The organism is Campylobacter sp. BCW_4332 (assembly GCF_001763175.1).
Taxonomy (GTDB): domain Bacteria; phylum Campylobacterota; class Campylobacteria; order Campylobacterales; family Campylobacteraceae; genus Campylobacter_D; species Campylobacter_D jejuni.
Map to the genome: position 1 here is coordinate 1 of NZ_MJYF01000066.1, position 57,671 is coordinate 57,671.

At 30.3% G+C, this 57,671-nt stretch carries 46 protein-coding genes, 1 tRNA gene and 7 pseudogenes (1 of these 54 running past the window's edge); 35 read left to right on the top strand and 19 right to left on the bottom strand.

Going from position 1 to position 57,671, the window contains the following annotated elements:
• Window positions 1-946: cache domain-containing protein (locus tag AJN64_RS08135; RefSeq protein WP_215424409.1), on the bottom strand; the 946-nt coding region annotated here is incomplete at its 3' end.
• A gap of 223 nt (window positions 947-1,169) precedes the next feature.
• On the opposite strand from AJN64_RS08135, the gene AJN64_RS08140 reads away from it, so the two are divergent.
• The 5 genes from AJN64_RS08140 (at window position 1,170) to AJN64_RS08160 (ending at window position 5,372) form a co-directional block, all read left to right on the top strand.
• Window positions 1,170-1,595 (top strand): MerR family transcriptional regulator, encoded by a 426-nt coding sequence (locus AJN64_RS08140; protein ID WP_070210380.1) that lies wholly within the window; start codon window positions 1,170-1,172, stop codon window positions 1,593-1,595.
• 126 nt (window positions 1,596-1,721) lie between these two features.
• The gene (locus AJN64_RS08145; RefSeq protein ID WP_070292866.1) at window positions 1,722-2,699 is read left to right on the top strand and encodes an aldo/keto reductase; all 978 of its coding nucleotides are present in this window, start codon (window positions 1,722-1,724) and stop codon (window positions 2,697-2,699) included.
• A 58-nt stretch (window positions 2,700-2,757) separates the two neighbouring features.
• Window positions 2,758-3,177, top strand: a complete 420-nt coding sequence (locus tag AJN64_RS08150; RefSeq protein ID WP_070247970.1) for a cupin domain-containing protein — start codon at window positions 2,758-2,760, stop codon at window positions 3,175-3,177.
• Between the two features lie 107 nt (window positions 3,178-3,284).
• Window positions 3,285-4,040, top strand: coding sequence for a carboxymuconolactone decarboxylase family protein (locus AJN64_RS08155; protein ID WP_070281076.1), 756 nt, complete (start codon window positions 3,285-3,287; stop codon window positions 4,038-4,040).
• A 54-nt stretch (window positions 4,041-4,094) separates the two neighbouring features.
• Window positions 4,095-5,372: a hypothetical protein gene (locus tag AJN64_RS08160; protein ID WP_070292867.1), complete on the top strand. Its 1,278-nt coding sequence runs from the start codon at window positions 4,095-4,097 to the stop codon at window positions 5,370-5,372.
• A 152-nt stretch (window positions 5,373-5,524) separates the two neighbouring features.
• Here AJN64_RS08160 and AJN64_RS08165 read toward each other — a convergent pair whose 3' ends face one another.
• Window positions 5,525-6,403, bottom strand: coding sequence for an aminoglycoside 6-adenylyltransferase (locus AJN64_RS08165; RefSeq protein WP_070274150.1), 879 nt, complete (start codon window positions 6,401-6,403; stop codon window positions 5,525-5,527).
• Between the two features lie 452 nt (window positions 6,404-6,855).
• Between AJN64_RS08165 and AJN64_RS08170 the strand changes: the two genes are divergently transcribed.
• Window positions 6,856-7,932, top strand: a complete 1,077-nt coding sequence (locus tag AJN64_RS08170) for an NAD(P)-dependent alcohol dehydrogenase (RefSeq protein WP_070292868.1) — start codon at window positions 6,856-6,858, stop codon at window positions 7,930-7,932.
• 1 nt (window position 7,933) lies between these two features.
• Here the strand turns inward: AJN64_RS08170 and AJN64_RS08175 are convergent, their stop codons facing one another.
• Entirely contained in the window at window positions 7,934-8,383 is a 450-nt protein-coding gene (locus tag AJN64_RS08175) for a lipocalin family protein (protein ID WP_070292869.1), read from the bottom strand.
• A pseudogene (rrpA, locus tag AJN64_RS08180) lies at window positions 8,371-8,717 on the bottom strand (MarR family transcription factor RrpA). Before rrpA ends, AJN64_RS08175 begins: the two are co-directional and overlap by 13 nt.
• Window positions 8,718-8,816: 99 nt before the next feature.
• On the opposite strand from rrpA, the gene AJN64_RS08185 reads away from it, so the two are divergent.
• Both AJN64_RS08185 and AJN64_RS08190 read left to right on the top strand, forming a co-directional pair.
• Complete coding sequence (locus tag AJN64_RS08185) at window positions 8,817-9,395, top strand: NAD(P)H-dependent oxidoreductase (RefSeq protein WP_002867872.1); 579 nt, start codon at window positions 8,817-8,819, stop codon at window positions 9,393-9,395.
• Between the two features lie 32 nt (window positions 9,396-9,427).
• Window positions 9,428-10,324: a DMT family transporter gene (locus AJN64_RS08190; RefSeq protein WP_070278709.1), complete on the top strand. Its 897-nt coding sequence runs from the start codon at window positions 9,428-9,430 to the stop codon at window positions 10,322-10,324.
• On the opposite strand, the pseudogene AJN64_RS08195 reads toward AJN64_RS08190, so the two are convergent.
• The 4 genes and pseudogenes from AJN64_RS08195 to tupA all read right to left on the bottom strand — a co-directional run.
• Window positions 10,310-11,129 (bottom strand): annotated as a pseudogene (locus tag AJN64_RS08195) (biotin-dependent carboxyltransferase family protein); the annotation flags it as partial. The gene AJN64_RS08190 and the pseudogene AJN64_RS08195 overlap by 15 nt on opposite strands.
• Window positions 11,110-11,837 (bottom strand): annotated as a pseudogene (locus tag AJN64_RS08200) (5-oxoprolinase subunit B family protein). The pseudogenes AJN64_RS08195 and AJN64_RS08200, both read right to left, overlap by 20 nt.
• 9 nt (window positions 11,838-11,846) lie before the next feature.
• Window positions 11,847-12,408, bottom strand: a pseudogene (locus AJN64_RS08205) (5-oxoprolinase subunit PxpA).
• 139 nt (window positions 12,409-12,547) lie between these two features.
• Window positions 12,548-13,357: a tungstate ABC transporter substrate-binding protein TupA gene (gene tupA, locus AJN64_RS08210; protein WP_044778915.1), complete on the bottom strand. Its 810-nt coding sequence runs from the start codon at window positions 13,355-13,357 to the stop codon at window positions 12,548-12,550.
• Between the two features lie 78 nt (window positions 13,358-13,435).
• On the opposite strand from tupA, the gene tupB reads away from it, so the two are divergent.
• From tupB to AJN64_RS08245, 7 genes are all read left to right on the top strand, one after another.
• Entirely contained in the window at window positions 13,436-14,122 is a 687-nt protein-coding gene (tupB, locus tag AJN64_RS08215; RefSeq protein WP_002871132.1) for a tungstate ABC transporter permease TupB, read from the top strand.
• 1 nt (window position 14,123) lies between these two features.
• Complete coding sequence (tupC, locus tag AJN64_RS08220) at window positions 14,124-15,119, top strand: tungstate ABC transporter ATP-binding protein TupC (RefSeq protein ID WP_070292870.1); 996 nt, start codon at window positions 14,124-14,126, stop codon at window positions 15,117-15,119.
• A 137-nt stretch (window positions 15,120-15,256) separates the two neighbouring features.
• Window positions 15,257-17,230: an acetate--CoA ligase gene (gene acs, locus AJN64_RS08225; protein WP_053872814.1), complete on the top strand. Its 1,974-nt coding sequence runs from the start codon at window positions 15,257-15,259 to the stop codon at window positions 17,228-17,230.
• Between the two features lie 85 nt (window positions 17,231-17,315).
• Window positions 17,316-18,140 (top strand): UTP--glucose-1-phosphate uridylyltransferase GalU, encoded by an 825-nt coding sequence (galU, locus tag AJN64_RS08230; RefSeq protein ID WP_053872813.1) that lies wholly within the window; start codon window positions 17,316-17,318, stop codon window positions 18,138-18,140.
• Window positions 18,134-19,354: a glucose-6-phosphate isomerase gene (locus AJN64_RS08235; protein ID WP_053872812.1), complete on the top strand. Its 1,221-nt coding sequence runs from the start codon at window positions 18,134-18,136 to the stop codon at window positions 19,352-19,354. Before galU ends, AJN64_RS08235 begins: the two co-directional genes overlap by 7 nt.
• 127 nt (window positions 19,355-19,481) lie before the next feature.
• Window positions 19,482-19,931: a Dps family protein gene (locus AJN64_RS08240; protein WP_002851546.1), complete on the top strand. Its 450-nt coding sequence runs from the start codon at window positions 19,482-19,484 to the stop codon at window positions 19,929-19,931.
• 64 nt (window positions 19,932-19,995) lie between these two features.
• Entirely contained in the window at window positions 19,996-21,033 is a 1,038-nt protein-coding gene (locus tag AJN64_RS08245) for a DUF4143 domain-containing protein (protein WP_002881115.1), read from the top strand.
• On the opposite strand, the gene AJN64_RS08250 is transcribed toward AJN64_RS08245, so the two are convergent.
• From AJN64_RS08250 to coaE, 3 genes are read right to left on the bottom strand one after another with little or no spacing between them, the layout of a single operon-like run.
• A complete protein-coding gene (locus AJN64_RS08250; protein ID WP_002881116.1) occupies window positions 21,030-21,761 on the bottom strand; it encodes a glucosaminidase domain-containing protein in 732 nt (243 codons plus the stop codon). The genes AJN64_RS08245 and AJN64_RS08250 overlap by 4 nt on opposite strands.
• The gene (gene dapF, locus AJN64_RS08255; RefSeq protein ID WP_002881117.1) at window positions 21,736-22,485 is read right to left on the bottom strand and encodes a diaminopimelate epimerase; all 750 of its coding nucleotides are present in this window, start codon (window positions 22,483-22,485) and stop codon (window positions 21,736-21,738) included. Before dapF ends, AJN64_RS08250 begins: the two co-directional genes overlap by 26 nt.
• Entirely contained in the window at window positions 22,482-23,087 is a 606-nt protein-coding gene (gene coaE, locus AJN64_RS08260) for a dephospho-CoA kinase (protein WP_002881119.1), read from the bottom strand. Before coaE ends, dapF begins: the two co-directional genes overlap by 4 nt.
• Before the next feature lie 60 nt (window positions 23,088-23,147).
• On the opposite strand from coaE, the gene purM reads away from it, so the two are divergent.
• On the top strand, window positions 23,148-24,137 hold the full coding sequence (purM, locus tag AJN64_RS08265; protein ID WP_002881121.1) for a phosphoribosylformylglycinamidine cyclo-ligase: 990 nt from the start codon (window positions 23,148-23,150) through the stop codon (window positions 24,135-24,137).
• A 20-nt stretch (window positions 24,138-24,157) separates the two neighbouring features.
• On the opposite strand, the pseudogene dcuC reads toward purM, so the two are convergent.
• A pseudogene (dcuC, locus tag AJN64_RS08270) lies at window positions 24,158-25,611 on the bottom strand (C4-dicarboxylate transporter DcuC).
• A 206-nt stretch (window positions 25,612-25,817) separates the two neighbouring features.
• Between dcuC and cas9 the strand changes: the two are divergent.
• From cas9 to cas2, 3 genes and pseudogenes are all read left to right on the top strand, one after another.
• Window positions 25,818-28,776, top strand: a pseudogene (cas9, locus tag AJN64_RS08275) (type II CRISPR RNA-guided endonuclease Cas9).
• Window positions 28,773-29,663, top strand: a complete 891-nt coding sequence (cas1, locus tag AJN64_RS08280; RefSeq protein ID WP_002881128.1) for a type II CRISPR-associated endonuclease Cas1 — start codon at window positions 28,773-28,775, stop codon at window positions 29,661-29,663. Before cas9 ends, cas1 begins: the two are co-directional and overlap by 4 nt.
• Window positions 29,656-30,087 (top strand): CRISPR-associated endonuclease Cas2, encoded by a 432-nt coding sequence (gene cas2 / locus AJN64_RS08285; protein ID WP_002797817.1) that lies wholly within the window; start codon window positions 29,656-29,658, stop codon window positions 30,085-30,087. Before cas1 ends, cas2 begins: the two co-directional genes overlap by 8 nt.
• A gap of 359 nt (window positions 30,088-30,446) precedes the next feature.
• On the opposite strand, the gene AJN64_RS08290 is transcribed toward cas2, so the two are convergent.
• From AJN64_RS08290 to cueO, 4 genes are read right to left on the bottom strand one after another with little or no spacing between them, the layout of a single operon-like run.
• The gene (locus AJN64_RS08290) at window positions 30,447-31,637 is read right to left on the bottom strand and encodes a molybdopterin molybdotransferase MoeA (RefSeq protein WP_053872810.1); all 1,191 of its coding nucleotides are present in this window, start codon (window positions 31,635-31,637) and stop codon (window positions 30,447-30,449) included.
• A gap of 3 nt (window positions 31,638-31,640) precedes the next feature.
• Window positions 31,641-32,087 (bottom strand): molybdopterin synthase catalytic subunit, encoded by a 447-nt coding sequence (locus AJN64_RS08295; RefSeq protein ID WP_002871117.1) that lies wholly within the window; start codon window positions 32,085-32,087, stop codon window positions 31,641-31,643.
• The gene (locus AJN64_RS08300) at window positions 32,088-32,309 is read right to left on the bottom strand and encodes a MoaD/ThiS family protein (RefSeq protein ID WP_002779488.1); all 222 of its coding nucleotides are present in this window, start codon (window positions 32,307-32,309) and stop codon (window positions 32,088-32,090) included. It lies immediately after the preceding gene.
• A 1-nt stretch (window position 32,310) separates the two neighbouring features.
• Window positions 32,311-33,852 (bottom strand): multicopper oxidase CueO, encoded by a 1,542-nt coding sequence (gene cueO / locus AJN64_RS08305; protein ID WP_002871116.1) that lies wholly within the window; start codon window positions 33,850-33,852, stop codon window positions 32,311-32,313.
• 123 nt (window positions 33,853-33,975) lie between these two features.
• On the opposite strand from cueO, the gene nspC reads away from it, so the two are divergent.
• From nspC to AJN64_RS08340, 6 genes are all read left to right on the top strand, one after another.
• Entirely contained in the window at window positions 33,976-35,124 is a 1,149-nt protein-coding gene (gene nspC, locus AJN64_RS08310; protein WP_002881767.1) for a carboxynorspermidine decarboxylase, read from the top strand.
• Between the two features lie 303 nt (window positions 35,125-35,427).
• Window positions 35,428-36,141, top strand: a complete 714-nt coding sequence (locus AJN64_RS08315; protein ID WP_002851502.1) for a molecular chaperone — start codon at window positions 35,428-35,430, stop codon at window positions 36,139-36,141.
• Entirely contained in the window at window positions 36,116-36,307 is a 192-nt protein-coding gene (locus tag AJN64_RS08320; protein WP_002851537.1) for a twin-arginine translocation signal domain-containing protein, read from the top strand. The genes AJN64_RS08315 and AJN64_RS08320 overlap by 26 nt, the downstream gene beginning before the upstream one ends.
• On the top strand, window positions 36,307-39,111 hold the full coding sequence (locus tag AJN64_RS08330; RefSeq protein WP_079729011.1) for a formate dehydrogenase subunit alpha: 2,805 nt from the start codon (window positions 36,307-36,309) through the stop codon (window positions 39,109-39,111). Before AJN64_RS08320 ends, AJN64_RS08330 begins: the two co-directional genes overlap by 1 nt.
• Window positions 39,108-39,749 carry a formate dehydrogenase FDH3 subunit beta gene (gene fdh3B, locus AJN64_RS08335; protein WP_002851264.1) on the top strand — a complete coding sequence of 214 codons (642 nt, stop codon included), beginning with the start codon at window positions 39,108-39,110 and terminating at the stop codon, window positions 39,747-39,749. The genes AJN64_RS08330 and fdh3B overlap by 4 nt, the downstream gene beginning before the upstream one ends.
• Complete coding sequence (locus AJN64_RS08340; RefSeq protein ID WP_002867229.1) at window positions 39,746-40,678, top strand: formate dehydrogenase subunit gamma; 933 nt, start codon at window positions 39,746-39,748, stop codon at window positions 40,676-40,678. Before fdh3B ends, AJN64_RS08340 begins: the two co-directional genes overlap by 4 nt.
• A 621-nt stretch (window positions 40,679-41,299) precedes the next feature.
• On the opposite strand, the pseudogene AJN64_RS09305 reads toward AJN64_RS08340, so the two are convergent.
• Window positions 41,300-43,209: pseudogene (locus AJN64_RS09305) on the bottom strand (autotransporter outer membrane beta-barrel domain-containing protein).
• A 659-nt stretch (window positions 43,210-43,868) separates the two neighbouring features.
• Between AJN64_RS09305 and fdhD the strand changes: the two are divergent.
• The 7 genes from fdhD (at window position 43,869) to putP (ending at window position 54,417) form a co-directional block, all read left to right on the top strand.
• On the top strand, window positions 43,869-44,651 hold the full coding sequence (gene fdhD, locus AJN64_RS08355; protein ID WP_070292871.1) for a formate dehydrogenase accessory sulfurtransferase FdhD: 783 nt from the start codon (window positions 43,869-43,871) through the stop codon (window positions 44,649-44,651).
• On the top strand, window positions 44,644-45,381 hold the full coding sequence (locus AJN64_RS08360; RefSeq protein WP_002855349.1) for a winged helix-turn-helix domain-containing protein: 738 nt from the start codon (window positions 44,644-44,646) through the stop codon (window positions 45,379-45,381). The genes fdhD and AJN64_RS08360 overlap by 8 nt, the downstream gene beginning before the upstream one ends.
• A gap of 112 nt (window positions 45,382-45,493) precedes the next feature.
• Window positions 45,494-47,596, top strand: coding sequence for an aspartate chemotaxis receptor CcaA (ccaA, locus tag AJN64_RS08365; protein ID WP_070292872.1), 2,103 nt, complete (start codon window positions 45,494-45,496; stop codon window positions 47,594-47,596).
• Window positions 47,597-47,707: 111 nt separating this feature from the next.
• On the top strand, window positions 47,708-48,280 hold the full coding sequence (yedF, locus tag AJN64_RS08370) for a sulfurtransferase-like selenium metabolism protein YedF (protein ID WP_070292873.1): 573 nt from the start codon (window positions 47,708-47,710) through the stop codon (window positions 48,278-48,280).
• A 9-nt stretch (window positions 48,281-48,289) separates the two neighbouring features.
• Window positions 48,290-49,312: a selenide, water dikinase SelD gene (selD, locus tag AJN64_RS08375; RefSeq protein ID WP_079254163.1), complete on the top strand. Its 1,023-nt coding sequence runs from the start codon at window positions 48,290-48,292 to the stop codon at window positions 49,310-49,312.
• A gap of 129 nt (window positions 49,313-49,441) precedes the next feature.
• Window positions 49,442-52,930, top strand: a complete 3,489-nt coding sequence (locus tag AJN64_RS08380; RefSeq protein WP_070292874.1) for a proline dehydrogenase family protein — start codon at window positions 49,442-49,444, stop codon at window positions 52,928-52,930.
• 17 nt (window positions 52,931-52,947) lie between these two features.
• Window positions 52,948-54,417, top strand: coding sequence for a sodium/proline symporter PutP (gene putP, locus AJN64_RS08385; protein ID WP_070292875.1), 1,470 nt, complete (start codon window positions 52,948-52,950; stop codon window positions 54,415-54,417).
• Window positions 54,418-54,432: 15 nt separating this feature from the next.
• Here putP and yedF (AJN64_RS08390) read toward each other — a convergent pair whose 3' ends face one another.
• The gene (yedF, locus tag AJN64_RS08390; protein ID WP_002855447.1) at window positions 54,433-54,660 is read right to left on the bottom strand and encodes a sulfurtransferase-like selenium metabolism protein YedF; all 228 of its coding nucleotides are present in this window, start codon (window positions 54,658-54,660) and stop codon (window positions 54,433-54,435) included.
• A gap of 3 nt (window positions 54,661-54,663) precedes the next feature.
• Entirely contained in the window at window positions 54,664-55,872 is a 1,209-nt protein-coding gene (yedE, locus tag AJN64_RS08395) for a selenium metabolism membrane protein YedE/FdhT (protein ID WP_083271929.1), read from the bottom strand.
• 139 nt (window positions 55,873-56,011) lie between these two features.
• On the opposite strand from yedE, the gene AJN64_RS08400 reads away from it, so the two are divergent.
• The 3 genes from AJN64_RS08400 to AJN64_RS08410 form a co-directional block, all read left to right on the top strand.
• Window positions 56,012-56,109: transfer RNA gene (locus AJN64_RS08400), tRNA-Sec, on the top strand.
• Between the two features lie 28 nt (window positions 56,110-56,137).
• Window positions 56,138-57,388 (top strand): adenylosuccinate synthase, encoded by a 1,251-nt coding sequence (locus AJN64_RS08405; RefSeq protein WP_002862151.1) that lies wholly within the window; start codon window positions 56,138-56,140, stop codon window positions 57,386-57,388.
• A protein-coding gene (locus AJN64_RS08410; RefSeq protein ID WP_002880459.1) for a flagellar export protein FliJ crosses the window boundary here: on the top strand, window positions 57,385-57,671 show its 5' portion. The gene runs 142 nt beyond the window's last position; the window shows 287 of its 429 coding nt (coding positions 1-287); its start codon is at window positions 57,385-57,387; the stop codon falls past the right edge of the window. Before AJN64_RS08405 ends, AJN64_RS08410 begins: the two co-directional genes overlap by 4 nt.

Consider the following 57,671-nt stretch of genomic DNA (forward strand, 5'->3'; position numbering starts at 1 on the left):
TTTGGATAGCTGCAAGTGGAGAGAGGTATTTTGATACGATGAAATAAAGGAGGATGACGCTAAATACTACTACAATAATGACAACAATGGCTTGAATAAATGCAGCTTTATGAATAGGTTTATTTATAATATCAGCGCTTTCGGTAATACAAGCTGTATAAGCAAAGACTTTAGTACAAGTTCCAAGTCTTTCTTGTCCTTTTAATCCATAGGTAAAAAAGTTATAATCTCCATTAGCCTTATATGCATTTAAAACAGGAGAATGATCAATAGACGGATTTAATAATTCTTTATTGGTTGCAGCAAATATTTTATTTTCTTCATCAAATAAAAAAGTATTTCCAGGAGTTTTTGCAACTAAATTTTGTAAATCTTCAGATGGCATATCTATACCTAACACCCCAATAAATTTACCATCTTTATAAATAGCTTTAGAATATGTTATCACATATTGTTTTGTTGCAGTATCTAAATATGTTGGTGTAATAAAAACATTATTCGTTTTTAATGCTCCTTGATACCATTCTTTTGCTTTTATATCCAAATTATCATATAAATTAGGCATTATTTTTTTGTTATCATTAGCTTGTTCGCTGAGTAAAACTTTTCCATTTGCTAAACCTAAATAAGTATTTAATGCGTCTGTACTATGGCGATAATATTTCAATATTGGACCAACATTGTTAATAATATTTTCTTCGGTATTTAAAGATTGATAAGGTAAATTTATTATATCTTTTTCTAAATTCTCAGTAAAAGATATATTTGTTGACCTAAAATTTTCAACAGTAGATTGCGTAACTTTAAGCAGGTCAGTTTGATTTTTAAGAGTACTTTCATGTAGTGAGGTTTTTGTAAAATAAAAACTTACAATACCTAGAATAATTAAGGCAAAAATTGCAATTAAATTTGCAATAAGAGAAAGCTTAAATTTTATACTATTCATTTTTTTCCTTTATTTGTATTTATTTTTAAATTTAAAATTAAATCTAGTATTATTTTATCAAAAAATATAAAATATTTCTTGACTTTTATCTTGAAAATTTAAAAATTTAATTATATTAATTGAAAATTATATGTATTTTTCTAAAAAGTAGCATTAATATAAAATAATAAAATATTTAGTTAAAAATTGAATTGTATGAAATTTATACTTATAAAGGATTAGAATGGCTTATACGATCATAGAGGTAGAAAGAAAAACAGGAGTTTCTAGTAGAACACTTAGGTTTTGGCTAGATAAAGGTTTATTTCCCTTTGTGGAAAAAGATAAAAATGGAGTGCGTTATTTTAGTGAAAAAGATTTAGAATGGGTGATTTGGGTGGATTGTTATAGACAAATTGGCATGAGTATCGAGGATCTTAAAAGATATATTTTTTTATGTGCTAAAGGAAAGAGTACTGCAAAAGAGAGATTAGAGATTATTTTAAAATTAAAAGAAAAAACACTAAAAGATATGAAAAAATTGGAGAGTATTATAAAAAAACTTGATTTTAAAATAGATTATTATGAAAAAATGGTTATGGAAAATAAAGATGAGCTAAATCCTTTAAGTAAAGATTATATTAAACGGAAAAAACGAGTAAAAATTTAAAAATATTTAATTTTATTCTTGACTTACACCAGATGTTAGGTTTTATACTTTTGATTAACATGATAGAAAAATGTTTTAATAATTAAGAACTATTAGTTTTTAATAAAAAATAAAAAAAGGATAAAAATGCAAAGAAGAAAATTAAGAAATTTGGAAGTAAGTGTCTTAGGACTTGGTTGTATGGGAATGAGCTTTGGTTATGGAGAAACTAAAGATGAAAAAGAGATGATAACACTCATTCATAGGGCAAAGGATCTTGGTATTGATTTTTTTGATACAGCCGAAGTTTATGGTCCTTTTATTAATGAAGAATTAGTAGGTAAAGCAATAAAACCTTTTAGAAATGAAGTGGTATTAGCAACAAAATTTGGTGTTAGGATTGAGGGTGCTAAGCAAATTGTTGATAGTACGCTTAATAAAATTAGAGAAAGTTTAGAAGGTAGTTTGAAGCGTTTGCAAACAGATTGTATAGATCTTTATTATCAACATAGAGTCGATACAAATGTTCCAGTTGAAGAAGTTGCTAATTTAATGAGCGAGTTTTACAAAGAAGGAAAAATTAAGGCTTGGGGTATGAGTGAAGCAGGAGTGCAAAGCATTAAAAAAGCTCATGCAGTATTTCCGCTTAGTGCGGTTCAAAGTGAGTATTCTTTATGGTGGAGAGAACCAGAAAAAGAACTTTTAAAAGTTTTGGAAGAATTAAATATAGGTTTTGTTCCTTTTTCTCCTTTAGGAAAAGGATTTTTAGCAGGTAAATTTGATGCAAATTCTACTTTTGAAAATAATGACTTTAGATCACAAGTTCCACGTTTTAAAAGCGAGAATTTAAAAGCTAATTTGGATTTAGTTTATGCATTAGAAGATATAGCAAAAGCTAAAAATGCTACTTTAGCACAAATTGCTCTTGCTTGGGTTTTGGTGCAAAAAACATTTATTGTGCCTATTTTTGGAACAACAAATTTACGAAGGTTAGAAGAAAATATTAATGCTGTTAATACTCATTTTACTCAAGAAGAATTAAATCATTTAAAGAGTATTTTAAAAAAAATAATAATCAAAGGGGATCGGTATGCCGGTGAAGCAGCTCTTAGAGTTGAGAAATAAAAAGTTTGGTTTATTTCTTATTGTAATGGTTTTATGTAGTTTTGTTAAAGGAGTGTAAATGCAAGAACTTGAAAGTAAAGGAATTCATGGAAGTTTTAAAGGCGATAGTAAATTTTTTAGCAAAAATGTAAAAGTTTCTATGATGTTTAAATCAAATGAGTGGAGAAATTTTAGTGGAGCTTTGGTTGAATTTGAAGCCAGTGCTAGAAGTGCATGGCATACTCATCCTCAAGGACAAACCTTAATCGTAACAGAGGGTGAAATCATCACAAAAGTTCCAGGTCAAAAAGCCTTTATAGCCAAAAAAGGCGATGTGATAAGCTGTCCTATAGGAGTAAAGCATTTTCATGGTGCGACTAATACAAGTAGTGGAGCACACATAGCACTTACAGGCGAGAAAGAAGGTAAAAATGTAGAATGGCTTGAGCTTGTAAGTGATGAAGAATATGAAAATGCCTTAAAAGAAGCAAGAGAGTAAAGAAATTTGTAAATAAAACGCAAAAATTTTATAAAAACTTTTATGTTTTTTGGAGTATTTTAAATGCTCTTTTTTCGCAAATTTTAAAAACCACAAAGGATAAAACCATGCAATTAAGACAAAAAGCAAGAGAAATTTTTGAAAAACTCTTAGGAGGAGCAAAAAAGGATCAATTTTTTGCAAGTGATAAAGAGTATTTTATCAATCACATAAATTTTACTTTTGACGAGAGTTTTGTAAAAGCAAATTTGGATACACAAAAATATTTTTTAATCACCCTTGCTTCTACTTTAGCAGTAGGTGGAAAAATAGAGTTTAAAGCTTTACTTCAAGGTGCAATCAAGAATGATATAAGTCCTATTGTCATCAAAGAAGTGATTTATCAAGCTACGCCTTATGTGGGTTTTGCTAGAGTATGTGATTTTTTAAGTCTTTGTAATAAAGCATTTAAAAAACTAAATATTGCCTTATCTTTGACTTCACAAGACACCACTACGCAAGAAAATCGCAAAATAAAAGGCAGGGAAATACAAAATGCTATTTTTGGTGAAGCCAATATCACTAAAATGATAGAATCTACCCCAGAAGATAAAGCTTTTATAAATGATTTTTTGAGTGCGAATTGTTTTGGAGACTACTATACACGCACAGGACTTGATCTAAAAACTAGGGAGCTTTTAACCCTTGTGTATCTTATCTCACTTGGTGGGCTAGACAATCAAGTAAAAGCTCACATACAAGGCAATCTTAACATGGGACAAAGTAGAAAAGATTTGCTAAATATCATTGCAGCTCTTATTCCATATATCGGTTATCCAAAGGCTTTAAATGCAATTGCTGTGTTAGATAGTTTGACTTTATAATTTTTTTATGTTAAAAATTTATGTTGCATTTTTATTGAATGAAAGGATTAAAAAATGGACTTTAAAACTTTATTGAATATAAAAGAAAAAAGATTACAAGAATGCCAAGAATTGATAAAAAAGCTTGAAAAGGAAAGAAGCAATTATGAAATTGCAAATTGTAAAAATATAAAAGAAATAAATATAAAATTAGAAAAATTGATAAAAAAAGAAATTTTATTTTTTGAAAATTTAGAATATGAAAAATTTAAAAATAATCCCCAAGAATTTGATGATTTAGAAGATGAAATTTATTTTTATTTTGATTTATATATGATAAATATTTCCAAACTAGAGTTAAAAGAGCTTGAGTTTAACTCTAAAGTTGAATTTAAAAAATATGAAGAACGCTATGAGACAAGAAAAGATAAAAAAGATTTTATTAAACTTTTAAAATCAATTTTGCAAACTTCAAAAGATTTATTTCAAGTTACAATTTTGGCTGGATTTTCCATAATTATTTTTATACTCATTCTACATTCTTTGCAAACAAAAACCATTCCTTTTTTGGATAGCCAAAAGGCAACTGCTTTGGCAATTACAGGAGTTTTATTTGGAGGAATTTTTAGTTTTTTCTACATGGGAATATTTTCTTTTTCAAGAGAACTATATAAACAATATTTTAAAATACCAAAAAGAATCCCTTTTATAATTTATATCACTTCATCCATTATCACTTTTATCACATTACAGAAACCCAATATATTATTATTAATATCTATTGCTATTGTATTTATAGTTGCAAATGGTGCATTATATTTTTTTGGAAAAAAATATAGAATTTCATCAAATAACTTTGAAATTTTTGCAACACAAACAATGTTAATATTTGTAATATATATAGCTATTGCTATTATTAGTGTTTTTATCATCATTAAATCTCAAGAAGTTAATTATATTTATCTGGGTATTGGTTATTTAATTATTTTTATATTTTTTAGTCTTCAATTGTGTTTTAAAGACTTTAAAAGTTTTAAATTTTTTGCTTTGATTAACACTATTATCTTATTTTTATCTATTATGTTTTTAAATGAAAATATTACTTCTTATTTGAAAATAGGCAATTTTAAGGTAGAAGAAATGACACTAAGTAAAAATAAAATTGTAAAAAATAAATTATTAGATAATAATATCAGCTTTATTGAAAATGAAGAAGGTTTAAAAGTAAAAGATTTATATATTCTTTCAGATGCAAAAGATGTATATTATATACAAAGCAAAAAAGAAGAAAATAAGAAACTAAAAAAGTCATTTCTAATAGATAAAAAATATGTTTTAGATAAAGATTTTTGATAAAAAAGGAAAGTTAAAGTGCAAAGTATAAGTTAAAATATTTTACTTTAGTATAAATTGCACTTATTTTTAAATATATCAGTTTAAAAGAACTTAAAGACTATAAAAATGCGAAATAAAAGCAGTTTCTATTAAAGAAAAATAAAATAACTTTATAATTTTCTTAAAATTTTGCAATATTTTTTTACATTTTTTCGATAAGAAAAAAGCTTAAAGTCATTCTTTTTTGCTACAAATTTGGTGTTTTTGTGAAATAAATTTTCAAGCTTTTTTCTTGTTTTTTCAATTTGTTCAAGTGAAGTAGTATTAAAAGAATTTAAGATAATTTTTATTTCTTTTTGCTTTAAAAAGTTTAGAATATCAGTATTTTGTTTACCTAGCCAAATTTCAAAACCAAATTTAAGTCCGACTTTAAAACTAAGCATATCAAAAAGTGTTTCACGCATAGAATTTAACAAATAATTTGACATTATAAATTGTTTTCTTAAAAGAGCTTTTTCTAATTTTGTAAAAGTAAAATAAAACTCATTGCATATTTCATCAAAATCTTTTTCTGTTGGTTTCTTAATGCAAAAAACATTCTCATTTTGAGTTTTCTTAAATCTTTGATCTTTATCTATAAGCGCTTTGCTTAAAGGTTCAAATTTATAATAATGTTTCAATGATTTTAGGGGGATAAATTTAAAGTCTATTCTCACTCCATTTTTAAAAATTACCAAAAAACTCACCCAATTTTTAGGCAAATCAGCTTTATAGAATTCAAAGCTTTCAGGCGCTTGATAAAATAAAATTTTTCCAAAATTTTTAATAAATTTAGGTAATTTTGCTTTTTTGATATCTTTGCTTTTGTTTAGGTTTAATAATTTTCTCAAATTTTTAGATTTTAGAAAAAATGAAATATCATAATCTTGATATTTATCCTTTTTAGCTTTCTTATTTACTCTTGAACCTTCAAGTGTTATAAGACGAATTTGTTTATAAATAAAAGCAATATTTTTAATTTTTTCTAAAATTCTTTTTTTGCTTTGCATCTAAAAATTCCTTTTAAAAAAAATCTTAAAAGTTTTATATTTATATAATAATGATTTTTATCCATTTTGATATACTTTAAAAATATTAAATTTTCATAAATTTTTAAGATATTTTTATATTTTATTAAAAATTCTATCCTTGTTTAAGGATAAGAAAATAAAATCTCTAAGAAATCTTCGCTATAAAAATTTGTTTTATTTTATATATTCCATTCATTTAAAATCGCTCCTTTATCACACAATTTCTTTATATTTAGAAGTAGCTTTGGCGGTATAAATTCTTTTATATTTTAAAATTTCTAAAGATTTTTAACATTATAAAAAAATACGTTAAACAATCAAAAAATTTTAACACATCAAGTATTTTTCTAATTTTTAAAAAATTATTTTCACTCTTGACTTATAGCTACTCTAATGTTTTATAATTATAAAAAATCAAAAAAGGAGCAAAAATGCAATACAAAATTTTAGAAAACAATCGCATCGCAAGTAAAGGCTATGCAATGCTTAGCAAGGATGCGAAATTCACACCTTTTGAATTTAGTCGCCATGCTATTGGCGATAATGATATTTTGATTAAAATCCTATATGCAGGTATTTGTCATAGCGATATTCACACTGCAAGAAGCGAGTGGGGAGAGGCTACTTATCCTTGTGTGCCTGGGCATGAGATAGCAGGAGAAGTGATTGCTGTGGGTAAAAATGTGAGTAAATTTAAAGTAGGAGATTACGCAGGGGTTGGTTGTATGGTAAATTCATGCGGTGAATGCGATGCTTGCAAACGCTCACAAGAGCAGTTTTGCGAAAATGGCAAAACCATCTTTACTTACAATAGTTGTGATGTATTTCACGGCAATGAAAACACTTATGGGGGCTACTCAAACAACATAGTTGTAAGTGAAAAATTTGCCATTTGTGTGCCAAAAAGTGCACCGATGGATAAGGTTGCACCTTTGCTTTGTGCGGGTATTACCACTTACTCGCCTTTAAAATTTTCTAAGATAAAAGAAGGCTCAAGCGTTGCTATAGCAGGCTTTGGCGGACTTGGTATGATGGCTGTAAAATACGCTGTTAAAATGGATGCAAAGGTTAGCGTTTTTGCTAGAAATGAAAACAAAAAAGCCGATGCTTTGGCTATGGGTGTAAGCTCATTTTACACAAGCTGCGATAAAAACGCCGTAAAAGAACGCTTTGATTTAATCATCTCAACCATTCCAACGCCTTATAATCCTGCTGTTTATTTGGATTTACTTAAATTTGGTGGCGAAATGGCTATAGTTGGCTTACCTCCTGTGGAAGATAAGGTAAATATAGGCATAAATGAGCTTGTGCATAAGGCAGGCAAAAAGGTTTATGGTTCGTTAATTGGCGGTATTGCTGAAACTCAAGAAATGCTTGATTTTTCTTTAAAACATGGAATTTATCCAGAAACCGAGCTTATTACCCCACAAGAAATCGATAAAGCTTATGAAAATCTAACCTCAGGAAAGGCTAAATTTCGCTATGTTATTGATATGACAAAAGAATAATTTAATACTTATCAAAAACTACATCGCTAATGTCAAATCCTCTTTGCTTAGCGATGTCTAAAAGCTCTTTTGTGCTTTTTTCATCTATTATATTTCTTGCTAAAATCCAAAGATATTTTTTATCAGGACTACCCACAATGGCAACTTTATACTCGCTATCAATAAAAATGATTTCATAATTTACTCTATTAAAAAGGTTCATAAAGATATTAAATCTCACTGCTAATTGTCTATTTGAAACGATTTTTGCCTTACCTTTTATGCTTGAAATTTCATTTTCTTTACTGCAAAAATTCTCAATCTCTACATAAGGAACACCATTTTTATATTTAAGCTCGTATTTTGCCTTTGAATTTAGGCAAGATTTTTGAAAAAAGGCGGGTTTTCTAGCCATTTCAAGCCATCCTCCCATATAATTTTGTAAAGAAAGTTCGCCAATTAATTCAAGCATTTTTTTCCTTTTTGTCTTTCTCGCCCCATTTGCACATAGCTTGTAAAATGGGAATTAAACTTTGTCCGCGTTTGGATAAGCTATATTCTACCTTGGGTGGAATTTGAGCGTATTCTTTTCTGATAATTAAACCATCATTTTCTAGTTCTCTTAAGGTATTGGTTAAAGTTTTAAAAGATATGGAGCTTAAAAAGCGTTTGAGTTCATTATAACGCACGATTTCATAGCGAAATAAGCAGTATAAAATACTCATTTTATATTTTCCATTAATTAATGCTAGAGTATAGTTAAATCCACATTCTTCGAAATTGCACTGAGAATTCTCTTTAGTCATTTAACATTCCTTTAGTATAGTATCTTACTTTATTTTCTGTATTGAAAATGATATTATGCTAAGTTATAATTGTATCATAAAATTTAAAAAAGGATAAAAATGAAAAATATACTCTTGCTTAATGGTGCTAAAGAATTTGGAAGTTCAAAAGGACAGCTTAATTTAACATTGCATAATCATGCTTTAGAAATTTTAAAAACATTAGGATACGAAGTAGATCAAACTCACATAGATCAAGGATATGATCCTAAAGAAGAGATACAAAAATTTATAAAAGCTGATGCTGTGATCTATCAAATGCCAGCTTGGTGGATGGGCGAGCCTTGGATAGTTAAAAAATATATCGATGAAGTGTTTGGTTTGGGTGCTGGAGTGCTTTTTAAAAATGATGGAAGAACTCATGAAAATCCTAGTAAAAACTACGGAAAAGGTGGTTTAGATCATGGTAAAAAATACATGTTTTCTCTCACTTGGAATGCACCTCTTGAAGCCTTTAATGATAAAAATGAATTTTTTGAAGGAAAGGGTGTAGATATGGTGTATTGGCATTTGCATAAGGCTCATGAATTTATAGGTATGAAAGCTTTACCAACTTTTATGTGTAATGATGTGGTAAAAAATCCTCAAGTGGAAAAATATCTAAACGAGTATGAACTACACTTGAAAAAAATTTTTTAAAAAATTTGACTTAAAAATTTCAAGGTGTAACATTGACTCGAACAAAGTATTTGTATATCTTGCTTGTTTTAGCTATGTTTTTATGGGGCTCATCTTGGCCTACTTCTAAGATTTTATCAGCTTATGCTGATACTTCTGTGATTACTTTTTGGCGTTTTTTCTTTGTTTTGCTAGGCTCTTTGATGGTATTAGGCTTTTTAAGAATTCCTTTAAGGCTTGAAAAATCTATTTTAAAATGGGTGCTGATAGCAGGAATTTTAAATGGGTTTTATACTTTTGTATTTTTTATTGCCATTAAGCATGGTTTAGCTGGAAAAGGCGGTGTTTTGGTTACAACTATGATTCCTATTTTTTCTTATTTTATATTTATGATAGCGATATTATTTCAAAAAGATAAAAAATCAACTCACAAGATCACAAAGAGTGAAATTTTAGGATTATTTTTAGGTTTATTATCTGGATTTTGTTTGTTAAATTTAGGGAGTTTAGAAGATTTATTTGGTAAATTTAATATTTTATTTTTAACTTGTTCTTTTATTTGGGCTTTGATAGCAGTGTTTAATCATAAAGCCAAAGGAGCTCACCCTTTGGCGATTAACTTTTATATTAATCTCATTTCTGTTTTAATGTTTTCTTGGGTATTGTTTGATGTAAAAAGTTATGAAATTTTTCATTTTGAATTTAAATTTTGGATCAGTATGTTTGTCGTTGCTTTTTTATCAACTATTATAGGTACTAGTATTTATTATTATGGGATTCACATTTTAGGGAGTGTTAAGGCAAATTCTTTTGTTTTAATCACTCCTGCTAGTGCTTTAATTTGCAGCTATTTTATACTAGATGAGGTGCCAAATGCACTTACCTTGTTAGGTTGTGCCTTGGCTATAGGTGCTATATATTTTATCAATATTTATGGCAAAAAAGCTTAGATCATTTTCTATAACCGTGGCTATTTTTGTATAGTCTCCTGTGCTTTGTCCTACTGCCATTAAAATGATAGGAATACCACTTTTTGGTACCTGTATGCTTCCAAAAACTGCAGGATCTGAAATAATATCTGTTGAGTTTTTATGCTCTATACTTTTGCTAGATTCTGTATAAATCACCATTCTATCACACTTTATAACTAGTATTTAAAAAAGCATCTATGCCTTTTTGAGTAAAAACATCTTTATTTGTTCCTAAAATAACGCGTATAATAGGATCTTTTGAGCTTTTAAAAATAGGATTTTCACATTCTCTAGCTTCTAAATTAAAAGGTGTAAAAGTATCATGAGTATTTAAAATATCATCTTTTTGCAAAGCTCTTCCTTTAAAAATTCCAACTCTCATTTTAGCATCGCTGGATTTAGAGTTTAAAAAACTTTTTACTTCAAAGCTACCTGCTACGCATAAATACCCACGAAAACCTATTTTTGCTAAACCAAGTTCTAAAATATCGCCTTTATTTGCTTTATATACCTTGCAAGTTTTTATTTTTTGATTATTAAGCTTTGCCTCAAATTCAGCCCCACTTAAAACAAAATAATTCTCATCTAAAAATTTATATTTTCCACCCTTTAAATAAAGCTCAATTCCTGCTTCATCTTGTTTGTTTCCAAGTAAGATATTTGTCATTCTTAAGGCATCTTCATCCATAGCCCCACTTCTTGCTATGCCAAATTTAGCAAATTTTTTTCTACCAAAGTCTTGCAAACTCGAATTTATAGATGTTTCAATGATTTTTATACTTATAAATTTCCTTTTGATAGATTTTTTAGCAACTTGCTCTTGGAACTCAAAAAATTCATCTTTTGAAATGGCTTTAAATTTTAAAAACATACCCGCTTTTAAAAGAGTGGAATTTTTTCATCTTCTTTATCAAAAAATTCCAAAGATGTTCTAGCAATGATTTACCAATCCCCTGGACTTGAAATAAGATAAACTCCTGTTTGTTTATTGGCTATACCTACACTTCCAGCTTCTATTTTTGCTCTAGGGCTTGAAAGGCGTGGGGTAAAAAGTTTTTTGTCCAAACCTCCAAGATAAGGAAAACCTGCCAAACCTAGCATAAAAACAAGATAGTAAGGCTTAGTGTGAAGAGATATAAGTTCTTCTTTTTAAATTTGATTGAAATTCTAAATCCAGTCCAAATTCTTCATCATAACAAAGTGGAACTTCTATACAAAGACTTGAGTTTTGCTCCGTAAGTTTAATATCCTTTTTAATTTTTTTCAAAAAATCAAGCAAAGAATTTAAAGAAAGTATACAAGGATTAAAGTATATAAGCAAGCTTGCATAAGTACTTATCAACTCATCAATATTATAAATTTCACCTTCTTTTAGGGCTTTTTGTATCCTTTGTTTCGTGCTTAAAACATAAGCATTGATTTGAGGTGAAATTTCTTGTTTAATAAAAAGCAAAAGCAAAGCCTTGCTTCCACTAAAATGCACACTAAACATTGTTAAAACCTATATAAAATTTTCCAAAGCACAAATTTGAATTTGTTCTTTTTCTAAATTTTCTTTGATTTTTTTAACAAATTCTAAAGCTTGTACATTATCCCCATGAACGCAAATACTATCCGCTTTTAAATCAATTTCTTTGCCATTTATGCTTGTAACTTTGCCTTCTTTTATCATTTTTACAACGCGTTTATCGCTAAATTTTTATCAATAGTTGCTATATTATAAAGTGTGCCATGAGCTTAAAATATTATATTTTCATACTTTTTGTTTTAGTAAAGCCAAAGCTCCTAGTTGATACAAGGCATGGTTTTTGACTTCTTCAAAGCTTATTTGCATATTGCGTCTTCCAAAACCCAAAAGATCAGGATAAGATGGGTGTGCTCCTATGCAAACACCATTTTGCTTGGCTAAATTTAAGGTCTTATCCATTACACAAGGATCACCCGCATGAAAGCCACAGGCGATATTTGCTGAGCTTACAAATTTTAAAATTTTTTTCATCCATTCCCATTTTATAGGTGTCAAAACTTTCCTCTAAATCACTATTTAAATCTACTTTGAACATTATTTGACCTTGTATATTTAATTATTGATTTTATTATATCTAAAGAAGAATTTTAAATAAGCTGAAAGTTTTGAAAAATAAATAAAAAAGTTACAATAAGTAAAAATAATATTTTAAGCAGGCTAAAACCTGCTTAATTTTAATCTTTCCTTGTTTTTGCATCAACTACGAATAAAGGTTTATAGAGCAGTTTAAATCCGCTAATAAAACTTAAAGTATCGTCACTTGTAAGCCAATTGATAAATTTTTTAGCTTCAGTATAATTAACATTTTTGCAATGTTTAGGATTTGTTGCTATAACAGAATAAAAATTTTTAAGGCTATCATCACCTTCATTTACAATGACTAAACTTGGATTTCCTTTTTCACTGGCTTCATATTTGATATAAGTGCCACGATCAGTTAAAATCACACCTTTTTTTTCTTCAGCGATTTTAATGCTTGCTAGCATACCTTGTCCACTTTGTTGATACCAGTTTTCTTTTTCAGGCACACCACCAAGATCTTTCCAAAGACTTTTTTCTTTATTATCAGTACCCGATTTATCGCCTCTTGAGATGAAAGTGAGTTTTTCATTTTTGATAAGTTCTAAACTTTCTTTTAAATTTTTGCCTTTAAATTTAGAAGCTATTGATTTATCCGCAATGATGATAAAATCATTATACATCACAGGGGTTCTATCCACGCCAAAACCTTTTTTTATAAATTCTTTTTCTGCTTTTGGAGAGTGTACAAAAAGTACATCAGCATTGCAATCTTCACCCATTTTTAAAGCCGCACCTGTTCCTACTGCAACCCATTTTAAGGTATTGCCGCTTTCTTGTTCATAAAGAGGCTTTAGAGCATCTAAAAGTCCTGTATTGTCAGTGCTTGTTGTGGTTGCCATTTTAAGTTCTGCTGCACTTGCACTTAAAGCTAAAGCAAGGGCTAAAGAAATGATTTTTTTCATTTTTTCTCCTTATAAATTTACATAAAAAAATATTTTAGCATAATTATGCTAAAATTACTTATTTTAAAAAGGATATTTTTGGATTATATTTTTGATGGTTTTAAACAAGCTTTATTTTTACTTTTTAATGCTGATGAAAGTGTAATTTCAGCTATAAAAACTACACTTTTAAGCTCAAGTATTTCTATAGTTTTAGCTTTGCTCATAGGTTTTCCTTTGGGATTTATCTTGGGCTTTTTTGATTTTAAATTTAAACGCTTTATAAAACTTATTATAGATACTAGCCTTTCTTTTCCAACAGTTGCAGTAGGACTTATACTTTATGCATTGATTTCAAGTCGAGGACCTTTGGGAGAATTTGGACTACTTTTTACTATAAAGGCTTTAATTTTAGGGCAGTTTATTTTAGCACTTCCTATAGTGATCGCACTTTTTTCAAATTTGATAGAAAATATGAATAAAAAACATTTTTTACTTATAAAATCTTTTCACCTAAGTCCTTTAAAACTTGTTTTAATGATGATTTATGAATTACGCTTTGCTTTGATTAGCGTCGTTGCACTAGCTTATGGACGCATTGTAGCAGAAGTAGGAGTAGCGATGATAGTGGGTGGAAATATTAAATACGACACTAGAACCATAACCACGGCTATTTCTCTTGAAACCAACAAAGGCGAATTTGCTAGTGGTATAGCTTTGGCTTTGGTTTTAATTCTCATTGCCTTTTGTTTAAATTTCATTACACATAAACTTAAAAGAACATAAAATGATAGAAATTTCTAATCTTTTTTTCAACTATCAAAACAAAGAAGTTTTAAAAATTAAAAATTTAAAACTTGATACAAGTAAAATTAGCATCTTAATGGGAACGAATGGAAGTGGAAAATCTACATTTTTAAGAATATTAAAATTTTTAGAAGGAGATTTTTCAAAAAATATTTCTTATTTTGGAAATTTTAAACTTAATAATAAACAAAAGCGTGAAATTTATTTGCTTTTTCCAGAGCCTATTTTGTTAAATCGTAGCGTAAGGGCAAATTTTTTATTTACTTTAAAAACTTATGGGATTAAAGAAGATATCGAAGAACGTATAAAAGAAAGTTTGATGTTTTTAAATTTAGATGAAAGTCTTTTAAGTAAACATCCTAATGAACTTTCATCAGGACAAAGTCAAAAAATAGCTTTTGCTATAGCTTTAAGCGTAAGAGCGAAGTATTATTTACTTGATGAACCGAGTGCTTTTTTGGATAAAAATACTACGCTTTTATTTAAAAAAGCTATTCTTAAAATGCACGAAAATTTCAATACAGGTTTTTTAATCGCAAGTCATGATAAACATTTTTTAGATTCTTTGGCTCAAAAAAAACTTTATTTACACAGTGGAGAAATTTTAGAATTTGAAAATACTAATGTTTTTGAGCTAGAAAATCAAGGTGTGAAATTTTGTAATTTTATAGATTTTAGTAATTGTAAAAAATATAAAGATTTTAAAAAACCTCCAAGTAAAATTGCGATTGATCCTTATAAAATTTCTTTTTTTAATTCTAAAAATATCCCAAAAAATAATTATGAGTTTATTTTAGAAAAATGTTATATTATAGCACTTAGAAGTAGGAAAAGTGATGTTTTTATAAGGGTAAGTTGTATGGATAAAATTTTAGAATTTGCTTTAGAAAAACAAGAATTTTTAAAATTCGATTTAAAATTATACGAAGAACTCAGTCTTTATTTTTATGAAGATGCAATATGTTTCTTAAATTAACATACATTATAAAATTTAAATAAAATATTACAAATATTCCCATTTTTTATAAAATTTATCTTAATTATTTTTTAAATTTGTATTTAATATAAATAAACTCTTATATAATGTTTAAAAATAACCATAAAGGAGTTTTTATGCTTAATCAAAATAATCAAGAGCTTTTTAAGCCAAGTAAAGAATTTTCTCGTAATGCTCGTATAAAAAATTTATGTGAATACTATGATTTATGCGATGAAGCTAAAGAAGATTTTGAAGGTTTTTGGAAAAGACAAGCACTTGAGAAGATCGAGTGGTTTTCGCCTTTTTCAAGAGTGCTAAATGAGGATAAAGCTCCATTTTATAAATGGTTTGAAGGTGGAACTTTAAATGTAAGCTATCAATGTCTTGATCGTCATATGAAAACAAGACGCAATAAAGCTGCTTTGATTTTTGAAGGTGAAATGGGGGATTATGAAGTTTATACTTATAGAAGATTATTGCATGAAACTTGCAAGGCAGCCAATTTGCTTAAAAAATTCGGAGTAAAAAAAGGCGATAGGGTTGTAATTTATATGCCTATGATTCCAGAAACAGCTATAGTAATGTTAGCTTGTGCAAGGATTGGGGCTATTCATAGTGTGGTATTTGGAGGGTTTTCTCCTGAAGCCTTAAGAGATAGAATTATAGATGCAGGAGCTAAACTTGTGGTAACGGCTGATGGTGCTTTTCGTCGTGGCAAACCTTATATGTTAAAACCTGCAGTAGATAAGGCTTTAAGTGAAGGGTGTGAAAGTGTAGAAAAAGTACTTATAGTTATACGCAATAATGAGCCTATAGAATATATTAAAGGAAGGGACTATGTTTATAACGAACTTGTGAAAAATGAATCTTATAAGTGTGAACCCGAAATCATGGATAGCGAGGATTTGTTGTTTTTGCTTTACACTTCAGGATCAACGGGCAAGCCAAAAGGAGTTATGCATGCAAGTGCAGGATATATACTTTGGGCACAAATGACTATGGAATGGGTTTTTGATATTAAAGATTATGATAATTATTGGTGTAGTGCTGATGTGGGTTGGATTACAGGACATACTTATGTAGTTTATGGGCCTTTAGCATGTGGAGCAACGACTATAATGCATGAAGGGACTCCTACTTATCCAAATTCTGGGCGTTGGTGGAGAATGATAGAAGAGTATCAAATAAGCAAATTCTACACTTCGCCAACTGCCATAAGAATGCTTCATGCTGATGCGCCTGATGAGCCAAGAAAATATGATTTAAGTACGCTTGAAGTGCTTGGAACGGTTGGAGAGCCTATAAATCCTAGTGCTTGGAAGTGGTTTTATGATGAAATAGGGGGAACTAAAAGTCCTATAGTCGATACTTGGTGGCAAACAGAAACAGGTGGACATATGATCACGCCTTTACCAGGCGCTACTCCTTTAAAACCAGGTTGTGCCACCTTGCCTTTACCAGGAATTTTTGCAGAAGTTATTGATGAAGAAGGCAATAAAAAAGATGAAGGTGAAGATGGATTGCTTTGTATAACTAAACCCTGGCCTTCGATGATTCGTGGAATTTGGGGTAATGATGAACGTTATATAGAAAGTTATTTTTCTCAAGCTAAAAAAGATGGAAAAGCTGTATATTTTAGTGGCGATGGTGCTTTTTACGATAAAAATGGTTATATTACCATCACAGGAAGAACAGATGATGTGGTTAATGTTGCAGGACATCGTATAGGAACAGCTGAAATTGAAAGCGCTATTGCTAAACATCCAAGTGTAGCAGAATCAGCTGTAGTGAGTATTTTGGATGCGATTAAGGGCGAGTCACTGTTTGCTTTTGTGGTTTTAAGTCCTACATCCAGTTGTGATCTTGGCGGAGCTATAGAAACTTTAAAAGAACTTAATGACATTTTAAGAGTAGAGATAGGACCTATAGCTAAAATAGAAAAAATTCTTTATACTCCAGGCTTGCCAAAAACTAGAAGTGGTAAAATAATGAGAAGAATTTTAAGAACTATAGCAAGAGGTGAAGAAATCAAACAGGATATTTCAACACTTGAAGATTCTGGAGTAGTAGAAACCATTGTTAAATTGGCTAAGGCCGAGTTTGAATAACTACCAAGGTAAAAAAACTTTGCCTTGTTGCATGAAAATTCATAAAAATTAAGCTATAATGATAAAAAAATAAAAGGAAATTTTTATGCTTCAAACTTGTATTTTCCCTGCCGCAGGTTATGGGACAAGATTTTTACCTGCAACAAAAACTTTACCTAAAGAGATGTTACCTATCTTAACCAAACCTTTGATCCATTATGGGGTTGATGAAGCTTTGGAAGCAGGAATGGAAAATATGGGATTTGTAACAGGACGTGGAAAAAGAGCTTTAGAGGATTATTTTGATATTTCTTATGAACTTGAACATCAAATTTCAGGTACAAAAAAAGAATACTTACTTGATGAAATTCGCTCTTTGATCAATCGTTGCACCTTTACTTTTACAAGACAAAATCAAATGAAAGGTTTAGGTGAAGCGGTTTTAAAAGGTAAACCTTTAGTTGGCGATGAAGCTTTTGGCGTAATTTTGGCTGATGATTTGTGTGTCAATGAAGAAGGCTTAAATGTTATGGCTCAAATGGTAAAAATTTATGAAAAATATCGCTGCACCATCATAGCTGTGATGGAAGTACCAAAAGAGCAAGTTTCAAACTATGGAGTAATTTCTGGAAATTTTGTAGAAGAAAATCTTATCATGGTTAATTCTATGATAGAAAAACCAAGTCCTGATGAAGCTCCAAGTAATCTTGCTATCATAGGAAGATATATTTTAACTCCTGATATTTTTGGAATTTTAGAAAATACTAAAGCAGGAAAAAATGGAGAAATTCAACTTACCGACGCACTTTTAACTCAAGCAACCAATGGTATGGTTTTAGCTTATAAATTTCAAGGGAAACGCTTTGATTGTGGAAGTGTAGAAGGCTTTGTAGAGGCTACAAATTATTTTTACGAGAAAAGTAAATGTTAAACAATACACTTTTTTTTAAACAAAGTGAAATTCACACTATAAGCTCTTATGCAAATCGTATTAATGATGAGGTAAAAAGTGGAGATATAGGGTATTATCATCTTATTGACACGAGCTTAAGCCTGATTGATGAGAGTTTGGCTTTTATCAAAGACAAAGAACACATAAAAAATATTATTTTAGTGGGAATGGGTGGTTCAAGTTGCGGTGTAAAAGCCTTGCGTGATATGCTTTTTAATGAAAAAAGTAATCAAAGAGAACTTTTTATACTCGATAACACAAGTTCACATTCTTTTAATAAGACTTTAGAAAAAATCAAGCTTGAAGAAAGTTTGTTTTTAATCATCAGTAAAACAGGTAGCACTATAGAAGTTGTATCGCTTTTTAAACTTCTTATTGAACATTTTAAACTTGATATGCAAGAATTAAAAAAATACTTTGTTTTTATTACCGATAAGGATTCAAAACTTCATCAAGAAGGTGAAAATTTAGGTATTAAATGCTTTTTTATCCCTGCAAATGTAGGAGGTCGTTTTAGCATACTTTCAGCTGTAGGTATAGTTCCGCTTTGTTTTTGTGGCTATAATGCCAAAGCTCTTTTAGAAGGAGCTAAAGCTTGTTTTGAAGATTTTTTTACTCACAAAAAAGATGAAATTTTACAAAAAGCCTATCATTATTGTACACACAAAAATGCCAATATCAATGTACTTTTTTCATATAGTGATGCTTTTAAAGGCTTTAATGAATGGTATATCCAGCTTATTGCTGAAAGTTTAGGTAAAAAGCAAGGCTATAAACGCATAGGTTTAACTCCTATTGCACTCATTGGAGCAAGAGATCAGCATAGTTTTTTACAACTCATCATGGATGGACCTAAAAATAAAACTGTAACTTTTTTAAAAATCAAAGACGCTCAAAAAGCACCTATTATCCCTGATATTCATTTTAAATTTTTAGATTCTTTAAGTAATAAAGTCAATCTTCACGAACTTTTAAACGCTCAATGTGATGCAACTATGCACGCTTTAATCGCCGAAAATTTGAGTGTTGATGTGATAGAACTTGAAAAACTTGACGCTTGGCATGCGGGATATTTGATGTATTATTATGAACTTTTTACTTCAACTTGCGGTGTTATGCTAGGGATTAACACCTATGACCAACCTGGTGTGGAAGTTGGAAAGTTGATCTTAAAAAATATATTAAATTCTTAATCAAAATTCATTAAAAAAGAGTATAATGATTCTAAGTTAAAATTAGAATAAAAATTTTTAATTAATAATAATTATTATTTAAGAATTTTATGTTATAATTTTAAAAATTAAAAAAAAGGAGTCAATCATGTCAGTTACAAAACAATTATTACAAATGCAAGCAGATGCTCATCATCTATGGGTTAAATTTCATAATTATCACTGGAATGTAAAAGGTTTGCAATTTTTTTCTATACACGAATACACAGAAAAAGCTTATGAAGAAATGGCAGAACTTTTTGATAGTTGCGCTGAAAGAGTTTTACAACTTGGCGAAAAAGCCATCACTTGCCAAAAAGTTTTAATGGAAAATGCGAAAAGTCCAAAAGTTGCAAAAGATTGCTTTACTCCGCTTGAAGTCATAGAACTGATCAAACAAGATTATGAATATCTTTTAGCAGAATTTAAAAAACTCAATGAAGCAGCAGAAAAAGAAAGTGATACCACAACAGCTGCTTTTGCGCAAGAAAATATCGCAAAATATGAAAAAAGTCTTTGGATGATAGGTGCTACTTTACAGGGTGCTTGCAAAATGTAATTTAAGGGGCTTTATGCCCCAATTATACAAACTAGGTTATAATATCCTTTTTTAAAGGATAAAATTGAAAGTACTTAATTTTTTTTATGAAAATCACCCTAAATTTGAGGTAAGTTATGAAAGAAAAAATCAAATTTCAAAACCAAATATTATCATAAAAGGCCCACGATTTTGTGGTAAAAAAACACTTATTTTTAATTTTTTATCTCAATTTAAAGCAAGTGAAATTTTGTTTTTAGATTTATATGATACACGCTTTGAAAAACAAAGTTTAGAAAGTCTTGCTGATTTTCTGAATGAAAATTTACAAATTAAAATTCTTTGCCTTTATAATTTGGATTTTATCCCTAATTTAGAAAAAATTAAAATTCCCATCATCTTAAGTACAAATATAAAAGATTTAAATATAAATGGGTTTGAAGAGCTTGAACTCGATTATTTTGATTTTGAAGAATTTATTAGTGTAAGTAAGAAAAATTTACCTATAAATAATTTAGTAGGTCTTTTTTTGCAAAGTGGACGCAGTAAATTTGGAGAAAAAAACATACTTCTAAGACAAAGCTTCACTCTTTTAGAATTAGAAATTTTAAAGTATTTAGCTTTAAATTTGGGTCAGCAAATCAGTATTTCTAAGATATTTATAGAACTCAAAAAAAGATTAAAAACTTCAAAAGATAGTGTTTATCAAGCTATAAAAAAATTAGAAAATACTTATGTGATCTATACTTTAAAACATGATGAAAAAAAACTTCAAAAGATTTATTTTAAAGATTTTGGCCTAAGAAATAATCTTTGTATTTCAAAGGATTTTTCACATTTATTTGAAAATTTAGTTTTAAACGAGTTATTTAAATTTAAAGAAGAATTTTTTTATAACAAATACTTTAACTTTTATAGCCAAATATCTAAAATTGCTTATATTTCAAGTCCAACTTTAGATATTGATTTGATTAAATTACGTGCTAAGAAAATTTTACCAAAGGCTTTAGAACTTGGAATTTTTCATGTGATCTTTATCACTCTTTCAAGCGAGGATAGTTTTTTTGAGCAAGGGGTTAAATTTGAAGTCATATCTTTTGATAAATTTTCACTTGGATTTTAGGTGTTGTTTGAGTTTGTATCGTATTTTTCAAGGTTGTATCGTTTGATGATTTTTGTAATAAGATTGATATAATATCCCTTGCGTTCAGAATAAGAATCTAAAGTTTTAATAGCCTCTAGCCCTGTTATCTCTTTGCCTTCGTTTTCAAATTTAGCTCTTACATCGCGAAACTTTTCATAAGCAAAATGACGATTTAAATTTAAAACATAAGAGTCAACACTATCTTGCAGACTATCAAAAATTTTAATTTTGTGTTTTTTATCTGGATGTCTTAAATCAGGAATTAAACCTTTCTCACCCCAAGTCCATTCTCCAAAAAGATTGTTTGCTTCTCCTGCGAAGCGACTGGTACCTGTAGCACTTTCAACTAAAGCTTGGGCTATACCCATGGATTTTGGAATTTTTTGAATACGTTTTTTATATTCTGCAAAATCATAAAGATTTTCAATGCGATATTTGTTTTTTATCGTGATAAGTTTTTCAAGATTTATTTGGTTTGAAGTCCTAAAGCCTGTTTTGTAAGCATCTTTAAAAAAGGCTTCGATAAAGGCTCTTTCTTGTTCAATTTTTTTAAAGCTTTGATCAAACATTTCATTCATTTTTATAAAAAAAATTTGTCTTTTTTGATCTATATCAAGTTTGTAATATTCCTCTCCAAATCCACTCTTTAGATCATCAGCAAAAAGTGGGATTAGAAAAAGACTAAGAAAAATTATAATTGGCTTCAAAACAATACTTTACCTTTCCCTCAAAAAACAATTCTTCATTTTTATATGTAAACCCCACCTCTTCACCACTTTTAGGAGTTATTTTAACTTTATTTTGTACTTTTTTATTTAAAAATGCCAGATAAAAACAAGCTCCCATTCCTGTGCCACAAGCTAAGGTTTCATCTTCAACTCCGCGTTCATAGGTGCGAACTTTTAAATGATTTTCATCTAAAATTTTTACAAAATTAACATTGGCATTATATTTTTGTCTCATTTTTTGACAAAGCATTGTATCAAATTCATCTAAATTTTGACAAAGATGTACTAGATGTGGAACTCCAGTGTTGCAAAGTTGCCAAGTTTTTCCTAATTCTTCAAAAGTATTTTGCACGCTTTTTATTTTGCCTAAAGATACTTCAACTTTATCTTGATTTACCTTTGCTTTTATTACTCCTGCACCAGTTAAAAAACTCATGTTAGGATTTATTTTGTTAATATGATGTACAAAATGTGCCGCAGCCCTTGAGCCATTGCCACACATAGCAGCCCTTGAGCCATCGTTATTATAAAATTCCCATTCAAAGTCGTATTTTTCATGAGGCAATATCACGATAAAGCCATCCGCACCTATACCCTCATAACGATTACAAAGTTCTTTAGCTAAAGCACTTCTATCTTCTTTTCTATCAGCATTTGTTATGACAAAATCATTCCCACTTGCACAATATTTATAAAATTTCACATTTTTCCTTTAGAAATTTCTTGTATTACTTTAACACATTCTTGCCTAAAATCGGCATAAGAATTAGTATTTTTAATGATAAAATCTGCTTTTTTAAGTTTTTCTTCAATATCTATTTGAGAATCAAGTCTTGCTTTTGCAGCTTCTAAGCTGAGCTTATCTCTTTGCATGATTCTTTTAAGGCTTAATTCTTTAGGTGTGTAAATTACAATGACTTTGCCTAAATTTTCATAAGCACCGCTTTCAAAAAAAAGAGGAATTTCTACAAAAAAAGCTTTATTTTCCTTATCTAGAATTTGCATTTGTTCTAAAATTTTAGCTCGAATTTTAGGATGAGTGAAATTTTCTAAGATTTTTTTAGCTTCTTTATTGTTAAAAACAATTTCTCCAAGGATTTTTCTATCGATTTTCTTTTCTTTTGTGAGTAAATTTTTTAAACTAAAGGGAGAAAAAATCTTTTCAAGTTCTAAAGCATTTTCATCTAAAATTTTATGAGCGGTTTTGTCTGCGCTAATGCTTTTAAAGCCTAAAGAATTCGCTATTTCTATAAAAGTGCTTTTACCGCAAGCAATTGAAGCGGTTACAAAAAAAGCATTTTTCATCTTATGCCTTATTAAAACTTTTTTCGTTAAAATACCTTTTTAGTTCTTAAAGGAAAATAAATGAAAATTTCATATAAAGATGCAGGCGTAAGTATAGATAATGGAAATGCCTTTGTAGAGGCTATAAAACCTTTGGTTAAAGAAACTTTTAATGATAATGTTGTAGGCGGAATTGGTTCTTTTGCTGGTGCTTTTAGAATGCCAAGTGGTTTTAAAAAGCCTGTGATTTTAGGTGCAACAGATGGGGTTGGTACCAAGCTTCGCTTGGCAATTGATGCTAAAAAATATGATACTATAGGGCAAGATTTAGTAGCAATGTGTGTGAATGATTTGATTTGTAATTTTGCTACGCCTTTGTTTTTCCTAGATTATTATGCTACAGCCAAGCTCGAAGTAGAAGTAGCAAAGGCTGTTGTATCAGGCATTGCCAAGGGATGTAAGATGGCAAATTGTGCATTAATTGGCGGAGAAACTGCTGAAATGCCTGGAATGTATGCAAAAGATGATTTTGATCTTGCGGGTTTTGCAGTGGGTATGGCTGAAGAAGATGAGATTGATAGAAGTAAATTTGTTAAAAATGGTGATATTTTATTGGCACTTCCTAGTTCAGGACTTCATTCAAATGGTTATTCTTTAGCTAGAAAAGTACTTTTTGAAAGTTTAAAATTAAAATTTGATGACAAGATAGAGGGTAAAAATTTAATTGATATTTTGTTAGAACCTACAAGGATTTATGTGCGTGATTTTCTTACACTAAAGCCTTATATCAGTGCTCTAGCACATATTACAGGGGGTGGTTTAGTAGAAAATTTACCACGCGTTTTACCTCGTGGTATGGGTGCAACTATACGCAAACATCATCTTAAAACTCCTGAAATTTTTTATACTATAGGACAGGCTGTAGAAGAAAGCGAAATGTATAGAAGCTTTAACATGGGAGCGGGTTTAGTAATGGTTGTAGATCCTTCTAATGTAAGTAAGGTTTTAGAAAATTCAGATGCCTTTATTATCGGCGAAATTTGCATTAATGAAGGTATTGTTTTAGAGTGAAAATAAAGCGTCAATACGCTTTATTTGTGTATTTTAAGTTCTATTTTTGTAGTGTTTTGTTCTTTTGGCAAAGGATTGGTTTGTGCTAGATAAAAGGCTACGAGTACATTTACAAGCATAGCGATAAGTAAAAGAGGAGTGGTTCGTTTTATAATATCCATTGGAGCTACTTTTGCAAATCCAGCTAAAGCTATGATTCCGCCTGCTATTGGTGAAGCTGCACGACCTAAACAAGATGCAATTTCTATAGGTAAAACTAGAGTAATAGGTGCAACGCCTAATTTTGTAGCTATATCAGGAGCTAGTTTTCCAAAAGCATTAAAAGCAGCAATTCCACTTCCCATAATCACTGTGGCAAAATAAACTAAAAAGCTTAAAATAGCTATACTCAAAAGAATTCCAAACCATGCAAAATTTCCTGTTCCAAGATTTGAAACCGCGTTAGCAAGGATATTAACTCCACCAAGTGCTTTAATGCCTTCAGCAAATACTCCAGCGGCGATGGTTATGCTTACGACTGAGATAAAAATTTCAGCCATAGCTTTTAAAATCACCATCATATCTTCGCCTAATTTTCTAGCATTTCTGTGTCTTGCAAATTCAACAAGAAAAACTAAAGAAATGCTTACAAAATTTGCTGTTACAACATCGAGCTTGATAGTAAAAAAATACGCTGTAAATAAAAATACAACAGGTAACCAAGGAAAGAGTATGTAAAAAGTAGGGCATTTAGGATCAATGATTTGCGGAATTTCAACTTCATCATTTAAAACACCTTTTTCTTTATCTCTTTTATCAATCCAAGCAAAATAAAAAGGAATCAAGATGGCAATAACTACAACATAGGCAATCACACTATAAATTTGGTAATTTAAAAAAAGCCCTACGACATTATCACTTTGTCCTACTATATCTGCCATATTGATTGAATTTCCATCTTTTGGACCATAATCAAGCGCAATTAAAGAAAGCACACATACAGCTGTAATAGGACGGATTTTAAGTGAGATTAAAACAGGATAAATACATGCTAACAAAACAAAAGCAATCCAGCATAGCTAGAAATGACGATTTTTAAAGCCATTCCAACAACAAAAGTTCCACTTAAAATCAAGTATTTATTTTTGATTTTTCCTAAGGGTTTATTTGCTAAAAAAGCAAGTTTTGCCGAAGCATTGATATGTTTCATATAGGCAGCAAAACCTGCCACACTCATGATAATAAGTCCTACTCCAGAAAGCTGACTTTTAAAAGTCGCTGTGATAAAAGCATAGCTATCAAGTAAAACATTCAAAAAGCTTGCATGTTCTCTGCTCGGGGCTTTTGGTATAGGTGCTCCTGTGATGTAAAAAGCAAAAATAAGCAAGATAATACCTGAAAGAAAAAATACAAAAATAGGATTGTATTTTTTGAGTATATAATAAGCAACAACAATTACCGCTAAAAGTGTAGAACATATCATAAAAATTGGCATGATTTCTCCTAAGGTTATTATTAGCTTTTATTTTATTTTAGCTAAAATTTAACTAATAAATATTTTTCATTTAAAATTTTACTTATTTTTTGCATTATAAAATTAATAATATGTATAGTTTGGTTACTGAAAGGTTTATGTTTGTATAAAAAATGATTTTTATATTATAATTATAAACAAATCATAAATATTAAAAAGGATCTAGTGTGGCAAGAATTTTGGCATTTGATATAGGAATAAGCTCTATTGGCTGGGCATTTAGCGAAAATGATGAGTTAAAAGATTGCGGAGTTAGGATTTTTACAAAGGCTGAAAATCCTAAAACAGGAGAATCCTTAGCCTTGCCAAGACGCCTTGCAAGAAGTGCTAGAAAACGCCTTGCTAGACGCAAAGCAAGGCTAAATCACTTAAAACATTTAATCGCAAATGAATTTAAGTTAAATTACGAAGATTATCAAAGCTTTGATGAAAGTTTAGCTAAGGCTTATAAAGGCTCTTTAATTAGCCCTTATGAGTTAAGATTTAGAGCTTTAAACGAGCTTTTAAGTAAGCAAGATTTTGCAAGAGTGATTTTACATATTGCAAAAAGGCGTGGCTATGATGATATTAAAAATAATGGTGATGAAGAAAAAGGCGAGATTTTAAAAGCTATCAAGCAAAATGAAGAAAAATTAGTAAGTTATCAAAGTGTAGGCGAGTATCTTTATAAAGAGTATTTTCAAAAATTCAAAGAAAATTCCAAAGAATTTATAAATGTTAGAAATAAAAAAGAAAGTTATGAACGCTGCATAGCGCAAAGTTTTTTAAAAGACGAATTAAAGCTTATTTTTCAAAAACAAAGAAAATTTGGCTTTTCTTTCTCAAAGAAATTTGAAGAAGAAGTGCTTAGTGTAGCATTTTATAAAAGGGCTTTAAAAGATTTTTCTCATTTGGTGGGAAATTGTAGTTTTTTTACTGATGAAAAAAGAGCGCCAAAAAATTCGCCCTTAGCTTTTATGTTTGTAGCGCTTACAAGAATTATCAATCTTTTAAACAATCTTAAAAATACTGAAGGAATTTTATATACAAAAGATGATTTAAACACGCTTTTAAATGAAGTTTTAAAAAACGGCACTCTAACTTATAAACAAACAAAAAAGCTTTTGGGCTTAAGTAATGATTATGAGTTTAAAGGAGAAAAAGGAACTTATTTTATTGAGTTTCAAAAATACAAAGAATTTGTAAAAGCCCTAGGTGAGCATAATTTAAGCCAAGATGATTTAAATGAAATAGCAAAAGATATTACCCTTATAAAAGATGAGATTAAACTTAAAAAGGCTTTAGCAAAATATGATTTAAATCAAAATCAAATTGATAGCTTAAGCAAATTGGAATTTAAAGACCATTTAAATATAAGTTTTAAAGCCTTAAAACTTATCACTCCTTTAATGCTTGAAGGTAAAAAATACGATGAAGCTTGCAATGAGCTTAATTTAAAAGTAGCAATTAATGAAGATAAAAAAGACTTTTTACCCGCATTTAATGAAACTTATTACAAAGATGAAGTAACTAATCCTGTGGTTGGCGATTAAAGAATATAGAAAGGTCTTAAATGCCTTGCTTAAAAAATACGGTAAAGTGCATAAAATAAACATTGAATTAGCAAGAGAAGTAGGTAAAAATCACAGTCAAAGAGCTAAAATAGAAAAAGAGCAAAACGAAAACTACAAGGCCAAAAAAGACGCCGAACTTGAATGTGAGAAACTAGGCTTAAAAATAAATAGTAAAAATATTTTAAAATTAAGATTATTTAAAGAACAAAAAGAATTTTGTGTTTATAGTGGGGAAAAGATTAAAATTAGTGATTTGCAAGATGAAAAAATGCTTGAAATTGACCATATTTACCCTTATTCTAGAAGTTTTGATGATTCTTATATGAATAAAGTTTTAGTTTTTACCAAGCAAAATCAAGAAAAACTTAATAAAACCCCCTTTGAAACCTTTGGCAATGATAGAGTAAAATGGCAGAAAATTGAAGTTTTAGCAAAAAATTTACCTACTAAAAAGCAAAAAAGAATTTTAGATAAAAACTACAAAGACAAAGAGCAAAAAGACTTTAAAGATAGAAATCTAAACGATACTCGCTACATCGCAAGGCTTGTTTTAAACTATACTAAAGATTATTTAGATTTTTTACCTTTAAGTGATGATGAAAATACAAAATTAAACGACACACAAAAAGGCTCAAAAGTGCATGCAGAAGCAAAAAGCGGTATGCTAACATCGGCTTTAAGACACACTTGGGGCTTTAGCACTAAGGATAGAAATAACCATCTTCATCATGCCATCGATGCAGCAATTATTGCTTATGCAAACAACTCTATCGTAAAGGCTTTTTCAGATTTTAAAAAAGAGCAAGAAAGCAACACTGCAGAACTTTATGCAAAAAAAATTAGTGAATTAGATTATAAAAACAAAAGGAAGTTTTTTGAGCCTTTTAGTGGTTTTAGGCAAAAGCTTTTAGATAAAATTGATGAAATTTTTGTCTCAAAACCTGAGAGAAAAAAGCCAAGTGGAGCTTTACATGAAGAAACATTTAGAAAAGAAGAAGAATTCTATCAATCATACGGCGGAAAAGAAGGAGTTTTAAAAGCCCTAGAGCTTGGTAAAATCCGCAAAGTAAATGGTAAAATCGTTAGCAATGGTGATATGTTTAGAGTGGATATTTTTAAACACAAAAAGACAAATAAATTTTATGCTGTGCCAATTTATACCATGGATTTTGCTTTAAAAGTATTACCAAATAAAGCCGTGGTGCAAGGTAAAGATAAAAAGTCAGGTCTTATAAAAGATTGGATTTTAATGGATGAAAATTATGAGTTTTGCTTTTCTTTATACAAAGATAGTTTGATTTTAATTCAAACTAAAGATATGCAAGAGCCAGAACTTGTTTATTATGAAAGGCTAGATAGCTCAAATGCTAGCCTAACTGTTTCAAAACACGATAATAAATTTGAAACGCTAAGCAAAAATCAAAAAATATTGTTTAAAAATGCAAATGAAAAAGAAGTAATCGCAAAAAGCATAGGAATTCAAAATCTAAAAGTATTTGAAAAATACATAGTTTCAGCACTTGGAGAAGTGACAAAGGCTGAGTTTAGACAAAGAGAAGATTTTAAAAAATGAGTTACGATGAAGCTTTTAAAACACTACTTATTAGCTCTAATGCCAAGCTAAATTTAGAGCTAAATCATCTTGTGATTAAGCAAGATGAAAATGTAGCAAAATTGTTTTTAAAAGATATAAACATCATCGTTTTAGAAAGCTTGCAAGCAAGCCTGAGTTCCGCACTTTTTAACGCTTTTGCAAAGCATAAAATCATCTTGCTAACCTGTGATGAAACTCATAGTATAAATGGTGTTTTTACTCCTTTTTTAGGGCATTTTCAAAGTGCAAAAATCGCAAAAGAGCAAATGAATGTAAGTGCTCAAAAAAAGGCTATTTTATGGCAAAAAATCATTAAAAACAAAATCCTAAATCAAGCCTTTGTTTTGAAAAAACACAATAAAATAGAGCAAAGCAATGAGCTTGTAAATTTGGCTAAAAAAGTAACCTTAAATGATAGTAAAAATATTGAAGCTGTTGCGGCGGTGTTGTATTTTAAAACTTTGTTTGGTGCTTCTTTTTCAAGAGATGAGCTTTGCTTTGAAAATTCTGCTTTAAATTATGGCTATGCAATCATTAGGGCTTGTATTATTAGAGCAGTTTGTATCAGTGGACTTTTGCCTTGGCTTGGCATAAAGCACAATAATATTTATAATTCTTTTGCGCTTTGTGATGATTTGATAGAAGTGTTTAGGGCTAGTGTTGATGATTGTGTTTTAGAACTTGTGGGTGAAAGTGAGTTTTTAAACAAAGATGACAAAAGAGCGTTGATTGGTCATTTACAAAGCAAAATCAATTTTGATGGGCAAAATTATCCTTTAAATAGAGCGATAAATCATTATGTGGCAAATTTTAAAAATGCTTTATTGTATGAAGATGAACTAAAGATAGTGAAATTTGATGATTGAAGATAAATTTATGCGTGTGCTTTTGATGTTTGATGTGCCAACTAAAAGTAAAAAAGAGCAAAAACTAGCAAGTAAATTTAGAAACAATCTTATAAAATTAGGTTATTTTATGCTGCAATTTAGCGTTTATATGCGTATTTGCAAGGGTTTAAGTTCCGCAAAAAGTTCTATTGAAAATGTAAAAAAGATTTTGCCACCTTATGGAAATGTAAGGGCTTTAATCATCACTGAAAAGCAGTTTGATAAAATGGAGCTTTTGCTTGGTGGCATAGTTTTTAACGAAAAAGTTAATAACGAAACTAATTTAACGCTTTTTGATATAGATAGTCATGGAGAATTTAAATACAAAAATTCAAATAATGAAGAAATTCAAATAAACAAAAAACAAGAAAAATATCACCAGCAAAATTTATTTGAATTTTAAAAGCGGTTTTAGAGGATTGTAACCCCGCAGAGTCCCGCAAACTCTTTATTTTAGTCCCTTTTTAAATTTCTTATGAGATTATAGCAATTTTTGCTATTTTTATTAAAAAACCCTGAAATTTTCATTATCTGGTAAATATCTATTTTACCATAAAGAAATTTAAAAAGGGACTAAAACTTCTCTTTCTTCTTCTCCGCCTTCGAAATCATTTTACCATAAAGAAATTTAAAAAGGGACTAAAAACCCTAGTGGATTGAAACTCCGCTAGGGCTAATTACTCCACTAAAAGGAGGTTGCAAATTTGAAATTTATTGAAATTTATGGTTGATTAAAATCGAAATAAAATTATTTAAATAATTTCAAGGCATAAAGATAATATCCACTAAACTTTCATTTTCTAACATTTCACATTCTTTTGGCACCACCATAAGGGCAGCTTTATTGTTAAGATTGTTTATAATCGCACTAGAGCCTTCTTTTTTACCTTCAAGATTAGCTAAAATGCGTCCATTTTCAAACTTTATGTTACAAGCGACAAATTCCAAATAAGGTGTTTTTTTCTTGTAGCTTCCTTGTAAGAAGGCTTTGCAAATATAGTCTTTAGGCTGAAGTAACCAAGAGTTTAAAATCTCTCTTGCGTAAAGATTAAACATTACCATAGCCGAGTAAGGAAAACCTGGTAAGGCGATAATGAATTTTTCATTAGCCTTGGCTATTTTGATATGTCTACCTGGTTTTATGTCGGCTTTATCGATGATGATTTCGTATTCTTTGACAGCTTTTTTCAAAAAGTCAAAATCCCCCATAGAAACTCCGCCAGTTGTAACTAAAATATCACAACTTTGCAAAGCACTTTCAAGGGTAGAAAAAGTGGCTTTTTCATCATCTTTTAAAAGAGGAAAAACCCTTGTATCACAATTTAAATTTTTAGCTAAATTAGCTATGGCGATATGATTTGAAGAGCGGATTTGAGCGGGATTTTCTAAGGCTTCTCCTAGATCTTTGATCTCACTTCCACTACTTAAAACTCCTACAATAGGCTTTATAAACACACTAATGTGAAAAAATCCAAGTTCAGCCAAAAGAGCTATTTCGCTATAATTTAACCTTGTGCCTTTTTTGAGTAAAATTTCATCTTTTTTATAGTTTTCTCCTACCGCACGCACGGCAAAAGTTTGGGGAACTTTTTTTTCTATAAAAAGAGTATCATTTTCTACGCGTACATTTTCAACAGGGACTAAAGTATCGCTTCCTTCGCTCATGAGTGAGCCTGTAAAGGTTTTTACACAAGTACCATTTTGCACGCTAAATTGTGGCATAGTGCCCGCAGGTGTGAGGCCTAAAATTTTTAAAGGCTTATCTTGATCTTCAAATTTGATCGCATAACCATCCATAGCCGAAGTTGGAAATTCAGGCTGATTTTTAGGGGCTTTTATGTCTTGAGCTAAAATGCGTCCTAAACACTCTGTAAGAGCTATTTTTTCAATCTTTTCATAGGTTTTGATATGAGAATGTAAAATTTTTAAACTTTCTTCATAAGACATTAACATTTTTTATCCTTTTAAAAGTCCTGCACCGCAAAGTTTGGTTGATCTTTCTTTGGCATAAATTCTTTCTTTGTTTATCACATCATACTTCCAAATAGGTGCACTCGCTTTAAAATCTTCAACAAATTCATTAAGAAGTTTAAGTCCTAATTTTCTTTGTTTGCTTAAAATTCCTGCAAAATAAGAGCTTTCATGAACCGCCACATCGCCTATAGAGTGAGCAAAAAGCAAGCTAATACCATCAAAATCTACTCTTTTTTGCCACTCATTAAACCATTTTTTTAAAAGCGGTTCATAAATATCAAAACTAAGTGCCTCAATGCCTTCTTCTTCACGCACAATACCACAAAAAGTCAGTAAAGCACCGCAGTTTTTATCCTTGGCAAATTCATACCATTGGCTATAAATTTTAGGAATATCTAAAGAACCTTGATAAAGTGTAAAATGTTTCATTTAACCCCCACAAACTGGCGGTAAAAGTGCTATTTTATCACCATCTTTTAACTTAGTGTTTTCATCAAAAATGATTTCATCGTTTAAAGATACGGCACAAAGTTCTAGCCATTCTTTTAAACTCTCATCTTTTTGCAAAATTTCTTTTAATTCTTTTAAATTTTTTACCTCAAGTTCTAAATTTTCTTTATTTATGGGGCCTAAAAATTCCACTTTTACCATTTTATTCCTTTACTTCTAAATTTCCCATCATTCCTAAATCTTCATGTTCTAAAATATGACAATGATACATTCTAAGCCCTTTAAAATCTTGTTTCATTCTAAGTCTTAACTCTTCATTAGGACGCACATTTATAGTATCTCTTAAGGCTCTAAATTCGGATTTTTGAACTTTGCCATTGAGTTTTGATGAGATGAGTTCAAATTGCGTGCCATGTATATGGAAAGGATGATCCATGTGAGATTTATTTATCACTATCCAGTCTTCAACTACTCCAAGTTTGGAGCTTAAATCAATGCGTTTTAAATCATAGCTTTTGCCATTGATTAAAAACATAGACGCAAGAGCGATTTTTAATTCGCTTTCACTTTTTCCCATCATACCATGCATTTGCATATGATCTTCACTCATGATTATTTCTTTAAATTCCTTAGGTTCTTCTGAAGGTTTGAAAATTTTTAATTTTTTTGGAAGTTTTACATTTTCTTTTTTTAGGTTAATATTGGCTAGAAATAGGGTATTAGGTTCTTCTTTTACCATCATTTTATCCCTATCATAATAAGCACTTTCTAGCTTAAATTCCCCATCTTTTGGAGCGTCGATTAAAACTTCTACACGAGAAGCAGGACTTAAGAAAAGTTCTTCTTTATAAATAGCTTTTTCTATAAGTCCACCATCAGTACCAACAAGTATAAACTTAGCTCCTTGTATGCGTAAATTTAAATATCTTGCTGCAGTAGCATTATAAATGCGTATGCGTTCGTTTGTGGCGAGTTTGATTTTAGGTTTAAATTGTCCATTAATGAGTACAAATTCTCCTTCTCTACCATTTAGCCAATCATTTAGGTTATTGTTTGGAATTTGAGCGTTTTCATCAAGACGCAAATCGCTAATCATCAAATCTTTTTCTTTTAAATGACTTAAAGCATCTTTTTTTGCTTTGATCACAAAAGCCCCTGCTAAACCCATAAAAACTTGTTTAGAAGCCGTATAATGAGGATGTGGATGATACCAGTAAGTTCCTGCGCTATCTTGAGGAATTTCAAAACGATATATTCTTTCTTCTCCTGCTAAGATAGGATCATGTGGGCTTCCATCTTGATCAGGTGGCACAGGAACGCCATGCCAATGTATAGTTGTAGCTTCTTTGAGTTTGTTTTTGACTAAAATTTCAAGTTTATCTCCTTCAAAAACTTCTATTTTTGGAGCAGGCACGAGGCCATTGTAAGTATAAAATAAGGTTTTTTTACCTTTGATAAGCTCTATATGATTTTCTTTGATTTCTAGGGTAGCACGAAAAATATTTTTTTCTTTACTTTCATTTTTGAGTAAAGGCAAGGCTTTTAAAATTTCTCCTTGGGGGAATTGTTTTGGATCTAAAAGCTTTAAATTTTTTGGAGCAAAGTTTATAAAAGAAGTATCTAAGTCATGATTTATAGAATGATTTTTATGCATGGAGTGTATATCGTGCATAGGATTTGCATAGGCTACACCCATACTTGCTAGAGTGAGTGCATTAAATTTTAAAAAATTTCTTCTATTCATTAGTTTTTCCTTTTGCTTGATTTTTTATATTATAGTCATTATTTTTTTAGTTTTAGTAAATATTTATTTTGAAAATTTGGTTTAATTTTGTTATGATTTTAGCAATTTAATCAAGGAAAAATAATGTTTTATGAAAAAATTCAAACTCCAGCTTATATTTTAGAAGAAGATAAATTAAGAAAAAATTGTGAGCTTTTAGCAAGTGTTGGTGAAAAAAGTGGTGCTAAAGTGCTTTTAGCTTTAAAAGGTTTTGCTTTTTCAGGAGCGATGAAAATTGTCGGAGAATACCTAAAAGGTTGCACTTGTAGCGGACTTTGGGAAGCAAAATTTGCTAAAGAATACATGGATAAAGAAATTCATACTTATTCGCCTGCTTTTAAAGAAGATGAAATAGGTGAAATAGCCAGTTTATCTCATCACATAGTGTTTAATTCTTTAGCTCAATTTCATAAATTTCAAAGCAAAACACAAAAAAATTCCTTAGGTCTTCGTTGTAATGTTGAATTTTCTCTAGCCCCAAAAGAACTTTACAATCCTTGTGGAAGATACTCAAGACTTGGAATTCGTGCTAAAGATTTTGAAAATGTGGATTTAAATGCTATAGAAGGACTTCATTTTCACGCACTTTGTGAAGAAAGTGCTGATGCTCTAGAAGCTGTTTTAAAGGCTTTTGAAGAGAAATTTGGTAAATGGATAGGGCAAATGAAATGGGTGAATTTTGGAGGAGGACATCACATCACTAAAAAAGGCTATGATGTTGAAAAACTTATTGCTTTGTGTAAAAATTTCAGTGATAAATACGGTGTGCAAGTTTATCTTGAACCAGGCGAAGCGGTGGGTTGGCAAACAGGAAATTTGGTGGCTAGTGTAGTAGATATCATAGAAAATGAAAAACAAATTGCCATTTTAGATACTTCAAGCGAAGCACATATGCCAGATACTATCATCATGCCTTATACAAGTGAAGTTTTAAATGCTAGAATTTTAGCCACAAGAGAAAATGAAAAAATTTCAGACTTAAAAGAAAGCGAATTTTCCTATTTGCTTACTGGAAATACTTGTTTAGCGGGCGATGTAATGGGAGAATACGCCTTTGATAAAAAGCTTAAAATCGGCGATAAAATTGTTTTTTTAGATCAAATTCATTACACCATTGTGAAAAACACAACTTTTAATGGTATAAGACTTCCAAATCTCATGCTTTTAAATGTAAAAAATGAACTTCAAATGATAAGAGAATTTTCTTATAAGGATTATTCTTTAAGAAATTAGTATTATTTATAATTTGCATAAAATGTTAATTTTATTTGGAAGAGAATCAAAGATATAAATTTTATGCAAAGTATTTTATTTTTTCAAATATAAAATCAACTCAAATATCTAATTTTCAATATTTTGGTATGATTTTTTAATATTTTAAATCCTTGTGGAATTTTATTGAAATTCAGTGATTTTTAAATCAAATAGTATTAAGATAAATCGATTTAAAAATCGGCTTTAAAATGAATATTAGGTATATTTTGCATAATATTCATTCAAGCAAAATTTAAAGCTATTTTTGAAAATTTTGAATGCATGGGGGCTTTAATGGATTTGGAAAAATTAAGATTAGCTAGAAGTCTTTATTATCAATGTCTAGGAGAGCTTTTTGTTTTTTCATTTTCTGAAGAAAGATTGTCAAAATTACAAGAGTATTTAAAGACAATGCAAGAATGTTTATTTGATGAAAATTTAAAATCAAATTTTGATATCTTGCTTAAGCATTTAGATGATGAAAATTCTATACAAGCATTTTTTAAAGAATATGATTTGCTTTTTTTAAGTCTTAAAAATAGCATTCCAACGACTTTTTCTTACATAGAAGAAGGTTTTGAAAATTCAAATCCTTTACTTTGCGTGCGTCAAATTTTAGTCAAAAGTAAAATAAGACGCAATGAAAAATTTTTTAAAGAAAGTGAAGATAGTGTTGGATTTTGTTTATTGTTAATGAGTGAATTTTTAAGGCAAAATGAAGATGATTTAGCCAAAGAGCTTTTTGAAAAAGTGATCAATAAAAGCATTGATGAGTTTTTAGGCGATGTTTTCATGAATAAAAATGCGAATTTATATAAGGAAATTGCAAGTATTGCATCGGCTTTTATGGAATTTGAAAGACTTTGCTTTGAAGTGGAAAAACCTGCAAAAATAAATTCTAAAAAAGTGCAAAACGATCTATCGCGTTCAGAATTTTTAAGAAGAGAAGCAAATAAACAAAGGAGGACTCGTGAAAAATCGCAGGGAATTTCTTAAAAAATCCGCTTTTGCCTTAGGGGCTGCTGGAGTGCTTGGTAGCACAACTTTAGCTCTAGCTAAAGATGAAGAAAGAAAAGATTTGGTTAAAGGTAAAAGTAAGAAAAAAGAAGTGCTTTTTCAAAGAAGTGCTAATTGGGAAAATTATTATATAAAGGCTGAGTAATGTCAAGTGTAGGTGAAAATATCAAGCTTACGCGTCGTTCTTTTCTTAAAATGGCAGCACTTTCAAGCCTAGCAACACCGTTGCTTGCTAGAAGTGAAACTTTAAGAGAAGCGAGTGCTGATGAGCTTAAAGAAGCTTATGAAGGTAGTAAAAAAGTAAAAACAGTTTGTACAGCCTGTTCTGTAGGCTGTGGGATTATTGCAGAAGTGCAAAATGGTGTTTGGGTGCGTCAAGAAATCGCTCAAGATCATCCTGTGAGTTCAGGTGGACATTGCTGCAAGGGATCTGATATGATCGATATGGTGCGTTCACATGTGCGTTTAAAATATCCTATGAAAAAAGAAAATGGAGAATGGAAACGCATAAGTTATGAGCAAGCTTTAAGTGAGATCGGAGAAAAACTAGCTGCTTATCGTAAAGAAAATCCTGAAAGTGTTATGTTTTTAGGTTCTGCAAAACTTAATAATGAACAAGCTTATTATATAAGAAAATTTGCAGCATTTTTTGGAACGAACAATGTAGATCATCAAGCTAGAATTTGACACAGCGCAACAGTCGCCGGTGTGGCGAATACATTTGGTTATGGCGCTATGACAAACCATCTTGGAGACATCCAAAGAAGTAAATGTATCATTATCATTGGAGCAAATCCAGCGGTAAATCACCCTGTGGGTTTTAGACATTTCTTAAAAGCAAAAGAAAAAGGTGCAAAGCTTATCGTTGTAGATCCTAGATTTACAAAAAGTGCAGCAAAAGCGGATATTTATGCAAGAATTCGTCCAGGAACTGACATTGCTTTCATGTATGGAATGCTAAAAATCATCTTTGATGAAGGTTTAGAAGATACAAAATATCTTGATGAAAGAGTTTTTGGAATTGATAAAATTCGCGAAGAAGCAGCAAAATGGACAGCCGAAGAAGTAGAAAATGTTACGGGAATTTCTAAAGAACTTTTGGTGCAAATCACTCACGAAGTAGCTAAAAACAAACCAACTACGCTTATTTGGGCTATGGGTTTAACTCAACATACTGTAGGAACTTCAAATACACGTTTAGCACCTATTGTGCAAATGGTACTTGGAAATATAGGTAAATTTGGTGGCGGAGTTAATATCTTACGCGGACACGATAATGTTCAAGGTGCTTCGGATATGGCTTGTTTGAGTGAAAATTTACCTGGTTATTATCCTTTAAATGAAGCGACTTGGAGATACTATGCCAAAATTTGGGGTGTGGATTATGAATGGCTTTTAGGAAATTTTGTAAGTAAAGATTGGATGCATAAAACCGGACTTTCACTTGCTAGATGGTGGGCAGCAGCTTTAAATGGAAAAGATGGAAATGATACTATCGATAATGCAGGAACGCCTTTAAAAGCTTTAGTAGTTATGGGAAATGGTATCACTTCAACCGCACAACAAGTAAAAGTTAAAGAAGGTTTGGAAGCTTTAGAGCTTTTAGTTTTGGCTGATCCTTTTGTAAATGAAGCAGGGATTATCGCAGAAAGAAAAGATGGGATTTATCTTTTACCTGCAGCAACACAGTTTGAAACAAGCGGAAGTGTAACAGCTACAAATCGTAGTGGACAATGGAGATTTAAGGTTGTAGATCCACTTTATGAAAGCATGGAAGATCAAGAAATTTTATTTGAGCTTTCTAAAAAATTAGGTTTTTATGAAGACTTTACCAAGACTTTACGCGATGAAAAAGGTGAGATCGTTTGGCCTGAAAATGCAACAAGAGAAATTGCAAAAGCAGTTAGAAGTATAGGGCTTAATGGTTGGAGTCCTGAAAGGCTTAAAAAACATACTTTATACTGGGATAAATTTGATGAGGTAACTTTAGAAGGAAAAGACGAAGTTGCTGGCGAGTATTACGGGCTTCCTTGGCCTTGTTGGAGTGATAAGCATCCAGGTTCTCCTGTGCTTTATAATACCGACATTGAAGTAGCAAAAGGTGGTATGGGCTTTAGAAACAATTTTGGACTTGAGTATGAAGGAGAGAGTTTACTTGCTAAAAATGCGCCTTTAAATTCGCCTATTGATACAGGTTATCCACAAATTACTAAAGATAATATAGAAAAAGTTTTAGGCATTACTTTAAGTGCCCAAGAAAAAGAAAAAATGGGATCAACTTGGTCTTATGATGATAGCAATATCATAGCAACTAAATGTATAGAAAAAGGCATAGTTCCTTATGGAAATGCTAAAGCTAGAGCTGTAGTTTGGACTTTTAAAGATAAAATTCCACTCCACCGTGAGCCTTTACATTCTCCAAGAAACGATTTGGTGCAAAAATATCCAAGTTTTGAAGATCAAAAAGCACTTTATCGCGTGGATACTAAATTTGTTTCTGTACAACAAGCTAAGGATTATTCTAAAGAATTCCCGCTTAATCTTGTTACCGCAAGACTTGTGAATTTAAATGGTGCAGGTATGGAAAATAGAGCGTCTATGTATCTAACGCGTTTAACACCTGAAATGTTTTGTGAGATCAATCCTGAATTAGCAAAAGAGCAAGACATTAAAGCAGGAGATATGATTTGGGTACATTCTCCAGAAGGCACTAAAATTCATGTAAGAGTGAAGGTTAATCCAGGTGTAGCAAAAGATATGATTTTCTTGCCTTTCCATTTTACAGGAGTTATGCAAGGCGTGGATTTAACGCACAATTTCCCAGAAGGAACTAAGCCTTATGCAAGCGGAGAAAGTGCTAATACGGTAACAAATTATGGTTATGATATCATGTGTCAGATTCCAGAGACTAAAGGTGGGCTTTGTAGAATCAGTAAGGATGGAAAATGAGTAAGGTAAATTTTGCAAATTTAGAAAAAGAACGCTTGAAATTCTTTTGTGATAATGAGCGTTGTATTGATTGTAATGGTTGTGCGGTAGCTTGTGATGAAGCACATGAGCTTCCTATTCATATTCGCCGCCGCCGTGTGATTACTTTAAATGAAGGAATTCAAGGAAAAGAAGTTTCAACTTCTATTTCTTGTATGCATTGTGATGATGCTCCTTGTTCTATCGTTTGTCCTGTGGATTGTTTTTACATCCGTGCTGATGGTATTGTTTTGCACGATAAAGAAATTTGCATAGGTTGTGGATATTGTCTTTATGCTTGTCCTTTTGGTGCACCACAATTTCCAAAAGATAGTGTTTTTGGAAATAAAGGCATTATGGATAAATGTACTATGTGTGCAGGTGGCCCTGAAGCAACGAATTCAGAAAAAGAAAGAGAACTTTATGGTCAAAATCGTATCGCAGAAGGAAAAGTTCCTGTATGTGCTGCGATGTGTTCGACAAAAGCACTTTTAGTAGGTGAAAGTTCTAAAATAGAAGAGATTTATCATAATAGACTTATGAATAGAAATTATGGCATTCCAAATCCTTCAGAAAGTTTGGAGTGGAAGATTGCTTACACAGGAAAGGAACGCTTATGAGAAAAGTATTTGTAACGCTTTTGTTAAGCGTGGTAAGTTTATTTGCTTATGGTAGCGAGAGAATGGGACAAGATACTCAAATTTGGGATTTTCATCGTATTACAAATATCCCAAATTATGATACTTTTGGCAAACTTTGGACAACTTTGCAAGGTGAATATATAGCTACTATAGCTTTAATCGCTGTTATTGCGGTATTATCTGCATTTGCTTTGCATTATATGGTTATAGGACCTAAGCAATTTTCACACGATGGAAAGAAAATTTATGCTTTTACATTATTTGAAAGACTTTTTCATTTTATCGCGGCAATTTCTTGGGTGATTTTAGTGCCAACTGGTTTTGTGATGATGTTTGGGGCGACTTTTGGAGGCGGACTTTTTGTAAGGGTTTGTAAAAATTTACATGCTTTTGCAACGGTTTTATTTATCATCTCTATAATCCCTATGTTTTTATGGTGGATTAAAAGAATGCTTCCTGCAAGTTATGATATCAGATGGATGATGATAGTAGGTGGTTATTTAAGCAAAGTAAAACGTCCTGTACCTGCAGGTAAGTTTAATTTTGGTCAAAAATCTTGGTATTATATAGCTGTATTTGGTGGATTTTTGATGATAATTACAGGTGGATTTATGTATTTTCTTGATTTTAATTCCACGGCAATTCAAGGTCTTTTTGGTTTAACTCAAATTGAACTTTTAAGAATTTCAGCTATAGTGCATAATTTCTTGGGTATAGTGTGTGCAGTGTTTTTTGGCGTGCATATTTATATGGCAGTATTTGCAATCAAAGGCAGTATCCATTCTATGATTAGTGGTTATAAAGAAGAAGAAGAGGTTTATATTTTACATTCTTATTGGTATAAAGAATTAAGCAATAAAAAGCAAATTGAACCTAGTTTTTCTTATGATCCTAATGTGAAAATTTAATTTTTTATCAATCTCTCTTAGTTTAAGAGAGATTTTTAAATTTAAATATTTATAAAATTCTTATACTTAAATTCGATATTTTATATTAAGGACTTTTTTTCATTAATAAAATAAGTTTAATTAAATTAGATTTTTATTTTGGGGTGAGATTTGATCTAGGCTAAACTCTCTACCAAAGCCTAGTAAGAATTTGTGTTTAAAGATTGACTAAGTAAGGTTTTAACATATTTTATTGTTTGATTAAATTAGCTATAAGAATAAGAACAATTAAAGCAATTATAAATATTGTTCTTTAATCATTCTAATCTCCATAAACACTAGGTTTTTTAAACTTTAGCATTTTTTATCTTTTTTTATTAAGGAATATTATTAATTTTTAAGATGTTTTTAAATTTAGTCAAAGTAAAAGTGAGTAAAAATATTTTAAAATAAATTTATTTCTAATTTAATTTCTTAAAAACATTTACATTTTAATCTACACTGCGTAGTAAAAAAGCGTGTTTGTTATATCTCTTTTAATCCTATGCACGGCAGAGATTGCCGTACTATATAGGTTAAAACTTTTAAATTCTTGTGTTTTAACAAGAATTTCGTTGTAAAGAATTCTCAAAAAGTTTAAGATTAAAATTTATACTTAAGTCCTACTTGACCACTTAAGTAAGTTTCATTTTTATTATCTACTTTACCTGCTAGTATTTGTTTAGCACCAAAGCCAAGATTCATACTGAGTTGATTTGTAAAATCTACATTACCCCCTACGATAATTTGTCTGTATGTTTTTTTCTTGTTGTTAGCTTCTACACTAGTAAAGAAAGCATTATTTATAGCTAAATTAGCTGTGTAATCATCACCATTATTGATAACAAATTGTTCTATTTTTGGAGTTACAAAAATATAAGAGTTTTCATTCATATATTTTCTAAATTCAGCACCCACTTCAACACTTACAGAATTGTTTTTCATAGAATCAATATCTTTAGCAATAGCACCATTTTCTGTATGAGATGGAGTATAACTAAAATAATAATTTATCCCTGCAAAAGGTTTAATAAATAAAGTATTATCACTAAAGTCAAACACACGACCTACATTAGCACTAAATCCTAAGAATTTGCTTGTATAATCTGAGTTATATGCACCATCTGTTTGAATATTGTCTTGTTTAGTTGGAGAAACTTGAGCATAAGCTTTAAGATTAAGTTCCCATTGTGGAGCTATATTGATAGTAGAATACATACCTAATTGGAAGTTATCGCTTTTTTGTTCTAAATTATTGTCTTTGATTTTAGCATTTGCATAAGTAAAATAAGCACCCCATAAAACATTATCATTAGCTTGTTTATCTACCCCTACGGTAGCACCATACATTGCACCACTATCTCCATCGATAATGTTAGCATCACCAAAAGCATTAGCCCAAATACTATTGGTATATTCATTTACATAGCTTGGTCTCATATCACTATCTAAAGCAGCAAATTTAAGGCCATTCATTTTAGAAGCATAAGTTCCAAAAGGATTGTTTAGCATTGCTACACGAGAACCTATAGAAACATCATTAGAAATATTCATAGTGGTATTTACTGCACTAGAAGCTGAATTGAGATTAGATACAGATTTACCTGTATTGTCTGTGTCTTTTTTGATTTGTAGGGCTAGTTTTACACCGCTAAAACTTTTTAAATCTAGTCCTAAACCTTGTCTACAAGTTTGTCTGCGATTTCTCTAAGATTAAGTACAGCATTATATTCAGCACTTCCTTCTTTAAGGTTGTATAATTTTACTACTTCTTTGTCTAAGTTTGGATTGTTTTCGCCTTTTTGTATTATTTCATTTAATTTATTTTTTTGGTCTTCAAGCTGTTTTTTTATTTGTTCATTATCATTAAATTGTTTTATTAGTTTTTCTAGCATTTTTAAGTCAATTTTTAATTGAGTTAGAGTATTTTTTAAATGCTCAGTTGCTGTTCCATTTGCTACCAAGCATTTGTTAGATCCGCAATTTACTTCTTTTAAATTGTAATCTACTAATTCCATATCCAGCAAATTTTTATCAAGTGTTATACTTTGAAAGGTGTCTTGATTTTTATCTATATCGATATAATCACTTGCAAATTTGCCATATGAAGCTTCAGCTGTATTTGATGTGCTTATATCCTTATTAAATCCTTGTGCTTGGATTAAAAGTGTGTTTTTAGCAAGCAAATCTCTAAAAGATGTACCATTTACGCTAAATTTAGAATTAGTGATATTCGCATTATTAGCAACTTTTATAGAATAATTTTGCACTGCATAAGGATTGCCAAATTCAAAAAAGGTTTTGTCTGCATTTAAATTTCCATTTACGACAAGGTTATTTCCATATACAGATACTCTTGAGCCTTTTTGTGTATCATCTTCTACTAAATTAGTTCCGCTAAGGCTTAAATCTCCATTGAACACCGAGCCGCTTTGATTGACATATAAATTCATATCTTTAAGTATGGTTTCTTTAGCATTTACATAAAGATTTGCAATGTAAGAACTTTCCATACCAACATTTTCGATATTTAAAGTATTTTTATCACCCAAATCAAAGACATACTTAAATTCATCAGTATCGATATCTTTATCATCTGGATTTAAAAAGCTTTCATCATCAAATCTAGGAATGTTTGATTTTATGGTTAAATCATTGCCTTTTAAACTATCTCCATTTATTAAAACTACATCTTGCCCTTTAACTTCAAAATAATCTTGCAGATTTTTTCCGCTAATCCCATCTAGTTCTATTTCAGTTGGTGTTGTCTGAGCTTCAACTAAGGTATTTTTAGAATTTAAATCTACTGCCATTACATTGCTACAAAGTGCAGCACCTAAGCCAAAACCCACTAAAACTTTACTCGCCGAAAACGAAAGCTTCATAAATTCTCCTTATACAAAAAATAAAAAACCATTATACCCCCCCCCATAAAAAAGAGCTTAAGAAGTAATTTTATAAAGAGAAAATTTTATTTTTGTTTTTAAATTTCAAATTGTTAGTATATTTTCACTTGAAGAGTTTAAAGAGTAAATTTATGTTTTTTTGATATAAAATGCTTTAAAATTCTTAAAAATTATAAATTAAATCCCTATTTTTTTATCAGTATTACTTTTAATTATGTTTTTTTGATATAATTAAATTTTTAAAATAACGCGAAAAGAGAAAGCTTATGGAACCCTTATTTACAACCCAAATTTTAAAATATAAAGGTGATGAATCTTTTACATGCGATGATACTTTAGTGCGTGAAATTAAGCTTGAAATTTTTATTAATAATGAAAGAGTAGGTGCTTTAATGGCAACTCCTGTAGATGAACAGGCATTAGCAATAGGATATTTAATGAGCGAAAATATCATTGCGAAAGTAAGCGATATTGAGAGCATAGAAACAAAAGATGATGGTATGAGTGTGCATATTAAAGCAAAGATTGATAAAGAAAATTTAGCAAAGCTTAATGCTGAAGGTGTAGTTATAAGTGGTTGCGGTAGAGCACATACTGCCAATATCGATCCAGAAGCTATTGAAGCGAGTAAAATTAGTTCTGATGCAAAATTTAGCAAAGATGAAATTTTAAAACAAATGAGTACTTTTTATACTCAATGCGAGCTTTATGAGAAAACAGGCTGTGTACATACGGCTAAGCTTTTTGTAGATGAGAAAACTTTTTTTATAGGTGAAGATATAGCTCAGCATAATACCATAGATAAAGCTTTAGGAAAAGCACGTTTAGCTGGGGTTGATTTAAGTCAATGTTTTTTAATGGTTAGTGGAAGGCTAAGTTCTGAAATGGTAGCTAAAGCAGTTATGCATAAAATTCCAGTGCTTGTTTCACGCACGGCTCCTACTTGTTTAGGAGTTATGATAGCAAGAAAATTTGATTTAACGCTTTGTGGTTTTGCTAGAGAAAATAAGATTAATATTTATAGTGGAGAATTTAGAATTCATGGATAAAAATCAAGAAAAAGAAATCATCTCATATATGAGAGAATTGTTAAATAGTAATGAAAAATTAGATTGTGGTACGGCTTTTAAAATTGCAAAGAAATTTAATGTAAATATAGAAAAAATCGGACAATTAGCCGATGAAAATCACATGAGAATTGATAATTGCGAGTTGGGGCAATTTGGACATTTAGATTTTGAAAAAGCAAAGATTGAAGTGCTTAAAAAAATAGAACCTAGTTTAGATGAAAAGCGTAGAATTTTTTGTAAAGATGCAAGAGATATTGCTAAAGAAGGTTGTGGGCTTAAAAGTATGCGTTCAGCTTTAAAAGCTTATAAGGTTGATGTAAAGTATTGTCAACTTGGTTGTTTTAAAGAAAAAAAAGGTAAGCAATTTATAGTAAGAACAAAAACTTGGATTGAAAATGCGGATGGAGATTTGCTTTTTGGACGAGGAAAAACAGAACTTTTAGAACTTATCGGACAAACAGGTAGTTTATTGCATGCTTCTAAACTTATGGGGATTAATTATAAAAAAGCTTGGATGCATTTACAAACCTTACAAAAAAATTCTCAAGAAATCTTAGTTAGCACAAGGCAAGGACGCTCTAAAGAATCAGGAACAAAACTTACTCCTAGAGCTTTGGAATTAATGGAAAATTACTCTATTTTACAAAAAGATATAGAAGAATACGCTAATAAACGCTTTAAAGAACTATTTTTAAAAGGAAAAAAATAAATCTTCTATCAAAAAATACTAATACATAATATTTTTATAATTAATTAATATTATTTTTTTAAAAATATGTTAAAATTAGAATCTAAATTTTTTATTTTTTAGGAGTTATAAGATGTTTAAATCTTTAAATATAGGTTTAAAACTTATTTTTTCTGTGGCAACTGTTGTTGTTATTGGACTTGTTATTTTAATTTCATTAATCACAAAACAAGTAAGTCAAAATATTACTAAAAATACAGAAGATATTCTTGCTTCTATCACGAAAGAATATGCTACCCAAACTCAAGGAATTTTTGGGGAAATGATCGCTTTAAATAAAAGTATTTCAGGTACTTTAACAGAAATGTTTAGATCAACCTCTAAAGAAGATTTAGATATAGATAATATAACAAATATTATAACCAATACTTTTGATAATAGTGCTTATTCTAATTTTACTTATTTGTATCTTATCGATCCGCCAGAATACTTTAAAGAAGAGAGTAAATTTTTCAATACTCAAAGTGGAAAATTTGTCATGCTTTACGCTGATGAAGAAAAGGATAATAAAGGCGGAATAAAAGCAATACAAGCTAGTGATGAAATAGCTAATCTGCAAGTTGTGCAAGATATATTAAAAAAAGCAAAATATGGGGAAAATAAAGTATATATAGGTCGCCCTATTAAGATGAATTTAGAAGGTCAAGATTTTGATGCTGTAAATGTTGCTATGCCTATTTTTGATCGAAAAAATCAAGTTGTAGGTGTTATCGGTATGACTTTGGATTTTTCGGCTATTGCTGCTTATCTTTTAGACCCTAAGAGTCAAAAATATAATGGAGAATTAAGAATTCTTTTAAATTCAGATGGTCTTGTTGCAATTCATCCTAATAAAAATTTGGTTTTAAAAAATTTAAAAGATGTCAATCCTAATAAAGGTGCACAAGAGACTTATAAGGCTATGAGTGAAGGAAAAAATGGAGTTTTTAACTATATAGCTTTTGACGGTGATGATTCTTATGCTGCGATTAATAGTTTTAAAGTGCAAGATAGTTCTTGGACGGTTTTGGTAACTGCCCCTAAATATTCAGTTTTTGAACCTTTGAAAAAATTACAATTAATTATTATTGGTGCATCTTTTATTTTTATTTTTGTTGTTTTAGGAGTGGTTTATTATTGCGTAAGAAAAATTGTCGCATCTAGATTGCCTGTGATTCTTAGTTCTTTAGAATCATTTTTCCGTTTTTTAAACCATGAAAAAATTGAACCTAAGGCTATTGAAATTCGTGCCAATGATGAGCTAGGAGCAATGGGCAGAATCATAAATGAAAATATTGAAAAGATTCAAATATCTTTAGAACAAGATCAAAATGCTGTAGATGAATCGGTGCAAACTGCTAGAGAAATCGAAAAAGGTAATTTAACTGCAAGAATTACTAAAAATCCTATAAACCCTCAATTAGTAGAACTTAAAAATGTTCTTAATAGAATGCTTGATGTTTTGCAAAGTAAAATTGGTTCTAATATGAATGAAATTAATAGAGTTTTTGATAGTTATAAAGCGCTTGATTTTAGCACAGAAGTATTTGATGCTAAAGGCGAAGTTGAGATTACAACTAATATTTTAGGTAAAGAAATTAAAAAGATGCTTGTAGCTTCTTCAAATTTTGCTAAAGATTTAGCTAATCAGTCAGAAGAGTTAAAAAATTCTATGCAAAAACTTGCTGATGGCTCTAATGCACAAGCGAGTTCTTTAGAACAATCGGCTGCAGCTGTAGAGGAGATTAATTCTTCTATGCAAAATGTAAGTGGAAAAACAGTTGAGGTTGCTTCGCAAGCTGATGATATAAAAAATATTGTCAATGTGATTAAAGATATCGCTGAGCAAACGAATCTTCTTGCTTTAAATGCAGCTATTGAAGCTGCACGTGCTGGAGAACATGGGCGTGGTTTTGCAGTTGTTGCAGATGAGGTAAGACAGCTTGCGGAAAGAACAGGAAAATCCTTATCTGAAATCGAGGCAAATATTAATATACTTGTTCAAAGCGTAAATGAAGTAGCAGAATCTGTAAAAGAACAAACAGCAGGAATCACACAGATTAACGATGCTATAGCACAACTTGAAACTGTAACTAAGGAAAATGTCGAAGTTGCAAATGTTACCAATAATATAACAAATGAAGTCAATCAAATTGCTGCGGCAATTCTTGAAGATGTGGATAAAAAAAGATTTTAAAAAAAGCTCATTTTTGAGCTTTTAAATTTTTTCTATATTATTTAAAATTTTTAAACACAAAACAAGTAATAAAATAATATTATTTTTCAAAGCTAATATCAAGGAAAAATAATGAAAATTGATTGTCGCAATCTTTCTTGTCCTCAGCCTATAGTTGAAACAAAAAACGCTCTTGAAAAACTTCAAGAAAATGAAATTTTAGAAATTGTTTTAAATTCTATTATTTCAAAAAATAATGTTGTAAAATTTCTTAACTCTTTAAATTTAAACCCTGTTGTAGATGAAAATGCACAAGAGTTTTGCATCAAAGTACAAAAAAAGAATTTTAATTCTAGTGAAGTAAATGTTCATGATTATAATGTTTTATTTTTAAAAACCGACAAAGTGGGTGAGGGTGAATTGGGACAAAATTTACTTGTAGGATTTTTAAGTACCTTAAAAAATTTAGATCATGCTCCAAGTAAAATTCTTTGCGTAAATGAAAGTGTTTTAATCAATGTTGATGAAAATCATAAAGCACATTTAGCTATGAAAGAACTTGAAAATTTAGGTATTGAGATCATAAGTTGCGGAGCTTGTTTGGAATTTTTCAATAAAAGCAAAGAACTTAAAATAGGAAATATAGGCAATGCTTATGAAATTTTAAACGAGCTTTTTGGTAAAGCAAAAATCATTACCCTATAAGGAAAAACACTGCAATATAAAAATCAAAATTTAACCCATTTTGTTAAAGCAGCAGGTTGAGCAGCGAAATTAAGCCCGGGTGGTCTTAAAACAATTTTAAATTTCATGCAAAAAACTCCTGCTTTACTTAGTGATATCGGAAATAATGAAGATGCAAGCGTATATCAAATCAGTCCTGATTTAGCTTTGGTGCAAACGCTTGATTTTATCACTCCTATAGTAGATAGTGCTTATCATTTTGGTGCTATTGCTGCAGCAAATGCTTTAAGCGATGTTTTTGCTATGGGTGCAGAGGTAATTAATGCCTTAAATATAGTAGGTTTTGATACTTGTAATCATGATATAAATATCTTAAAAGAGCTTTTAGAAGGTGCAAATGATAAGGTGCAAGAATGCAATGCTTTAGTTGTGGGTGGCCATACTATAGAAAGCACTGAGCTTTTTTTTGGACTTAGTGTTACAGGAAAAGTACATCCTAGTAAATTTATTGCTAATAATACGGCTAAAGTTGGAGATTGTATCATTTTAACCAAGCCTTTAGGAACAGGAATTTTAAGTACGGCTTTAAAGGCACAAATGTTAAATCAAAAACATTTAGATATAATGCTTAAAAGTATGATGGAGTTAAATTATAAAGCCAGTCAAATTGCTCTTAAATTTCATCCAAGTGCCATGAGTGATGTCACAGGTTTTGGACTTTTAGGACATTTAAAAGAAATGCTAAATAAAAATATTTCTTTTGAAATTTTTGAAAGTGAACTTCCTTTTTTAGATGGAGTAAAAGAGTATTTTAATATGGGTTTAATTCCTGCTGGAGCTTATAAAAATTTAGAATTTATAAAAGAACTTATCCCTGATTTAAATGAAGAAAAATTATTACTTTGTGATCCGCAAACTTCAGGAGGACTTTTAATTTCTATAAGTGAAAAAGAATCCTTAGAATGTTTAAAAAAACTAGAAGATGAAAATATTCAAGCTAAAATTATTGCTAAGGTTGTAAATAAGCAAGAAAATGATATTATCATTTCTTAATTTTTGTTACTTATATACCCATTAAAATTTTTTTTATCATTTTTTATACATTTTCTATGATTTAAAATATTATTTTTATCTTATTTATATATTATTTATTAAAATTTATTTTATCTTAGGAGATACGAAATGATACAAAAAGCTTTAGCCTTAGCTGAAGAATTGCAAGGACAAATAGAAGCCAATATTTCAAATTCTGAAAAAGAATTTCATGCTAAAATGCAAAAACTTCTTAATAATCCCAAAAATAAAGTTATGCTTATAGAACTTTTAGATCGTTCTTTTAGATGTAAAGATAAAAATGCAAGTTTTGAGCTTATAGAATATACTTTGAGTAAATATGGCATAGCGGATTTTTTTAGCACTTTTGAAAAATTCCTACTTTTTAGCTTTTTAAATTTTGGCAAATTTGCTCCTAATTTAAGTGTACCTTTTTTTGTCAAACATTTAAGAGAAGATACTAAAGCTATGGTTCTAGATGCAAACCCTAGTGTTTTAGAACCGCATATTAAGAAAAGAAAAGAGCAAGATAAAATTACCTTAAATGTGAATTTAATCGGCGAAGAGGTTTTAGGTGAAGCTGAGAGTAAATATCGTATGCAAAAATATGAAGAGGCTTTAAAATCAAGTTATATCACTTATATTTCCATAAAAATTACTACGATTTTTTCACAAATTAATATTATAGATTTTGATTATTCCAAAGAAGAGGTAGTAAAAAGACTAGATTATCTTTATGCTTTAGCCTTAGAAGAAGAGAAAAAACAAGGTGTATCTAAATTTATCAATCTGGATATGGAAGAATTTAGAGATTTAGAACTCACCGTTGCAGCTTTTATGGAAAGTGTGGCTAAATTTGATATTAAAGCGGGGATTGTTTTGCAAGCTTATATTCCTGATTCTTATGAGTATCTTAAAAAACTTTTTGCTTTTTCAAAAGAGAGGGTTTTAAAAGGTATGAAGCCTATTAAGATCCGTTTTGTTAAGGGTGCTAATATGGAAAGTGAAGAAACTATTGCATCTCAAAAAGGCTGGGAGCTTCCTACTTTTTATAAAAAAATAGATACTGATAGCAATTATAATAAAATGCTTGATTTTATTCTTGAAGGAGATAATCATAAATACATCAACATAGGAATTGCAAGTCATAATATCTTTGAGATTGCTTATGCTTATACACGCATAAGTGAAGCGAATGCTTTAGATTCTTTTACTTTTGAAATGCTTGAAGGTATGAGTTTGCAATGTTCTTATGAATTATCTAAAATGCATGATTTAATCCTTTATGCTCCAGTTTGCGATGAAGCACATTTTAACAATGCTATTGCTTATCTTGTAAGACGCCTTGATGAAAATACGAGCGAAGATAATTTTATGCGTTATTTTTTCAATCTTAAAGTAGGAGATAGAAACTGGAATATCCAAAAAGAACTTTTTTTAAAATCTTTAGAAGGCATAAAAACTCTTGATAATACTACACATCGTAAGCAAGATAGAAATAAAGAATCAAATATCATAAGTTCTTATGAAAGTAAAAAATTTAGCAACGAAAGTGATACGGATTTTATTTTAGCACAAAATAGAGCATGGGCTAAAGAAATTAAAGCTAAATATGAAAATTTAAAAGATTATGATGTTTATCCTGTTATAGGTGAGCTTGATTTTAAAGCAGAAAATTTAAATGTTTTAGAAGTTAAAGATAAGATTGAAGATAGAGTGATAGGAAAGGCTTATTTAGCCGGAGAAAAAGAAATCAAACAAGCTTTAGAAGTAGCTAAAAATTCCAAATTTACACAAAAAAGTCATGATGAAATTTATCAAATTTTAGCTAAAAGTGCAAAACTTATGAGAGAAAGAAGGGGAGATTTGATAGGTTTGGCAGCTTTAGAGGTGGGTAAAACCTTTTTAGAGATCGATCCTGAAGTAAGTGAGGCTATTGATTTTATAGAGTTTTATCCGCACTCTTTAGAAGAGCTTAAAAAACAAAATCCAAAAGTTAAATTTACGCCTAAAGGTATAGGGGTTACCATAGCTCCTTGGAATTTTCCTATAGGGATTTCAGTGGGCACTATAGCTGCACCCCTAGCTGCAGGTAATGTGGTGATTTACAAACCTTCTTCACTTTCAACTCTAACAGGTTATATGCTTTGTAAGTGTTTTTGGGATGCAGGTATTCCAAAAGACGCTTTGATTTTCTTACCTTCAAAAGGAAGTGATATTTCTAAATATTTACTTGTTGATGAAGTGATTAAATTTTCAATTCTTACAGGAGGAGAGGATACTGCTTATGCTATGTTAAAAGCTAATCCAACCTTGCTTTTAAGTGCTGAAACTGGCGGAAAGAATGCGACTATAGTTTCTAAATTTGCTGATCGTGATAGTGCGATTAAAAATATTATTCATTCTGCTTTTAGTAATAGTGGTCAAAAATGTTCAGCTACTTCTTTGTTAGTCTTAGAAGAAGAGGTTTATAATGATGAAGAATTTAAAAAGACTTTAGTAGATGCTGCAAGTTCTATGGCAGTGGGCAATCCTTTTGAATTTAAAAATAAATTAGGTACTTTGGCTGATAAGCCAAGTTCTAAAGTTCAAAAGGCCTTAGATGAATTACAACCTTATGAAGAATGGGCATTAAAACCTAAGTTTTTAGAGGATAATCCTTATTTGATGACTCCAGGCATAAAATATGGCACCAAAAAGGGTGATTTTACTCATATGAATGAACTTTTTGTACCGATTTTAAGCGTGATGAAGGCTAAAGACTTAAAAGAAGCTATAGATATAGTAAATTCTACAGGCTATGGTTTAACTGCAGGTTTTGAAAGCTTAGATGAAAGAGAATGGGAGTATTTTCACACTCATATAGAAGCAGGAAATATTTATATCAACAAACCAACCACAGGGGCTATAGTGCTGCGTCAACCTTTTGGAGGGGTTAAAAAATCAGCTATAGGTTTTGGTAGAAAAGTGGGAATTTATAATTATATCACTCAATTTTTAGAGATTAAGCAAGAAGATTTTGATGATTATTTAATTGAAGATAAATTTTCAAAAAAATTAGCACAAATAGATTTAAAAGAAGCACAAGATTTTATGAACGATTTAATTAAAATGTCTCAATCTTATGCTTATCATTATAAAAATGAGTTTAGTGTTTCAAAAGATTATGTCAATATACGTGGAGAAGATAATCTTTTTTCTTATACTAAAATAAATAATATGGTTTTAAGACTTTGTGGAAATGAAAGCTTAAAAGATGTTTTAGGGGTGGTTTTAGGTGTAAATATTGCAAATATTGATCTAAGCATCAGTTATGATGAACAAGATATTAGTATGATAGAGCAAATTGTTCAAAGTATAGGAGCAAAAGTATTATTTTTAAAAGAAAATAAAGAAAATTTTATCAAGAGTATTAAAGAATATGAAAGAGTGCGTTATTTGGCAAAGCCAGATGTAAATGATGAGATTTATAAAGAGGCTGCAAAGCTTGCTAAAATCATCATAAGAGAAAAGCCATTGTTAAATGGTCGTTTTGAACTTTTAAATTATTTTAATGAAAAAGCTTTAAGTATATCTTTTCATCGCTATGGAAATTTAGGCATTAGAGCAATATCTTAATGATCAAGGAGAGATTGATGGAAGTGGTTCAAATTAATACCCCAATAGCAGTGATGTTTGTAGTTTATGCCTTGTTAATGCTTTATATAGGTTTTTATTTTTATAAACAAAATAAAAATTCAGAGGATTATTTTTTAGGCGGGCGTACTATGGGGCCTGTGATATCTGCACTTAGCGCAGGGGCTTCTGATATGAGTGGTTGGCTTTTAATGGGATTACCAGGAGCTTTATATGTAAGTGGTTTTATAGATTCTTATATTGCAATTGGACTTACTATAGGAGCTAGTTTAAATTGGATTTTTGTGGCAAAAAGACTTAGAATTTATACCAGTGTGATTGCAAATTCTTTGACTATTCCTGATTATTTTGAAACTCGTTTTGATGATGATAAACACATACTACGCATCGTATGTGCGGTGGTAATTTTGATATTTTTTACCTTTTATGTTTCATCAGGGCTTGTAAGTGGAGCAAAACTTTTTGAAAGTACTTTTGGTATCAGATATGATTATGCTTTAACTACTGGAACGATTATTATTGTTGCTTATACTTTTTTAGGTGGATATAAGGCAGTTTGTTGGACGGATATGATACAAGGGCTTTTAATGATGATGGCTTTAATCATTGTGCCTTTGGTTATGCTTTATCATTTAGGTGGCTTTGGTGAAGCGATGGATATAGTAAGAGAAATAAAGCCACAAGCTTTATCTATGGGCGAAGGAGTGGGAGTTGTAAGCATTATATCTGCACTTGCTTGGGGTTTGGGCTATTTTGGTCAACCACATATTTTAGTGCGTTTTATGTCGATTCGTTCTACTAAAGATATTCCTATGGCCACTTTTATAGGTATTGCTTGGATGGTGGTTTGTCTTTTAAGTGCTTGTATGATAGGTGTTTTGGGTATAGCTTATGTGTATAAATTTGAATTAAGCCTGCAAGATCCTGAAAAGATTTTCATCGTGATGTCGCAGCTTTTATTTAATCCTTGGATAGCAGGCATTTTACTCAGTGCTATTTTAGCGGCTATTATGAGTACGGCAAGTTCACAATTGCTGGTTTCAAGTTCTACTATAGCGGAAGATTTTTATAAAAAGATTTTTAGAGAAGATGCGCCAAGTCATGTTGTATTAAATTTAGGTAAATTAGGTGTTTTACTGGTAGCTGTAATAGCGTTTTTGATTTCTACTGATAAAAATTCAAGTGTTTTGAGTATAGTTTCTTATGCATGGGCTGGATTTGGAGCTTCTTTTGGTTCTGTAATGCTTTTTTCTTTATTTTGGAGTAGGATGACAAGAGTAGGAGCGATTTTAGGTATGATAACAGGAGCTGCTACTGTGGTACTTTGGAAGAATTTTGCAAATTCGGGTCTTTATGAAATAGTTCCAGGGTTTTTAGCAGCTTCTGTGGTAATTATTATTGCAAGTTTGTTTACAAATGTAAGATCTGGAACTAAAGCAGCTTATGAAAAGATGTTAAAAGAGCTTTGAGAACAAAAGCCTTTTTTAAGGCTTTTGTATTAAAAATCTTAGCGTGGGTCCGCTTTGATCGATTTCAAGCACTTTAAAACCACGGTTTTTTGCATCTTGAGGTATGGAATTGATACTTTGTGGGCAATCGCAAAGCACTTCCAAAATTTCTCCACTTTTAAGCTTAGGTAAGACATCAAGTGTTGCTATAGCAGGATAAGGACAAGCTTCACCTTGTAAATTTAAACTATAAGTAATTTTCATTGTTTATCCTTTAAGTTGATTTTTAAAGAAGTGTTTTTTGTAAAATACTACAAAAACAAACATTAAGATGAATAAAATAAGATTGATAAAAAATCCATTTAAATTGCCAAATTCAGTTAAAAGATTGATTTTTATACCTTCTTTAAAAGCTTTTGGTAAAAAGTCATAACTTAAAGCTAAAATCATAGTTCCTATTATATTTGCAATTCCTACTATCATAAAATGACTTTGCCCTTCAAAGGCACGATAAGCCCAACCACACTCGCAACCTCCGGCAAAAACTATGCCAAAACCAAATAAAAATGCTCCTACAGCTACAGCAGGAGAAAGTTCTATGAGTTTGCTAGTATAGCCTTGTAAGATAAAAGCAAAAGCGATTAAAGAAGCGATAATCATGCCAATTAATGCGCCTTTTATAGCATTATCTCTACCAAATAAAAACAAATCTCTAAAGCAAGAGGTAAAACAAATTTGCCCTCTAGAAATAATAAAGCCAAAAACAAAACCAAAAATCAGTGCCAAAGCTAGAAGACTTTGTTTGTTTTGTGTGCTGATATTGCCATTTGTAAAAACAAGATAAAACACCCAAACTAAAAAGGCCATGAAAAGCAATATGCCTAAGTTAAAATATAATTTTGTATGCAAACTTTGCTTGTTTAACGGCAAATTTTCTTTATTTACCCGTTCTAATTTAGCTTTAGGTTTAAAAAAGGAAGTGTTGCAAATTTTCACTCCTAGATAAATTCCTAAAACCATAAAAACAGTAAAAAGCCAAGTGTGTAAAGAAAAATAAGGTAAACCTGTAAAAAAATTAGCTAAATTACATCCAAACGCAAGTCTTGCTCCATATCCTGAAAGAATTCCACCTACTATTGCTTGAAAAATTCTTATATTGCTAGCAGGTAGACGAAATTTGACTTTGTTAGCTAAAAGTGCGGCTACTAAACAACCTATAAACATACCTATGAGCATAATACCATCAGTTCTTGTTAAAGGGGTTCCATTTAAATTTTGCTTTTGGTAATAAGAATATCCATCTAAATTCATACCTAAAAGTTCTAGAAATTCACCGCCCCAACGCGTCATTTCTCCAGTAACAGCCCAAACGCCACCAAAAATCCCAAAATACACTGCACTTAAAATTCCAAGTGCAATCATAGAATGGGAATTGTCCCAAAAATTGATTAAATATTTTTGTTTAAAAGAATTCAAAGAAAGATCCTAATAATGTAATCATCAAAACTTGATGCTAAAAAAGAGTGAGATTATAGCTTAAATTTAATATGAAGTCAAAAAGAATATTGATAAATTTATTTTGTTTTTCATTAAAAATCGCTATAATTATCGCTTTGGAAGATTAGCGTATCTGGTGATCGCCACTGACTTCAAATCAGATGAAAGGATAGTTGACTATTCTTTGGGGAGTTCGATTCTCTCATCTTCTCGCCAATATTAAAGTAAAATCAAGGAAATTTTTATGAGCAAAGCAGATATTATTGTCGGCATTCAATGGGGCGATGAAGGAAAAGGTAAGGTAGTTGATAAATTATGTGAAAATTATGATTTTGTTTGCAGAAGTGCAGGTGGACACAATGCAGGACATACGATTTGGGTAAATGGTGTAAGATATGCGCTTCATCTTATGCCAAGTGGAGTTTTGCATCCAAGATGTATTAATATTATCGGAAATGGAGTTGTGGTTTCTCCTGAAGTATTGATTGCTGAAATGGCTCAATTTGAAAATTTAAAAGGTAGATTATATATCAGCGATAGAGCTCATTTAAATTTAAAACATCATTCTTTAATAGACATTGCAAAAGAAAAACTCAAAGGCAAAAATGCCATAGGAACAACAGGTAAGGGTATAGGACCTTCTTATGCAGATAAGATTAATCGTACAGGACATAGAGTTGGAGAGCTTTTAGAACCACAAAGACTTTGTGAGGCTTTGATGAAAGATTTTGAAGCTAATAAAACTTTTTTTGAAATGCTTGAAATTGAAATTCCAAGTGCTGAAGAATTGCTTGCTGATTTAAAACGCTTTAATGAAATTTTAACTCCTTATATTACAGATACTACAAGAATGCTTTGGAAGGCTTTAGATGAAGATAAAAGAGTACTTTTAGAAGGAGCTCAGGGCTCTATGCTTGATATTGATCATGGAACTTATCCTTATGTTACAAGTTCAAGTACTATTTCAGCAGGCGCTTTAACAGGACTTGGGTTAAATCCTAAAGAAGCGGGAAATATTATAGGTATTGTAAAAGCTTATGCAACGCGTGTGGGAAATGGAGCTTTTCCTACTGAGGATAAGGGCGAAGATGGAGAAAAAATTGCACAAATTGGAAAAGAAATTGGCGTAAGCACAGGACGTAAAAGACGCTGTGGATGGTTTGATGCGGTTGCTGTAAGATATACAGCAAGGCTTAATGGTCTTGATGCTTTATCTTTGATGAAGCTTGATGTTTTAGATGGTTTTGAAAAGATAAAAATTTGTCGTGCTTATGAATATAAGGGCATGGAAATCGACTATATACCAAGTGATTTAGAAAATGTTCAACCTATTTATGAAGAAATGGATGGTTGGGATAAAGTTTTTGGTATAAAAGATTATGATTTATTGCCAGAAAATGCTAAAAAATATATAGCAAGACTTGAAGAGCTTGCAGGGGTTAAAGTAAAGTATATTTCCACTAGCCCTGAAAGAGATGATACTATCATCTTATGAAAAGTAAATATAATTCTGTTGTAAAAGTAAGAAAACAACAACTTGATAAAGCAGAATCAAATCTTAATCAAGCCAAACAAAGACAGCTTGAACATGAAAAAGCTTATGAACTTTCACGCCAAGAGTGTGAAAGTTTAGGCGTATTGCCAAAATCAGGATCTATAGCAGAGTTAAGATCAAATTTAAGTATGGCGCAAGTAGGACGCGAGGCTTTGGCAAGAGCTAAGGAGAAAGTAGAACTTTCTAAAAAAGAAATGAACCATTATCAGTTTTTATATCAAAA

Excerpts from the sequence above, each read along its gene's own strand:
- cas1 (WP_002881128.1), top strand. The coding sequence starts at position 28,773 with ATGAGTTACGATGAAGCTTTTAAAACACTACTTATTAGCTCTAATGCC.
- tupC (WP_070292870.1), top strand. The coding sequence starts at position 14,124 with ATGATAGAAATTTCTAATCTTTTTTTCAACTATCAAAACAAAGAAGTT.
- galU (WP_053872813.1), top strand. The coding sequence starts at position 17,316 with ATGCTTCAAACTTGTATTTTCCCTGCCGCAGGTTATGGGACAAGATTT.
- purM (WP_002881121.1), top strand. The coding sequence starts at position 23,148 with ATGAAAATTTCATATAAAGATGCAGGCGTAAGTATAGATAATGGAAAT.
- tupA (WP_044778915.1), bottom strand. The coding sequence starts at position 13,357 with ATGAAAAAAATCATTTCTTTAGCCCTTGCTTTAGCTTTAAGTGCAAGT.
- AJN64_RS08155 (WP_070281076.1), top strand. The coding sequence starts at position 3,285 with ATGCAATTAAGACAAAAAGCAAGAGAAATTTTTGAAAAACTCTTAGGA.
- nspC (WP_002881767.1), top strand. The coding sequence starts at position 33,976 with ATGTTTTATGAAAAAATTCAAACTCCAGCTTATATTTTAGAAGAAGAT.
- AJN64_RS08380 (WP_070292874.1), top strand. The coding sequence starts at position 49,442 with ATGATACAAAAAGCTTTAGCCTTAGCTGAAGAATTGCAAGGACAAATA.
- fdhD (WP_070292871.1), top strand. The coding sequence starts at position 43,869 with ATGGAACCCTTATTTACAACCCAAATTTTAAAATATAAAGGTGATGAA.
- AJN64_RS08315 (WP_002851502.1), top strand. The coding sequence starts at position 35,428 with ATGGGGGCTTTAATGGATTTGGAAAAATTAAGATTAGCTAGAAGTCTT.
- AJN64_RS08150 (WP_070247970.1), top strand. The coding sequence starts at position 2,758 with ATGCAAGAACTTGAAAGTAAAGGAATTCATGGAAGTTTTAAAGGCGAT.
- AJN64_RS08175 (WP_070292869.1), bottom strand. The coding sequence starts at position 8,383 with ATGCTTGAATTAATTGGCGAACTTTCTTTACAAAATTATATGGGAGGA.
- fdh3B (WP_002851264.1), top strand. The coding sequence starts at position 39,108 with ATGAGTAAGGTAAATTTTGCAAATTTAGAAAAAGAACGCTTGAAATTC.
- AJN64_RS08170 (WP_070292868.1), top strand. The coding sequence starts at position 6,856 with ATGCAATACAAAATTTTAGAAAACAATCGCATCGCAAGTAAAGGCTAT.
- AJN64_RS08295 (WP_002871117.1), bottom strand. The coding sequence starts at position 32,087 with ATGAAACATTTTACACTTTATCAAGGTTCTTTAGATATTCCTAAAATT.
- coaE (WP_002881119.1), bottom strand. The coding sequence starts at position 23,087 with ATGAAAAATGCTTTTTTTGTAACCGCTTCAATTGCTTGCGGTAAAAGC.
- AJN64_RS08340 (WP_002867229.1), top strand. The coding sequence starts at position 39,746 with ATGAGAAAAGTATTTGTAACGCTTTTGTTAAGCGTGGTAAGTTTATTT.
- AJN64_RS08235 (WP_053872812.1), top strand. The coding sequence starts at position 18,134 with ATGTTAAACAATACACTTTTTTTTAAACAAAGTGAAATTCACACTATA.
- cueO (WP_002871116.1), bottom strand. The coding sequence starts at position 33,852 with ATGAATAGAAGAAATTTTTTAAAATTTAATGCACTCACTCTAGCAAGT.
- AJN64_RS08290 (WP_053872810.1), bottom strand. The coding sequence starts at position 31,637 with ATGTTAATGTCTTATGAAGAAAGTTTAAAAATTTTACATTCTCATATC.
- AJN64_RS08160 (WP_070292867.1), top strand. The coding sequence starts at position 4,095 with ATGGACTTTAAAACTTTATTGAATATAAAAGAAAAAAGATTACAAGAA.
- yedF (WP_070292873.1), top strand. The coding sequence starts at position 47,708 with ATGAAAATTGATTGTCGCAATCTTTCTTGTCCTCAGCCTATAGTTGAA.
- putP (WP_070292875.1), top strand. The coding sequence starts at position 52,948 with ATGGAAGTGGTTCAAATTAATACCCCAATAGCAGTGATGTTTGTAGTT.
- AJN64_RS08300 (WP_002779488.1), bottom strand. The coding sequence starts at position 32,309 with ATGGTAAAAGTGGAATTTTTAGGCCCCATAAATAAAGAAAATTTAGAA.
- AJN64_RS08360 (WP_002855349.1), top strand. The coding sequence starts at position 44,644 with ATGGATAAAAATCAAGAAAAAGAAATCATCTCATATATGAGAGAATTG.
- acs (WP_053872814.1), top strand. The coding sequence starts at position 15,257 with ATGCTTAATCAAAATAATCAAGAGCTTTTTAAGCCAAGTAAAGAATTT.
- AJN64_RS08240 (WP_002851546.1), top strand. The coding sequence starts at position 19,482 with ATGTCAGTTACAAAACAATTATTACAAATGCAAGCAGATGCTCATCAT.
- AJN64_RS08405 (WP_002862151.1), top strand. The coding sequence starts at position 56,138 with ATGAGCAAAGCAGATATTATTGTCGGCATTCAATGGGGCGATGAAGGA.
- AJN64_RS08140 (WP_070210380.1), top strand. The coding sequence starts at position 1,170 with ATGGCTTATACGATCATAGAGGTAGAAAGAAAAACAGGAGTTTCTAGT.
- AJN64_RS08145 (WP_070292866.1), top strand. The coding sequence starts at position 1,722 with ATGCAAAGAAGAAAATTAAGAAATTTGGAAGTAAGTGTCTTAGGACTT.
- yedF (WP_002855447.1), bottom strand. The coding sequence starts at position 54,660 with ATGAAAATTACTTATAGTTTAAATTTACAAGGTGAAGCTTGTCCTTAT.
- AJN64_RS08185 (WP_002867872.1), top strand. The coding sequence starts at position 8,817 with ATGAAAAATATACTCTTGCTTAATGGTGCTAAAGAATTTGGAAGTTCA.
- AJN64_RS08165 (WP_070274150.1), bottom strand. The coding sequence starts at position 6,403 with ATGCAAAGCAAAAAAAGAATTTTAGAAAAAATTAAAAATATTGCTTTT.
- cas2 (WP_002797817.1), top strand. The coding sequence starts at position 29,656 with ATGATTGAAGATAAATTTATGCGTGTGCTTTTGATGTTTGATGTGCCA.
- ccaA (WP_070292872.1), top strand. The coding sequence starts at position 45,494 with ATGTTTAAATCTTTAAATATAGGTTTAAAACTTATTTTTTCTGTGGCA.